Source organism: Paenibacillus sp. P3E (genome assembly GCF_001909045.1).
GTDB classification, from domain to species: Bacteria; Bacillota; Bacilli; order Paenibacillales; family Paenibacillaceae; genus Paenibacillus_AQ; species Paenibacillus_AQ helianthi.
Map to the genome: position 1 here is coordinate 57,672 of NZ_LVWH01000048.1, position 47,685 is coordinate 105,356.

Annotated in this window: 25 protein-coding genes (1 of these 25 cut by a window edge); 19 read left to right on the forward strand and 6 right to left on the reverse strand. The window is 48.4% G+C overall.

The features are described 5' to 3' along the window. The 3 genes from A3842_RS06580 to A3842_RS06590 all read left to right on the forward strand — a co-directional run. Positions 1 to 681: the 3' portion of a YwmB family TATA-box binding protein gene (locus tag A3842_RS06580; protein WP_074100832.1), read on the forward strand. 252 nt of this gene lie to the left of the window's left edge; only the last 681 of its 933 coding nucleotides appear in the window; the start codon falls outside the window, past its left edge; its stop codon occupies positions 679 to 681. 384 nt (positions 682 to 1,065) lie between these two features. Further along, a complete protein-coding gene (gene zwf / locus A3842_RS06585; RefSeq protein ID WP_074083757.1) occupies positions 1,066 to 2,616 on the forward strand; it encodes a glucose-6-phosphate dehydrogenase in 1,551 nt (516 codons plus the stop codon). A gap of 348 nt (positions 2,617 to 2,964) precedes the next feature. Beyond that, positions 2,965 to 4,545 carry a peptide chain release factor 3 gene (locus A3842_RS06590; protein WP_074083864.1) on the forward strand — a complete coding sequence of 527 codons (1,581 nt, stop codon included), beginning with the start codon at positions 2,965 to 2,967 and terminating at the stop codon, positions 4,543 to 4,545. A gap of 117 nt (positions 4,546 to 4,662) precedes the next feature. On the opposite strand, the gene sspI is transcribed toward A3842_RS06590, so the two are convergent. Beyond that, entirely contained in the window at positions 4,663 to 4,905 is a 243-nt protein-coding gene (gene sspI / locus A3842_RS06595; RefSeq protein WP_074083758.1) for a small acid-soluble spore protein SspI, read from the reverse strand. Between the two features lie 123 nt (positions 4,906 to 5,028). On the opposite strand from sspI, the gene A3842_RS06600 reads away from it, so the two are divergent. Together A3842_RS06600 and A3842_RS06605 are read left to right on the forward strand one after the other, a co-directional pair. Beyond that, entirely contained in the window at positions 5,029 to 5,718 is a 690-nt protein-coding gene (locus A3842_RS06600) for a potassium channel family protein (RefSeq protein ID WP_074083759.1), read from the forward strand. 31 nt (positions 5,719 to 5,749) lie between these two features. Next, the gene (locus A3842_RS06605; RefSeq protein WP_074100833.1) at positions 5,750 to 6,541 is read left to right on the forward strand and encodes a TrmH family RNA methyltransferase; all 792 of its coding nucleotides are present in this window, start codon (positions 5,750 to 5,752) and stop codon (positions 6,539 to 6,541) included. Between the two features lie 220 nt (positions 6,542 to 6,761). Here A3842_RS06605 and A3842_RS06610 read toward each other — a convergent pair whose 3' ends face one another. Next, positions 6,762 to 7,541 (reverse strand): alpha/beta fold hydrolase, encoded by a 780-nt coding sequence (locus A3842_RS06610; RefSeq protein WP_074083761.1) that lies wholly within the window; start codon positions 7,539 to 7,541, stop codon positions 6,762 to 6,764. Between the two features lie 476 nt (positions 7,542 to 8,017). On the opposite strand from A3842_RS06610, the gene A3842_RS06615 reads away from it, so the two are divergent. The 7 genes from A3842_RS06615 to A3842_RS06645 all read left to right on the forward strand — a co-directional run bounded on the left by A3842_RS06615 (position 8,018) and on the right by A3842_RS06645 (position 17,350). Further along, complete coding sequence (locus A3842_RS06615; protein ID WP_074083762.1) at positions 8,018 to 9,028, forward strand: substrate-binding domain-containing protein; 1,011 nt, start codon at positions 8,018 to 8,020, stop codon at positions 9,026 to 9,028. Positions 9,029 to 9,081: 53 nt separating this feature from the next. Further along, positions 9,082 to 10,248 carry a M24 family metallopeptidase gene (locus A3842_RS06620; protein WP_074100834.1) on the forward strand — a complete coding sequence of 389 codons (1,167 nt, stop codon included), beginning with the start codon at positions 9,082 to 9,084 and terminating at the stop codon, positions 10,246 to 10,248. A 78-nt stretch (positions 10,249 to 10,326) separates the two neighbouring features. Further along, positions 10,327 to 11,289, forward strand: coding sequence for an ABC transporter permease (locus A3842_RS06625; RefSeq protein ID WP_074100835.1), 963 nt, complete (start codon positions 10,327 to 10,329; stop codon positions 11,287 to 11,289). A gap of 35 nt (positions 11,290 to 11,324) precedes the next feature. Beyond that, entirely contained in the window at positions 11,325 to 12,815 is a 1,491-nt protein-coding gene (locus A3842_RS06630; protein WP_074100836.1) for a sugar ABC transporter ATP-binding protein, read from the forward strand. Position 12,816: 1 nt separating this feature from the next. Next, positions 12,817 to 13,764 carry an ABC transporter permease gene (locus A3842_RS06635; RefSeq protein WP_074083765.1) on the forward strand — a complete coding sequence of 316 codons (948 nt, stop codon included), beginning with the start codon at positions 12,817 to 12,819 and terminating at the stop codon, positions 13,762 to 13,764. 198 nt (positions 13,765 to 13,962) lie between these two features. Next, positions 13,963 to 15,753, forward strand: coding sequence for a cache domain-containing sensor histidine kinase (locus tag A3842_RS06640; RefSeq protein ID WP_074100837.1), 1,791 nt, complete (start codon positions 13,963 to 13,965; stop codon positions 15,751 to 15,753). Continuing rightward, a complete protein-coding gene (locus A3842_RS06645; RefSeq protein WP_074083767.1) occupies positions 15,746 to 17,350 on the forward strand; it encodes a response regulator in 1,605 nt (534 codons plus the stop codon). Before A3842_RS06640 ends, A3842_RS06645 begins: the two co-directional genes overlap by 8 nt. Before the next feature lie 71 nt (positions 17,351 to 17,421). Here A3842_RS06645 and A3842_RS06650 read toward each other — a convergent pair whose 3' ends face one another. Next, a complete protein-coding gene (locus tag A3842_RS06650; RefSeq protein ID WP_143186177.1) occupies positions 17,422 to 18,756 on the reverse strand; it encodes an extracellular solute-binding protein in 1,335 nt (444 codons plus the stop codon). A gap of 722 nt (positions 18,757 to 19,478) precedes the next feature. Here A3842_RS06650 and A3842_RS06655 point away from each other — a divergent pair. The 7 genes from A3842_RS06655 to A3842_RS06690 all read left to right on the forward strand — a co-directional run bounded on the left by A3842_RS06655 (position 19,479) and on the right by A3842_RS06690 (position 43,829). Continuing rightward, on the forward strand, positions 19,479 to 20,363 hold the full coding sequence (locus A3842_RS06655) for an ABC transporter ATP-binding protein (protein WP_074100838.1): 885 nt from the start codon (positions 19,479 to 19,481) through the stop codon (positions 20,361 to 20,363). Positions 20,364 to 20,366: 3 nt separating this feature from the next. Beyond that, positions 20,367 to 21,173: an ABC transporter permease subunit gene (locus A3842_RS06660; protein WP_074083770.1), complete on the forward strand. Its 807-nt coding sequence runs from the start codon at positions 20,367 to 20,369 to the stop codon at positions 21,171 to 21,173. 37 nt (positions 21,174 to 21,210) lie between these two features. Next, positions 21,211 to 21,915, forward strand: coding sequence for a thioesterase II family protein (locus A3842_RS06665; RefSeq protein WP_074100839.1), 705 nt, complete (start codon positions 21,211 to 21,213; stop codon positions 21,913 to 21,915). Positions 21,916 to 21,945: 30 nt separating this feature from the next. Further along, positions 21,946 to 32,076: a non-ribosomal peptide synthetase gene (locus A3842_RS06675; RefSeq protein WP_083609500.1), complete on the forward strand. Its 10,131-nt coding sequence runs from the start codon at positions 21,946 to 21,948 to the stop codon at positions 32,074 to 32,076. A 17-nt stretch (positions 32,077 to 32,093) separates the two neighbouring features. Further along, positions 32,094 to 40,235, forward strand: a complete 8,142-nt coding sequence (locus tag A3842_RS06680) for a non-ribosomal peptide synthetase (RefSeq protein WP_074100840.1) — start codon at positions 32,094 to 32,096, stop codon at positions 40,233 to 40,235. A 493-nt stretch (positions 40,236 to 40,728) separates the two neighbouring features. Then, positions 40,729 to 41,766 (forward strand): ABC transporter substrate-binding protein, encoded by a 1,038-nt coding sequence (locus tag A3842_RS06685; RefSeq protein ID WP_074100841.1) that lies wholly within the window; start codon positions 40,729 to 40,731, stop codon positions 41,764 to 41,766. Positions 41,767 to 41,774: 8 nt separating this feature from the next. Next, positions 41,775 to 43,829, forward strand: a complete 2,055-nt coding sequence (locus tag A3842_RS06690) for an iron ABC transporter permease (protein ID WP_074100842.1) — start codon at positions 41,775 to 41,777, stop codon at positions 43,827 to 43,829. Between the two features lie 26 nt (positions 43,830 to 43,855). Here A3842_RS06690 and A3842_RS06695 read toward each other — a convergent pair whose 3' ends face one another. The 3 genes from A3842_RS06695 to A3842_RS06705 are packed head-to-tail and all read right to left on the reverse strand — an operon-like array spanning position 43,856 to position 47,426. Next, positions 43,856 to 45,253, reverse strand: a complete 1,398-nt coding sequence (locus A3842_RS06695) for a sensor histidine kinase (protein WP_256701551.1) — start codon at positions 45,251 to 45,253, stop codon at positions 43,856 to 43,858. Further along, the gene (locus A3842_RS06700) at positions 45,247 to 45,942 is read right to left on the reverse strand and encodes a response regulator transcription factor (RefSeq protein WP_074100844.1); all 696 of its coding nucleotides are present in this window, start codon (positions 45,940 to 45,942) and stop codon (positions 45,247 to 45,249) included. Before A3842_RS06700 ends, A3842_RS06695 begins: the two co-directional genes overlap by 7 nt. Before the next feature lie 14 nt (positions 45,943 to 45,956). Beyond that, a complete protein-coding gene (locus A3842_RS06705) occupies positions 45,957 to 47,426 on the reverse strand; it encodes an FG-GAP repeat domain-containing protein (RefSeq protein ID WP_074100845.1) in 1,470 nt (489 codons plus the stop codon). Positions 47,427 to 47,685: the final 259 nt, after the last annotated feature.

Genomic DNA, 47,685 nt, shown 5'->3' on the forward strand with positions numbered 1-47,685 from the left:
GACAAGGGTACTGGCAGTCTCGCGGATTCTCTCGAACGTATAACCAGCCTTGGCGGTATAGCCACTCTGCCGGACTCACCGCTCCGGCTTGTCCTGAAGTGGCAAGGCGATTACAGTACGGGTACATCCGGCGTATCTGCTGCTGAGGCTGCACGGAACCTGGCGGCCCAGCTTGGGCTTGGAGCTGTCAGCCGGTCCGACGAAGACGGGCATATGACCTCCCGTGCGGGTGCCGCTCTGGACGGTGCACAGGTCACGCTGTTCTGGAGTGAGCTGGGAGGCGCACGCAGCTATGTTATTGTGACCTTTGAGACGGCGGATCTGCGGAAAGCGCCGGAGCTTCCGGCCGCTGCGGAGTCGGCCGGACAGCAGATGCTTCAGGCGGGCATTGCTGCTGAATGGAATGCTTCGCTGCAAGGGACTGCTAAGGCTCAGAGCGGGCCGGAAGCTGCACTATTTTCAATAGAACAATCGATCCAAGAACAGCTCCCCGGAATGAACCCGGAAGAGAGCTACGAAGACGACACTACATACAGCCGCTCCTACAGTGTGCCGGGCCTTGAGCGCGCGGTCAGCAGCGGAAGCCATTCCATTGCGCTACAGCTGGCGGTTCATAAGAACGGCAACAACAACACCAACCGGGTAACGCTCGGATTGCCTTTAATTACTATTGAATACTGAGCAGGGGGTTCAATACGAACTCCTTGCTAAACTATACTTTCCAGAAAAGCCGTTACACGGATATTATATCCTGAAGCCGGCTTTTTGTTATGCTTGAAGGCTGGCGGCCAAAACCTCTGATGCAGGCCTGCGTTTGCGGAGCTTTTGGCATGAGGGTATAATATGTTTGTGAATGCCGGACTGCACTGTTCTATAAGCGGGAGCACAAAAACAAATAAGAAAGAGTAATGGAAATTTGCGAAATCCCGAGAAAAACTGTCAGGAATGTGATAGCATCCTTTTCACAGATATGATAAAATGACATCACGCAGTAGATGTATTTCATAAACTATCTGGCGATGAGAATGATTGTCAACTATATTACATACAGAGAGATGAGGAGCCATGGCTGAAAATCAAACCCTTGATGCACTGCATACACCCGGTGCTGTATTCTTTATCTTTGGGGCAACCGGAGATCTAGCCCGCCGCAAGCTTTTCCCGGCGATTTACAGTTTGTACCGTGAGGGCAAGCTGACCCATGATTTCGCGGTCATTGGCGTGGCTCGGCGTCCCCGTACCCTAGATGAATTCCGTGAAGATGTGAAGGAGTCCATTTATGAATTCTGCCGCTACCAGGCTTCAGACGCAGACGAATGGAATGAGTTCGTTCAGCATTTTGAATACAAGTCTCTGGACATCAACAATATTGACGGCTTCCGTGAACTGAACGCGCAGACCGAAGTGCTGGAAGAGAAGTTCCATATTCCGGGAAACCGGATGTTCTATCTCGCCCTCGCTCCCGAGCTGTTCGGCAGTGTCTCGTTCAACCTCAAGGCTGGCGGCATGCTGCAGACCCGGGGCTGGAACCGTCTCGTGATCGAGAAGCCATTTGGCTATAATCTGGAATCTGCTGAACAGCTGAACGAGCAGATCCGCCAGGTGTTCAAGGAAGAAGAGATCTATCGGATCGACCATTACCTCGGTAAGGAAATGGTGCAGAACATTGAAGTGATCCGTTTTGCCAATGCCTTCTTCGAGCCGCTCTGGAACAACAAGCATATTGCCAACATCCAGATTACGCTCGGTGAAACCGTTGGGGTAGAGGAACGCGGCGGATACTATGACCATGCCGGTGCGCTGCGTGATATGGGCCAGAATCATATTTTGCAGCTGCTGACGATGATTGCGATGGAACCGCCAAGCCGTCTCCTGGCCGAAGATATCCGTGATGAGAAGGTTAAAGTGCTGCGCTCGCTGCGGCCTTACGCTTCCTCCGAGGAAGTACATGAGAATGTGGTGCGCGGACAGTATACACAAGGACTCCACAAAGGCAAAACCCTTCCGGCTTACCGCCAGGAGGACAAGGTAGATCCGGAGTCGAATACTGAGACGTATTTTGCGGCCCGTGTATTTGTCGATAATTTCCGCTGGGCGGGTGTACCGTTCTATATCCGTACTGGTAAACGTCTCCCTGTGAAGACAACGGAAGTGGTTGTGGAGTTCAAAGGTATGCCGACCAACGTCTATTTGGGTCAAAAGCATAAACTGGAGCCGAACCTCCTCGTCATCCGCGTCAATCCGATGGAAGGCATCTATGTGAAGATCAATGCCAAGAAGCCGGGCTCGGAATCGGAAATCCAGCCGCTCGCTATGGATTTCTGCCAGAGCTGCATGGTCGGCATCAACTCGCCGGAGGCTTACGAGCGTCTGCTGCATGATGCCGCGCGCGGCGATTCAACCTACTTCACCCGCTGGGATGAAGTGTCATCGGCATGGTCCTTCGTAGACCGTATTGCGAAGGCCTGGAAGGAAGGCACAGGTGATCTGGCATCCTATCCGGCAGGTTCCTGGGGTCCGGTTGAAGCCGATCAGTTGCTGGCTCGTGAAGGCTTCCACTGGTGGCCGGTCAATGGACAGGATGAAGACAACGTGGTGTGGCAGACTAATAGCTAGTTCATCGCGTAAATGATTTATGGTATGAAGAGTTTCCCCCTGCAGTTGCCTTTGATGGCTGCAGGGGGATTTTTGCATGGTTACCACTTTGCTCAGATAATCATTCCCCCGACAATTTACCAACAACTTTGCCTTCTGCCGCGTATTATGTAGATAATCTCCACCGGATTTTGTTATACTGAGAAGGATGCTTTCACCAGAAGCGGAAATGTAACAATAACGGTATGTGACAACGGCAAATTCACCGATAAAGGGGTTTGTACCAATGAGCAGAGCACCGATTTGATGGGCACCCGGTAATTGAAGCAGAAGCATGAATTTATATATGAAGGGATACGTGCAAACCATATGGCACCGGATCAGAAGCTGCAAAAGGAAGTGGACAAACGCAGAACGTTTGCGATCATTTCCCACCCGGATGCGGGGAAAACAACATTAACGGAGAAGCTGCTGCTGTTCGGCGGCGCGATCCGATTGGCGGGTTCGGTTAAGGCCCGTAAAGCGAGTAAGCATGCGACAAGTGACTGGATGGAAATTGAGAAGCAGCGCGGAATCTCTGTTACTTCCTCCGTGATGCAATTTGATTATCTGGATCACCGGGTGAATATTTTGGATACCCCGGGTCACCAGGATTTCAGTGAGGACACCTATCGTACCTTAACGGCTGCGGATAGTGCAGTCATGTTGATTGACGTAGCCAAGGGTGTGGAAGCACAGACGATCAAGTTGTTCCAGGTCTGCGCCAAACGGGGGATTCCGATTTTTACATTCATTAACAAACTGGACCGTGAAGGTCAAAGTCCGTTCGAGCTAATGGAAGAGCTGGAGAATGTGCTGGGCATCCGCTCTGTACCGATGAACTGGCCGATCGGCGGAGGGCGCGAGCTCTGCGGCGTATATGACCGGATGAAGAATCAGGTGGAGCTGTTCCAGGGCGATGATCACTCTGTGATCAACGTGCAAAAGGTTGAAAGTTACCGTGACCCGATCATTCGCGAGATGGCCGGAGATTACCTGCATGACCAGCTGTGTCAGGATCTGGAGCTGCTTGACGTGGCAGGGGATGCTTTTGACTATGAAAAAGTACTGCGCGGTGAGCTGACACCGGTATTCTTCGGCAGTGCGATTAATAATTTCGGCGTGCAGACCTTCCTGGACAACTTCCTGGAGCTGGCACCGAAGCCGGAGCCGCGCCGCAGTACTGTCGGTTCCATAGAGCCGACGAACGAGAAATTCACCGGCTATGTCTTCAAAATCCAGGCGAACATGAACCCGGCCCACCGTGACCGGATCGCCTTCCTGCGGATCGTGTCCGGCAAGTTCGAGCGCGGTATGAGTGTGAAGCATGTGCGTGCCGGCAAGGATATTAAGCTGTCCCAGCCGCAGCAATTCCTGGCTCAGGACCGTGATATTGTTGAGGAAGCTTTTCCGGGGGATATTATCGGGCTGTTCGATCCGGGCATTTTCCGCATTGGGGATACGCTGAGCCAGGCCGGAGATATCGAATTCGACGAGCTGCCGACGTTCTCGCCGGAGATTTTCTCCAAAGTAAGTATCAAAAACGCCCTCAAATCAAAGCAGTTCCAGAAAGGGATCGACCAGCTGACCGAGGAGGGCATGATTCAGGTGTTCCGCACGGTCAACTTCGATGATATTCTGCTGGGTGTCGTTGGACAGCTGCAATTCGAGGTGTTCGAATACCGCATGAAAGGCGAGTATGGCGTAGATGTTCAGCTGCAGCGGATGAGCTATCAGTTCGCACGCTGGATTGTGGATGAGAACAAGCCGGACGCAAGCAAGTTCCGCATCAACTCCACGCTGGTCACGGACAAGAAAGGCAACTATGTTGTGCTCTTCGAGAACGAATACGCGATGCGTACGGCCATGGAAAAGAATCCGACTGCAAAGTTCCTGGAGACTGCTCCTTGAGTGAGCGATTTGTGTAACGGGTCTTAGTACCAGAGAGAGGCTCTCTGTCAAAAAACCTCCGCCTCCACATGCGCAGCTGCACTGTGGAACGCGGAGGTTTTTGTGCTGGAACTAGCGTCACTGCTGGGAGGTGATGGAACCTGGAGTGATCTTCTCCAAATGGTTGTGCAGCATCGAGACCAGTGCATCCTGCTTGGCGTGGTCCAGATCCTTCCACATCATTTCGAATACAGCACCTAATCCAGGCAGTGCCGTTTCGGGCCCGTCCACGGAGCCTTCAATCATCTGCCGCAGGTCGGCTTCGGACTGACCGTGCACTTTATGGATAATCGCCTGGCGCAAATCAATGGTAATCGGCATGAATAGAGCCCCCTTAGGTTTTTTGGGTATTCCAAAGTTCAACTAATATTTGCCTCGTTATAATGTGCCCTGAAAGTGCACTGGAAATTCAAGTTTGGGGCTCCTTATGCTATACTGTGTGAGATGCAAATTGCTACGGGAGGTACAGAAATGGCTGCAAAAAAACAATATGCCGTAATCGGTATGGGGCGTTTCGGATCAAGTGTCGCCAAGGCGCTCAGCGGCATGGGATTCGATGTGCTGGCGATCGATGCTGACGAGCAGCGCACGCAAGAAATCTCAAGCATTGTAACCCATGCCGTATCCGCTGATTCCACAGATGAAGAGGCGCTGCGCGCGCTGGGCATCCGCAACTTCGATGTGGTGGTGGTGGCGATTGGTGAAGATATTCAGGCCAGCATTCTGACGACACTGATTCTGAAGGACCTTGGCGTTCCGGCGATTCTGGTCAAGGCCAAAAGCGAGCTGCACGGCAAGGTGCTAAGCAAGATTGGCGCAGACAAAGTGATTTATCCTGAACGGGATATGGGCATGAGGGTGGCACATCACCTGGCTTCGCCTAATATCCTTGACTATATCGAGCTGTCGCCGGATTACAGCATCCTCGATATGAAGGTGTCTGGACCGATGCTGGGCAAGAACCTGCAGGAGCTGAACATCCGCGCCAAATACGGCTGCAACGTTATGGCTATCCGACGGGGCGAGGAAATGAACATTTCCCCCAGAGCGGAAGACCGCCTGGTCGAAGGTGATGTACTCGTCATCGTTGGCCGGAAGGACAATCTGACGAAGCTGGAAATAGCGTATCAATAGGCGCAGCACGGAACAGAAAGGTAGGACCCCTATGGAAATTATGTCTCCCCAAAATACGCGGGTGAAGGAATGGGCCAGTCTTCAGGAGAAGAAGCACCGTGACAAAACCGGCAAATATATTATAGAAGGAATCCATCTGGTACAGGAGGCGTTGTTTGCTGAAGCCGATGTGGAATGCCTGGCCTTTGACCTGGATACAGGCATGCCTTCTGAGCTGAAGCCTCTGCTCCAATCGGTGCAGGGGATGGAGGTCATCGGTGTATCAGCGGCGGTTATCGCCAAGTGCAGCAGCACCGGGACACCGCAGCCGGTATTTGCCATTGTGCGCAAGGAGCAACAGGGCCTGGAAGCCATCCTCGCGAAGCAGGACAGCTGGGTTATGGTGCTTGATGGTGTTCAGGACCCTGGCAACGTAGGGACGATCATCCGCAGTGCCGATGCCGCAGGTGCGGACGGCGTGATCCTCGGCAAAGGCTGCGCCGATCTCTACAATCCGAAGACCATCCGCTCTACGATGGGCTCGATGTTCCATCTCCCGGTTGTGGAGGGGGACCTGAGTGCCATTCTGCCGCAGGCCCGGGAACGCGGTGCACTGCTGGTCAGCACTTCACTGACGGGAACGGACTCCTGCTACACCCATGATTTTCACGGCAGCCAGTGGCTGCTGATCGGCAGCGAAGGACAGGGCATCTCGCCACAGACGGCCGCCCTCGTTGACAAAAGCATCATTATCCCGATGGCCGGCCGTGCCGAATCGCTTAATGCGGCGATGGCCGCGACGATCCTGCTGTTTGAGGGAATGCGGCAGCGGGGGTTTAACTAAACAATAATTCCTGTCCTGTGAGTTGAAACTCACCTTGTCACCGTTTGGAACGTAGTTTGGCATAGGCTTGTAACGATTTTTGGCACAACAATTAAGTCCTGATGATCAAGAAACCCTTGATTTATCAGGGCTTTTTTTGAGGCGGACATTATATTGAAAATAGGCTGTAAGGCTTTAAAAATTAGACTTATGGGAGCGATGGTCCGGCTAATCCGAGTCGTTATGCAAAAGAAGATAATAATTGGTTGAATCTATCGCGCTCCTCTAAAAAAGCGCAATGACCGCTGTAATGGAACGGAACCAGCTTCGAATTTTTGATGAGCTTATTTGTTTCCTCAGCTTTGGTAAACGGAACGACCTTATCATGAATTCCGTGAATAATTAATGTGGGTACATTGATCTGACCGAGATCGTTGTAAACATTCTCATCTCTAAGCGTGGCCATAATGGCGGAAGTTGCCCAATTCGCCGCTTGTAATCCCATTGAAACGAACCAATCGGATTTCGGTACGGAAATATACTGAAAGAAGAAAATTCCGGTTTGGTCCTGCAGCATTTGCGGCCGGTCATGATTTGTATCTTCGATGATTTTATTTGTAAATTCTTTCGGAACGCTAGATGGAGAGGCAGCGTCCATCAGGACGAGTTTAGATACCCCATACTCTTTGTGACGGGCCATATAACGAATCGATATCGCGCCTCCGGTAGAGTGTCCTGCAAGTGTTATGTTTCTTAACTGTAACGCCTCGATGACCATGCGGACATCATCCGCTAATCTATCGAAATTGTACCCGGCAAATGGTTTATCCGAATTCCCGTATCCTCTCCAGTCCATTCCGATACAACGATATCCGAGCTTAGGAAGGAAATTGAACTGATATTCGAACTGGTTATGGTTTAGCGGCCATCCATGAATAAAAAGTATCGTTTTGTTTCCCTTCGGATTGATGTCCTCTATAAATACTCTTACGCCCGGTTCCACAGTAACAAAGTATCCCAAGTGAATCGCCTCATTTTTATAAAAATGTACTCTCCCTTTAAGATATTCGCCCTAGGCAAGGTGAATGCGTAATTTCGGCGTCAAATTGGGTTTAGCTAGGAATTGGCGGTGAGGGGGCGTGGACAGGACTTTTTCTTTTTTATAAGAGGGAGCCGGTCAATAACTCCTGGCCATGTAATTTGCTGCTGACTGTTCAATCGAGCAGAGCCGGGACAGATTGTTTACAGCTGCCGCTTTCATGTTCCCAGACAGGAGCAAGCAAATAAGGTTCAAGACAGCATCAGAGCAAAGTCCAAGCCTTGTTACGGCTTGCTTTGCTCTTTTTACTCTCCGGCATCAAAACTTTCAACCCTGATGTCATTTTTTTCAACCCTAATCGGGCGGCGATTAATTATATAATCAATTCAAGGCAACAAGCTATAAACACTGGAAGGAGGACGGCGGCTAGGTCAACACTAATGACAGGGGGAATAATGATGAAGAAAAAAACTTCGGTACTGGCATTGTTTTTAGTGCTTCTGATAGCGGTTACAGGATGCGGCGGAGGAGCTGGTAATGCAGGCACGACAGAAGCGGCCAGTACATCCGAAGGCTCTGGTTCATCCGGGAAATCTGGAGACGGAAAAATTGTAATCGGTTTCTCGCAGACGGTCATGAATCACCCGTTCCGGATTGCCAACGTAGATACGGCCAAGAAGGCAGCCGCCGATCTCGGGGTTGAGATCATTGTGACAGATGGACAAGGGGACGCAAACAAGGAAATCGCCAACATCGAGAGCCTGATCGCCCGCAATGTCGATGCCCTTATCGTGAGCAGCCTGTCGGGCAACGCGATCTACCCCGCATACAAGGAAGCGGAAAGAGCGGGCATCCCGCTGATTATCGCGGCCTCCGGCGTACCGGACGATGACAGCATTCCCTATACGACATTCGTTGCTTCGGATGAGGTAACGATGGGCCAGCAGGCGGCGAAGTACATTGCTGACAAGATGGGCCAAAAGGGCAATCTGGTCATCCTCAACGGTGTCGTCGAGTCGACCAACTCCCAGCTTCGTACGCAGGGATTCATGCCGGAGATTCAAAAGTATCCGGATATCAAGATCGTGGCGGAGCAATCCGGAGAATGGCTGCGGCTGCCGGCGATGCAGGTGATGACGAATATTTTGCAGGCCAACAGCAAGATTGACTTCGTGTTCGCCCAGAATGACGAGATGGCGCTCGGCGCAATTGAAGCCATTAAGAAAGCAAACCGGATGAGCGAGATCAAGGTGGTCAGCATGGACTCCCAGAAGGAAGCGCTGGAGAAGATCAAGAACACGGATGAGCTGATGATGACCGTGAAAAATGAATGGAGCTTCGAGACGGCTGTGAAGCTGGCAATCGATGCGGCGAACGGCAAAGAGATTCAGAAGAGAGTGATTCTGGACTCTCCTGTAATCGACAAGTCGAATGTCGATAACTTCTACGATCCGAATTCAACGTTCTAAAAGAAACATATCAGACAACACCAATCCAATTATAAATTCAGGAGGAATTCATCATGGGTTTTGAAGACGTATTGCAGGAAATTCCGGTAACCGAGTACAAGGAACGTTTGCAGAAGGCAAGAGTGAAAATGGAAGCTGAAGGTCTGGACGGGCTGCTGGTTTATTCAGACTCGTACCGTATGAGCAATGTCCGCTGGTTAGCCAACTATCGCGCATTTGACGGGGTATTCCCGTATCCGGCTATGGTGTTTATCCCGCTTGACGGCGAACCTACGCTGTTCGCGGAAGGCAGTCTGGTATCCTATGCCGCCGACGAGACATGGTTCTCCGATGTAAGAGGCATCCGCCAGGAGCTCGGCAATGTGCTGAAGGATTTCCAGAAAGGCAGAAATTCCGCCAAGATCGGCCTCAGCGGCTCGAAATACTGCGCGCTTGAATTCTATGAGACGATCCGCGACAGCCTGAATCCAACCTCGGTGCTGCAGAAGACCAATATTATCGAGTACCTGAAGTCGATTAAGAGCGAAACGGAAATCCGTAATATGAAAGTAGCCGGCCGACTGGCGGACATGGGGATTGAAAAAATCCACGAGCTGCTCGCCACCGAACGCCTGACCGAGAGAGAAGTGACGCGTCAAGCGATGGCGCACATGTTCGCGAGCGGTGCGGACACCGTCTCGTTCGACATGATGGTCCAATCAGGACCGAACTCCGGGGACTACTTCCTGGCCCGCCCGCGTGACCGCGAAATTGTCAAAGGCGACACGATCCTCATCGATATCGGCTGCCGTTATAACGGATATTCGTCCGATATGGCGCGTGGTGTAGCTTACGGCAAGGTGGATGCGGAGAAACAGCGCCTGCTCGATACCTGCCTGGAAGCATGGAGAGCGGGAATGTCCGCTCTGAGACCGGGCATGACCGGCGCGGAGGCCGATGTGGCCGCCAACGAAGTGCTGAAGCGCGAAGGCTATCCGCATATGGCCGGTGAAGGCCGCGGTTGCGCCCACTCCACAGGCATGGATCCGGAGGAGGAAATTCCGGTAGTAGGCCCGGACAGCCAGGATATTCTGGTCGAGAACCAGACGATCGCTTTTGAAATTACTCTGCTCATTCCCGGATATGCCGGTACCCGTGTAGAAGATACGGTTGTAATCCGCAAAGACGGACCGGAATCGCTAACCAATCATCCATATGTCTGCAACTGGTACCAGGATTAAAATTTGAATTAGCAATGATGGCTTTGCTTCAGTAAGCAAAGCCATCATTGTCCCATTAAAAAAAGGGGAATCAGGCAGATGGAAACCATTCAGAAAGCCCGTACGCTCTTGAAACAGGAAGAGACGCTGCTGCTGCTGTTTATCGTAATCGTCACATTAATCTCTCCGATCTTCTCACCGGAGTTTTTCACTTCCTATAACTTCTCAAATCTGCTACGGCAGATCTCCTATCCGGCCATCGTGTCGATCGGGATGCTGCTGACAGTACTGATCGGCGGCATTGACCTGTCGGTGGGTTCCGTGATGCAGGCGGTCAGTTTAACGGCTATTATGCTCGTTCAGCTGCAGGCGCCAACCGGCGTAAATGTGATTGTTGTCCTGGCACTGGGTTTGTTCCTCGGTCTCATGAATGGCATGCTGATTACCTTCGGGAAGCTGCAGCCATTCATCGTAACGCTAGGAACCAAGGTAATTATCGACGGAACCACGCTGTTTATGACGAAAGGCAAAGGCATCAGCGGAGATGCGAGCGACAGCTTCCTTTCCATTGGCGGTGGGTACATGGGGGCTATTCCTAATCCTGTCATTATCATGCTGGTGTTGTACATTATCGGGTTCATTCTGCTGAACAAAACGATCTTTGGGCGGCAGATATACAGTGTAGGGTCCAACCGGGTGGCGGCTTATAACTCGGGCATCAACGTTAAAAAAGTACAGCTGAGCGTTTATGCGCTGTCCGGATTGTTCGCTGCGATAGCGGGCCTGCTGATTGCCTCCAGAACCGGCGCTTATCAGCCGATGTCCGGCAACAGCGGAGCAACAGGCATGGAGCTGAGCGCTATCGCCGCCGTCGTAGTGGGCGGAGCCAGCTTATCCGGCGGAAAAGGCACAATCTGGGGTGCATTTTTAGGTGCTCTGCTCGCCGGGCTGCTGTTTAATCTGCTCGTATTCCTGAACATGAATCCTTATATTCAGCAGTTCATTCTGGGCATCATCATTCTGGCTGCCGTCATCTTTTCCGCTTCCAAGAACCGCAAGTAATTACAAATCCATGTATATGACAAAGAGGGAACGATATGGATAATGTCATCCTTAAATTAGACGGAATCTCCAAGCAGTTCGGCAATCATTATGCGCTGAAAGATATTAACGTGAACATTAGCGAAGGGGAATTCCACGCGATTGTCGGCGAGAACGGGGCCGGCAAATCCACCCTGATCAAAATATTGTCCGGCGTTCATTTGCCTTCGGAAGGCAACGTTCATTTTAAAGGCCAGTCCGTCAAGTTCCTGTCGCCTTATATGGCGCAGAAGAGCGGGGTTAGCACGTTGTTTCAGGAAATTCAGGAGATTCCCGCGCTGTCGGTGGCGGAGAATATTTATCTTGGGAGAGAACCGCAAAAGGGTTCCCTGTTGCAGTGGAAGACGCTGTATAAGGAAGCGGGAGAGCTGCTGAACAATCTCGACATCAAGATTGACCCATATAAGAAAATGGAAGAGCTGAGCATCTCGGAACGGAAGATGGTCGAGATCGCCAGAGCCGTCTCGTTCAACGCGGAGCTGCTGATTATGGATGAACCTTCCGCGAACCTGAATGAAGACGAGCTGGCTGTGCTGTTCAAGACGGTTGCCGAGCTCAGAAAAAGAAAGGTAACGATCATCTATATTTCGCACCGGCTGCGGGAAATCTTCGCTATGGCTGACCGGGTTACCGTTCTGAGGGACGGACAGCATGTAAAAACGATGGATATCAAGGATACGGATGAAGCGCGGCTCGTCCAGCTGATGATCGGGCGGGAGCTGAATGAATATTATCCTGTGAACACGGAACAGATCGGTGCCAAAGTGCTGGAGATTTCTGATTTGAATGTGCCGGAGCTGCTGCATAATGTGAGCTTAAGCCTGAACAAACGCGAAATTCTCGGCATTGCCGGATTAGCGGGCTCGGGCGGTAATATTTTGACTAAAGTGCTGTTCGGGCTGGTCAAAGGCTATTCGGGCAAGATGGTGCTGGACGGCAAGCCATTCGTTCCGAGAAATCCGCGGCAGTGCATTGCGGACGGGATTGCATTTGTGCCGGAGGACCGTAAGACGCAGGGGTTATTTCTGAATTTAAGTGTGCGGACCAATATGTCCATTACTTCGCTGCGCAAGTTCAGAACATTCGGTCTGATCAGTGAGCCGAAGGAAAGCAGGCAGGCCAATGAATTGGTGCAGCAGCTGTCGGTGAGACCGAAGAACATTAAGGCGCCGATCCGCTCTCTCAGCGGAGGCAACCAGCAGAAGGCGCTTATCGGACGCTGGCTCCTGGACAAGTATAAAATTCTTATTCTCGAAGAGCCTACCCGGGGTGTGGATGTCGGGGCCAAGATGGAAATTTACCAGGAAATCAACAAACTGCTGAGCCAGGGCCTGTCCCTGATCATGGTCTCCTCCGAGCTTCCCGAGCTTCTGGGAATGTGTGACCGGATTCTTGTCTTCTCCGGCGGAACGATTACCGGCGAGCTACAGCGGGACGAAGCATCCGAAGAGAAGATTATGGAATACGCACTGCAGGAGGTGAAATGAAATGAATATGGCGAAATGGAGAAGTTATCTTCCGCTGGCAACCCTCATCCTGTTAATGATCGTAGGCTCACTCCTGTCCGATAAGTTCCTGACGTACGCCAATCTGATGAATTTGCTGCAATACAGTGCGGAAAGTGCGCTCATTGCCGTTGGTATGACACTTGTAATTCTTACGGGAGGGATCGATCTTTCGGTCGGATCCGTTGTGGCTTTAACGGCGGTCGTCAGCGCCAATACGCAGCATTTGGGCGTGTGGGGCATTCTGGCGGTGGTGATCCTGATCGGCGCTCTTGTCGGTGCGCTCAACGGAGTCGTGCTGACGAAATTCCGGGTCGAGCCGTTTATGGCGACGCTGGCTACGATGGCGATCTTCCGGGCCGTTGCTCTCTGGTACACGAACGGCGGGCCAATTATCGGAACGGTGACACCTGCGTTTTCGAATATAGCGAACGGAAGTTTACTGGGCATTCCGCTTCCCGCCGTCTATGTCGTAGTGGTGTTCATCCTCGGATATTTCGTGCTGAACCGTACGCCGTTTGGCAGACATGTGCTGGCTGTCGGCGGCGGGGAAGAGACATCCCGGCTGTTCGGGATCAAGGTTGAGCGCGTCAAGGTGATCGTGTATATCATCAGCGGCGTTCTTGCCGCCCTGGCCGGGCTGCTGATTACTTCCCGGATCGGCATGGGTGAACCGCGCTCGGGTTTTCAATTTGAGCTGGTGGCCATCGCCGTCGTGATTGTCGGGGGAACCAGCCTTACCGGGGGCCGCGGCACGATCGGCGGAAGTTTTATCGGACTGCTCATTTTCGCTGTTGTCATGAACATCATGAATCTGCTGAACATCTCATCCTTTGTCCAACCGATCGTGCGGGGACTGATCATTATCCTGGCCGCCCTGGCGATTTCCCGGATGGTAAAATCGAAATCCGCAGCTGCGGAAGCTTCGTGAGCAAAAGGCGCATAGCGAATATGCAAAAGAGTAAAGGCCGGATGGTCCGCATTATGGGGCGTCCGGCTGTTTTCACTATGTGGAGAATAAAGGCGATCCCTGTGGGATACGCGGCAGACAGGTTAATTTTGTTTATTAACATGTAAAAGGATTCTTGGTAATATAGGTACAACCTATGTTTGAAGGAGCTGCTGGATATTGAAGCGCGCACTGCTGACCTACCTGTCTTCCAGCGTAAAGCGCAAGATGATTCTGATGGTGGTAGTCATGCTGATTCTTGTAATCGCTATCATCGAGATTGTCACTTACGCCGTTTCCATTAATTTTCATCTGAACGACGCCAAGGCAAATGATACCCAGAAGGTGCAATTTATCAGCGAGAATATGGACGATGCCATTTCGTATATGGGCAAGCTGATGGACAGCATTACCGAGGATTCAGAAATCCAGTCTATGCTGCTGCAGACGAACCAGCTTACCTATGAGAAGTTAAGCGCGCTGGAACAGCTGGTCGTTTCCAAAATCCTGTACTCCACTGATAAGCTGGAAACCGTCTATCTCTTCAATACGCAGCAGTTCCTGGTCAAGCTGAACTATAATACTTCCGGGAGTGTGAATAATAAGGACGATGTGCAGTCCGAGCTGAAGAAACAGCGTTATGACACGGTGGGAAGAATCACCTGGAGGGTTAACAAAGGGGTTATTTATATCGAAAGAGCCATCCGGGAACTGGATTCGCTCAAGATGCTCGGTTATATAACTATTTCGCTCAAGGACGATTATTTAAAGCAACGCCTGCAGTCCGAGCCTTACCGCTACAGCTATGTGTTTGATGAGCAGGATCGTATCGTTGTCAGCAGCAGCGAGGTTCCCGATATCCACGTGGATGATCTGCTCCGCCGCGCGAAATTGCAATCCGCCGAGGGGCCTTCTGTATTGAATATGGAGCCGTACGGAAAAATGCTGTTCACAACCTTCATATCCGCCCAGGAAGGGTGGAGAGTAGTCTCGCTTGTGCCGCTTAAGGAAATCTCCAAAGGCACGGAACTGATCGGACGCTGGATCACCGCGATCGGAGTGATCGGCGTGCTGTTGGGCATCCTCTTGACCTGGTTCACGACCAGCCGCATAATCGCTCCGCTCCACGCGCTTAAGCAGGTTATGGATCAGGTGGAGACAGACCGTTTCGATCAGCAGGTCAGAATCAACCGGAGGGATGAGTTCGGGCGGCTCGGGCGCAGCTTCAACCAGATGATGGGCAAGATCAATTATTTGATCTCCGAGGTGTACCAGAAGGAGCTGGCCCAGCGTGAATCAGAATACCGGGCACTTAAGGCCCAGATTAATCCCCATTTTCTGTACAATACGCTGGATACGATCCGCTGGCTGTCCATGTACGGAGAGAATGACAAGATCGAGAATGTGACCATCTCCCTGGCGCAGCTGTTGAAGGCCAATCTGGCCGATCACCGGGAAATGGTGCCGGTCCGCTCGGAGCTGGAATATATCAATGCTTATTTAGCTATTCAGAAGACCCGTTTTGAGAGCCGGATCACGGTTTCAATCCACATGGACGACGACATTGCGGAGCTATGGATTCCCAGGTTTATTTTGCAGCCGATTGTGGAAAATTCGTTCGTGCACGGGCTAGAGAATAAAGTCGGTCCGGGCAACCTGAGCATAATCGGGATCATGGATGGAAGGAGAGTAAGATTCCGGGTGATTGACGACGGTGTCGGAATCGAGGAACAGAAACGGGCCCGGCTGCTGGAATTCACGGGCGAGGTGGACTTCGGCAGCGCCAAAGGGACAGGCAACGGAATGAGAAACGTACACAAACGGATTCAAATGCTGTTCGGCGAAGGCTACGGTCTGACGATCAACGGCATGCCAGGCAGCGGTACCATTGTCGATATTATAGTGCCTGTAATGGAGAATGTAACTGCGTCTCCCAATACTGCGGATAAAGGTGGGAAGCATATTGTATAAAATCGTGATTGTGGATGATGAAGACATCGTAAGCCGGGGACTGAGCGAGAAGGTAGACTGGAGCAAGCTGAACTGCACAGTATGCGGGACGGCCGCCAACGGACTGGAAGGCATAGAAGTCATTGAACGTTTCAAGCCGGATATCGTCATTACCGACATCAAGATGCCCGGGATGAACGGGCTGGAGCTGGCCGAGCATATCAAGCGTCATTATCCGGGGATGATCACGATTCTCCTGAGCGGATACAGTGAATTCGACTATGCCCGTACCGCAGTAAGACATCAAGTATTCGATTATCTGCTCAAACCGATCAAGATTCCGGACCTGAATGCCTGCATTCTTAAGGCGGTGGACAGGATCAACGGCAAGAGAGCTTCTCTGCTGCAGGCGGCCAGTGACTCCAAGCGGGAGAACGCGGACATCGTGGAGGCGGGCATCCTCATGAATGTGATTGTGAACGGCAATAAGGATATTGCCGCTATGCGTACAAAGCTGAAGGATTACGGTATCCAGCTCGGCTGCGGTGTGGTCGTGGTGTTTGAGATGTATAATCCCTCGGATCTTTCTTATGAAGACTATGCCTCCCTGTACCAGTATGCCGTCAACAATATAGTGAATGAAACGTACCACCGTTTCCAAATGGCGACCTCCATCGTGGATATGGAAGGGAAGAGTGTTGTCGTCGTCAAGTCTGATCCCGCCTTGCAGCAGGTGATTATCCGCAAAAGAGTGGTGGAAGCGACAACCGAATGTCTGGAGAACATCGAAATGTATTTAAAAAAGCAAATCAGCGTCGGCATCGGCACGGGCTTCCAGGAGATCAGCGAGCTGTACAGCTCCTTCCAGCATGCGCTTAAGCTGCTCGAGACTCAATTGTTCTGGGGAAGTCTGATGCCAAAGCTGCAGGATGTACTTCAGTGCAGCTCTGGCAAGCCGGCCCTGGGCCGTATGGATGCGGAATGGTTTGAGGCAATTTGTGACGGCGACGAACCGAAAGCGAAACGGTATTTGGACAAATTCACGGCCGACATTAGAGCCGGCAGGAATAAAAGTATCGCCCTGAACTGTTGTCTTGACTTCCTGCTCGGCCTGTCCAAGCATGTACCGGAGTGGAGGATAAAGGACCAAATCACCGAAGCCATTGCGGGAATCACCGGACTGCGGACCTTCGGGGAATATACGGACCTGTTAAGCCGGATTACAGCCCTGGCCTGCGAGGAGGCCTTATGGAGGAAGGAAGAATCGATGGGAAGAAGCCTGGCGGAGCGGATCGCCCGGTATCTGGATGATCATTATGCCGAAGCCGAGCTGAATCTTCAATTGGTTGCAGACTTGTTCCATGTGAGCGCCAGCCATCTCAGCAGAATTTTTAAAAAAGAGCTGGGGACTAACTTTAACGAGTACCTGTCGCTCAAACGGGTGGAAAAGGCCAAGCAATTACTCACCGGCAGCCGGCGTTTGACCGTACTGGAAGTTGCCCGCCGGGTCGGGTTCGCGGACGGCAAATACTTCGGGCAGGTGTACAAAAAATATTATGGAATAACACCTTCGGAATATAAAGAAACCTTGTTCGGCCCCCGCTGCAATGCGTTATAACGCCAGGAGGGCGCACAGCAAAAATCTCTATCCCCGGCCGGTTTGGCAAAACAAGCGGGGATAGAGATTTTTTATTTGATGCCCTTCTTTTCGATTTCCGCCTTGGCTTCATCCAGCGCCTGCCTGGCCGTCTTCCTGCCGGTGAGCGCCGAGGTGATGGCATCCTGCAGCACACCCGACCACTCCACATAAGATGACATGCTCGGCCTGTTGATCGCATATTCAAATTGTTCGGTCATCAGGTTCCGGTTCAGGTATTTTTCCTCATTCTCGAATTGGTCGATCTGCTCGTTCCAGACTGAAAGGCCTCCAATTTGGTCCTTGGCAGACACTTCATTTCTCATGCTGATCGTCAAATCAATAAATTTCCAGGCCCAGTCTTTATGACGTGAAGTTCGGGTAATACCGAGTGCGCCGCCCCCGGTAACGGTGGAGCTTCTTTGATATCCCTGGAAACCGGGCACGAGCGCCATTTTAAAGCCGGGTTTGCGGCTGAGGATCGGATCGGCATAAGCCCAGCTGATCAAAAAAGGCGTCTTGCCCTCCGCGAAGGTCTCAATAGACGACATATCGCCTGCAGTCAGGGAAGCGGGATCGGATAAACCGCTGCTCCGCAGGGTGTTCACCATGAATTCCAGCGCTTGCACGCCGCCGCCCTCATTGAATACCCAGCGGCCGTTGGCATCCTTCGCCTGCACGCCAAGGGCGTTGGCCAGCAGCGTATAATCGGTGATCAGGCCTTCGCCCGGCTTCCAGCTCCAGATCAGGCCGTACTTGGCAAGTCCCTTATCCTGAATGTACTTTGCCATGTCCTTCAGTTCCTCCCAGGTGGCTGGAGGAGCATAAATGCCGGCGCTTCTCAGCATCGATTCATTATAGTAGAGGAACTTCTCTTCCATGATGACCGGGAAGGCATATAAATCAGGAAGCGCATATAAATCATTGCTGATGACCCGCTGGTTATAAGCAATGGGTACCAATTTATCAATTACACTTCCTGTGACATAGTTCCGCAGAGGCTCAAGCAAGCCGGTTCTGGCAAATCCGGTGGTCCAGACCGTATCGACCAGGATAATATCCAAATCTGAGCCTCCCCGCAGGATGCTGTCTTCTATCTGGTCATGCAGCGAGTTGATATCGGTGGAGCGGATATCGACTTTAATCCCATATTGCTCTTCATACCGCGCGGCAATTTTCCTGATATAAGGCAGATAGGAGTTTTCGATCAGAATGCTGATCTGGTCAGGACGGCCGGAGACCGGAGATGTTGATTGGGCTGCTTCATTTCCGGATCCGCGTTCATTCGAACGGGTGTTGAAGATGAAGATGAAGATGGCTGCCAGGGTCAGGAGAGACAGTAATAACAGATAATAAAAAGGCTTGGATCTGAGCATAGACTTGTCCACACACCCCCAAAGCAAAGTCGGGTTATCTTTCTCTAATAGTATAGTGGGATTATTTGATTAAATCGACTGAAATGTTTTTTTCGAAACAATCGACTATTCAGTAATGGTTCTTTGAAGACAAGTCTCACCTATGTTTAGGTGTATTCAATGTCGGGAACTCTTTGGCCCACACATTGTGACAGGTGTTATTACAGGAATCAACGGTTTGTGCCAAGAATAGATACAAAATGTGCCAAAAGAACGTTACAAAACTGCTCGAATTAACCCTATTTAGTGACAAGATGAATTACAACTCACATCCATTTTCAAAAAAACTGTACAGGAATAAAAATTAGCGTCCACAAGAAGACCAAAGACTGGAGAAGATCGATCTGTACTCGATCATCCCCAGTCTTTTTGTCGTTGCGACAATGCTCGTTTCATCGCTGTTTTCCTGAGTGAAACGAGATTAGAGAGAATAAAAATGATTTCTGAGGAATAATATGGTAATTACCACGGGGAATGAAGGTTTTTAGGAATGTATTTATTTCACAAAATGCAGAGCACAGAGTATGATTCTATCCATTAAAAACCAAAGTATAGTTAATGATAGATAATTTGACAACAGCCGGAATTATATTCCATAATAAGTAACGGGAGGCATAAGAAAGGTATAAGGTAATAAAATTTATTACTTATGTTGATTTATATTCACTCATGAATTTACAAGGGAGGGTGCATACATGATTCAAATTGATCATTTAACCAAAAAATTCCCAAATCAAAAAGGTTTGTTTGATGTTAGCATCCAAGTGGATATGGGGCAGATTTTTGGTTATCTTGGACCGAATGGAGCTGGTAAATCTACCACGATCCGTCACTTAATGGGATATATGCAGCCTGACACCGGTAAAGCGACTATCAACGGATATGATTGCTGGGAAGAATCAGACAAGATACATAGCATATTAGGTTATGTCCCAGGTGAAATCGCCTTTGTTGAAGGCATGACTGCCGTGGACTTTTTGGATGCTATGGCAGGTATGAGGAATTTAAAGTCAACCACGCGGCGTAAGGAATTAATTGAAACCTTTGATTTAGATATGAGAGTGCCCATCCGGAAAATGTCCAAAGGCATGAAACAAAAGTTGGCAATTATTAACGCTTTTATGCACGATCCTGAGGTTATTATTCTAGATGAACCCAGCTCAGGTCTGGACCCTCTGATGCAAAAGACATTTGTAGATCTGTTGCATAAGGAGAAAAGTAAAGGGAAAACCATTCTCATTTCCTCCCATATTTTCAGTGAACTAGAGGATACTGCGGATACTATAGCTATCATCCGTAAAGGCCGGATAATAACCGTTCAGGAACTGTCCCTATTAAAAGGTGAGATGGCTGCTAATAGATATGAGGTGGAGTTCTACCGTCAGGAAGATCTTCAGACGATTGTTCATTCCGGACTTGACGTACAAAGCCACTCCGGGAATAAGGCGGTTATTTCTGTCGATAGGGAGATTAGCGAAATTTTGGAACAAATTAGTCAATATCCGATCAAGGCGTTGGATATACCACGGCAGCGCCTGGAAGACGTATTCATGAAATATTATTATGACGAGGAGGCTTAAGTTATGAACTTCTCCTTATATAAAGCGATGATGAAAGGACACGGGAAGTTCCTCTTTACTTGTGCTTTCACGGGCTTTCTCTGTTTGTATTTACTCGTTATGACATTCCCGTTACTGTCCGATTCACAGCAATTTAATGATGTTATCAAAAGCTTGCCCAAGAGTGTAATGGATGCATTCGGAATCCAAGGGAATTTGACCAATGCAGTGGAATATATGGCTATGAATTTTTACAATTCTATCTACCTGTATTTACTGATGGCGTACACGATTCTGACAGCTTGCCAGTTAGTCAGTAGATTTGTAGATCGAGGATCAATGGCTTATCTATTATCGACCCCAGTGACGAGAAGAAAGGTGATTAATACTCAAGCAGCAGTTCTTGTAACCGGGCTTGTTGTAATGTGTCTATTCACCTATCTTGGAGGGTATTTCGGAGTACTTTCATTCGTTAATAACAGTGCATTTGATTTGGGTGTTTTTACGGAATTAAATCTAATAGTCATGCTGATATTTCTTCTAATTGGATCTTATTCTTTCTTGTTCTCCTGTATATTCGATGAAGAGAAGACAGCCCTCGGAGCAGGTTTTGGGGTTACTTTATTATTCTATGGACTTGATATGGTCAGCAAATTGTCTGAGAAGCTGTCATGGCTCAAATATTGTACGATATTCACTTTGTACCAGCCTGAGAAAATTATCCAGGGTACGTATGATACGGTGAGCATAAGCCTTGTGTTAGTGGTTGTATCCATTCTTATATTTGCAGCAGCATCCTTTATATTTCAAAAAAGGGATCTTTCTTTGTGAATGAATCGACTAATTTGTCAGCGGGGAGAGAGAACATTTGAAATTATTTTGTATACCGTATGCAGGAGGTTCTGCAACTTACTATTTGAAGTGGAGGAGGCATTTGGACCAAGATATCAAACTGATTCCCTTGGAGCTCTCTGGCCGAGGAGAACGGTTCGGAGAACCTCTATACCAAAACTTTCAGGAGGCGGTAGAGGATCTTTACATCCGCTTATTGAGGGAACTGGACACGCGGGAACCTTACGCTATCTTCGGCCATAGTATGGGGGCTTTACTTGCTTTTGAATTGTATCAGAAACTGCAGTTTAACAAGAAGTTTCTTCCCAGACATATGTTTTTTTCAGGTAAAGAAGCACCCCATATTAACTTGTTTCTGTCCCGCAGGGAAGAAATTCATCTGCTGCCGGATGATCGGTTTTTAGAAAAACTAAAAGAATACAATGGGGTTACAGAGGATTTTCTGGATAGCCGGGAGCTGATTGAAATGTTCCTGCCAGTGATTCGGGCTGATTTCCGTATGGTCGAGACCTACAGCTTCATTCCTGTCCGTAACAAAATGAATTGCCCCATAACTGTTTTACAAGGCAGACGGGATTATATGACAGATGAGGAAGTTCAAGCGTGGGAGATGCACACAACGGGTACCTGTGTTGTAGTTCCTTTTGAGGGCGCACATTTTTTTATTAATGAGCATTTATCTCAGGTAATCCATATTATTCATTCCAGTGTAAAGGGTTGAGCATGACTAATATTATAACCGAGGTGGACAATGAATTCTTCCATTAATAAAGAGATACAAGAGGTTGTAATAGAGCTGGAGAAAACCATTCAGAGTATTCCGTTCATTGAGAAGTCCGGAATCATAGTAACTGAAACGGAATATTCGATTCCCCCCGTGCATCTGAACGATCTTTTCCCCGATGGCAGTATTGAAGCGGTACGTAATCCTTATATTCAAGATACCATCCTCCCAAAATCTGCGGTTATTGAGCAAGAAGCCATTGATCGGCAAAAACCAGCAATTAGTTATGGAGCTCCTCTAAACATTGAGCCACACTACCCTGCAACCTTGCAGCAACTGTTAAAGAATGCGGCTGACAAGCATGGAAGTCAGGGTATTCACTTTATTTATATGGATGGAACGGAGAGCTTCTGTAGTTATACTGAACTTTTGCACGAAGCACAGTGCCTACTGTATGGATTGAAGAAGCTAGGCCTGCAGCCTGGAGACTCTGTTATCTTCCAGTTTAAAGACAACAAAAAGATTATTATTTCCTTCTGGGCTTGTGTATTGGGCGGATTTTTGCCGACTCCAATAGCCATAGCGCCTATCTATTCCGAGATGAACGCCTTGTTGACCAAAATCTATAATTCGTGGAGTTTGCTGGATCATCCTGTGATTTTATCTGAGCTTGAGCTTGAACCAAAGCTGGCAGAACTCGAAGTTCTCTGGAATGAAAATGAAGTGCGAATAGCCTGTTACGAAAAAATAAAAGCAGACTTTCCCGACACGAATGGGTATGAAGCTGCAGAGGACAGCTTTGTTCTCAACCTGCTTACTTCTGGAAGCACCGGTAAACCCAAATGCGTACAGCATCGTAACAGCTCGATTATTTGGAGATCAATGGCTACTTCCGTTCACAATCAGTTTGATCATCGCGATATTTCGCTAAACTGGATGCCCTTGGATCATGTGGGCGGTATTGTGATGTTTCATGTAAGGGATGTTTGTTTGGGCTGTACCCAAGTGATAGGCCATATTGACAGCATTGTGAATAATCCCTTACTGTGGCTGGACTGGATCGATTATTATAAAGCAACTTTGACCTGGGCGCCGAACTTTGCTTTTTCCATGTTAAACGATGCAGTAGCAGCAGCCGGTGAACGAAGCTGGAACTTGTCCTCCATGCGGTATGTCCTGAACGGAGGAGAAGCAGTTGTAGGTAAAGTGGCACACCGTTTTCTCAATCTGCTGAAGCCGTTTCACCTTCCAGCCAATGCGCTAATTCCGGCTTACGGTATGTCAGAAACCTCATCAGGTATTGTTGAATCCCATCTTCTAATGCGAGACACGCCCTCGGGGATCCATTATATAGACAAAAATTCACTAAGTGGTACAATCAGACACGTTTCCGCTGATGATCCAAATCACGTAGTTTTCACAGAATCGGGTACGCCGATACCCGGTGTGGCATTACGGATTGTTGACAGCGCCAATGCCCTTCTAAATGAGGGCAATATCGGCCGTCTGCAAGTCAAAAGCCCTTCAGTTATGAATGGTTATTACAAGAATGACGAAGCTAATCAGGAATCCTTTATTGATGGGTGGTTTGAAACCGGGGATTTGGGATTTTTGATCGACGGGAGACTTACGGTTACCGGTAGGGCAAAGGACGTTATCATCATTAATGGAAACAATCATTATAACTACGATATTGAAGCAGCTATAGAGGAAATTGACGGAATTGAAGTTACCTATGTAGCCGTGTGTGCCATTCCGGATGAACAGAATGTAGATCAGCTTGCAGTATTTTTTGTTCTGGACGAGGATTCCGGTTCCCGCCTGCCGCAAATGATAGACCAAATTAAATATGACGTCAGCAGAAAATTTGGCCTTTATCCTGCCATAATCATACCCCTCTCCCAAGATGAGTTCCCTAAAACCAACAGCGGCAAAATTCAACGCAATGAGCTGATTCAAAAGTATAAAAACGGAGCCTTCGTCCCGATCAAAAAACAAATCGACATATTGCTCAGCAATGAATATACGCTTCCAGACTGGAGCTATAAACAGAAGTGGATAAGCTGCGAACTTGATGAAACGGAGCCTAGCAAGATTAAAGCCGAGAATACAGTAGTTTTTGCCAACTCGGTAGAAGATACACCTTCTGAACTTCAGGAAGGGATACTGGTATTGAAGGGTGAGCATTTCCGGAAAGCGGATTCCAGACATTATTATATCAACCCTTCTAATCCGGATGATTATCAGAATCTTATGGAATGCTTAGCGGAAGAAGCCTTTTGGATGGAGTACGTAGTTCATCTTTGGAACATAGGATCTGTGAAAAAGATTGGCTCGGTTCAGGATCTTAAGGATGCCCAACTGGACGCAAGTATTAGTCTGCTGTATTTAACCAAAGCACTGAAGAGATATGAAGATCGGGATATTTATCTCTTTATGGTGACCTCCCAGGCTATAGGGGCATTAGGAAATGAGGTTGTTCATTATGAACAGGCAACCATCCCTGGCTTCATTAAAACCATTTCCCATGAATTACCCCATGTTTTTTCTAAGCTGATAGATATACCAGACAATGAGAATATTGAATTAATGGAAATTCTGAGCAGGGAATCTATTGCACAGGATCAATACCGGGTTGTTGCCTACAGAAATCACTGTCGGCTGGTTCCTGTTATCGAGAAGATGGACATACTGGCTACAGCGAGCCGCCGACTTCCTTTGAAGAAGCAAGGATTATACATAGTGACCGGTGGATTAGGCGGAATCGGTATACTTGTATGCGAGCAGCTCATGGAGCAATATGCAGCTAACATTCTGGTTATCGGCAGGACGCCATTGACTGTCCCTCAAAAAAAAGAAGCTTTCGAGCGTCTAAAGAATAAAGAAGCCGCTGGCGGAACGATCCGGTATGAGACAGCTCTCCTGACAGATCAATTGCGATTATCCAACCTGATTGCCGAATTTGAAGCAGAGCAGCAGCAATCCCTAAGCGGTGTTATTCATCTTGCGGGTATTATTCAGGAGTACCTTATGGAAGATCAGACTCAAGAGCAGCTGGATGAAATGTATGAAGCCAAGGTTTACGGCACTTGGGTGCTTCATCAGCTTGTTAAAGATAAGAAAGATATCCTGTTTATTTCGTCGTCCTCGGCAAGAACCTTACATTCCGGGATGACAGTAGGAGCGTATTGCTCCGCGAATCAATTCATGGAGATCTTCACGGTCTACCAGAATCAATCTGCTCTTATGCAGGCTTACTGCTTCTCCTGGAGTTTGTGGGATGAGCTGGGTATGGGAAGCGGCTTAATCATTAAGAATCAATTGGGCAGCAGAGGGTATAGCCCCATTACCAAACAAAACGGAATTTTGTCCTTGTGGGCGGGGTTGAGGTCTGGGGAACCTGTACAATTTATTGGTCTGAACGGCGCTAAGAAGGAAATCCAGGAATTAAGCCATGCGGATGTCCCTCCCGTTCACCGGGTAACGATATTTATTCAGACAGCAGTTGAGCCTAATCAGCTTAAAAAGATTAACGATTTATTTAAAGAAATAGCTGCAGCTTCTGCAGGGACGGAAGCCCCGCAGATTGAACTGAAGCAGATTGAACAAATGCCTCTTGATGAGGCTGGGGAAGTTGATCTGAGAATGCTGGCGGAGCTTTCAGCGCCTGCTAAGCCCTTGGAGAGCAGTCCCAGAAATGAATTGGACCAGGTCCTTATTATGTGCTGGAAAAAAATCCTCAACGATTCCCGTATCACCATTAATGACCATTTCTTTGAACTCGGCGGAAATTCATTACAAGCGACTCAATTGGTCTCAATTTTGCGCAGCGAAATTAAGGTTCAGGTGGAACTCGAAGATTTGTTTAACTTTCCAGAATTAAAGCGGCTGTCTGATGTTCTGAATGAAAGACTGTACAAAGAAGAAAGAGGCAAGATGGAACCAGTTGTTCCCAGAGTTAGAGGTTCAAAGGTTCAAATGTCGTCTGCACAGAAACGGCAATGGGTTTTGTATGAGCTGGAGCCGGATAATCCCTTCTACAATAACACTGTGGTAATACAAATAAAGGGCCATATCCACGCCGGATATATGGAGCAGGCCATTCAGGAAATTATCCGGCGGCACGAAATTTTGAGAACGACCTTTGACGTTATTGAGGATCAGGCTGTTCAGATTATTCAAGCTCAAGCACCCGTTAAGGCTGTAATCCGTGACCTGACTTCATTGACAGAGGAACTACGGCAGGACACTGTGGATACACTTATTAGAGAAGAGTCTATGAAGCCGTTTGACCTGGTAAAAGGTCCGGTTTGCAGATTTCAGATTCTCAGAACAGCGGAGGATCACTGTACTCTTATTGTATCTATTCATCATATTGTCTCGGATGGATGGTCTGTTGGTGTGCTGCTTAAAGAATTCTCTCATTATTATTTCACTCTGCTGGATGGGCATGGTCTCCCTGCAGAGGTGCTAGAGATTCAATATGCTGATTTTGCCCTTTGGCAAGAAGAGTGGTTTAAGAGTGAAGAGCATAACAAGCAAATGGCATACTGGGAAAAGCAATTGACAGGCGAGCTTCCCGTGCTGGATTTGCCAACGGACAAGCCTCGTCCGGATATCCAAACCTATCGGGGCACAGTAGAAGTACTTCGGATCAGTAAGGGATTAACAGATAATTTAAAGAGGATGGCACAGGAAGAAGGAGCCACCCTATACATGGTTTTATTGGCGGGGTTTGCAGCACTGCTGAAGCGTTATTCCAACCAGGATGAACTCCTGCTAGGCTCTTTATTCGCTAACCGGAACCGGAGAGAGGTAGAACCGCTTATTGGTTTTTTCACCAATACGCTGCCTTTACGGCTAACATGCAAGGGGACATTCCGTGAATTTCTAAGACAAGTTAGGTCTACGGTGCTGGATGCGCAAAAGAATCAGGACATTCAGTTTGAGGAGATCATAGAGCGCTTAAATGTAGAACGAGACCCATCCAGGCATCCGCTGTTTCAAACGATGTTTGTCCTGCAAAATGCGCCTATGAAGCCTGTATCACATACAGATGGACAGATGGAAGCGGACATTTATTACAACGAGACCTCAAAATTTGATTTGTCCATGCAGGTTTTCGAGGATAAAGGCGAATTGAAGGTTGTTTTGGAATATAGTACCGATCTTTATGTTCAATCCACAATACAAAGGATGCTGAACCATTATAAAACACTTCTGGAGAAGGCGGTCATTACTCCTTCCCGTGCAGTGGATTCTTACGAAGTCATTACTCAGAAAGAGCGATTGCAAATTCTCGAAGAATGGCAAACACCTTTAGCAGCACAGGAAGCTGCCTACGGGGAAACACTGGTGTCTCTGTTTGAACAAGCAGTGGAGGAAACGCCAGATTCTTGTGCATTGGTTTATGAAGGCGAGGAGATGACCTACAGTGAATTGAACAAGCGGTCCAATAAACTTGCATTGTTTTTGCTGCAGCAAGGTTTGGACCAGGATGAAATCATCGGTATTTTGACGGAGCGATCCTTCATGATGATTATCGGAATTCTGGCGGTGCTCAAAGCGGGATGTGCTTATATGCCTATTGATCCCGCGTTTCCTGCGGAGCGCATCCGCTATATGATTGACGATAGCCGCGCGAGGAAGGTTTTGGTTCAGAATAGCCTGGCTGATAAGGTCTACGGAGTTGCAGAGGCAGTTAATCTTGACAATCCGGAGATTTATACAGGTGATGGAGAAAACTTACATGTGAACCTCAATTCCAGGCAATTAGCATACGTTATTTATACATCAGGCACCACGGGTAAACCCAAGGGAGTCATGATCGAGCATGCAAGTGTAGCAAATATTATTATGGATCTTCAGGAGAAATATCCTTTGGAGAAGGAGGATGCTTATTTATTCAAAACTCCTGTCACCTTCGATGTATCTGTGGCGGAATTGTTCGGGTGGTTTCATAAGGGTGGAAGCCTGGTCATTCTCAGACAGGGAGAGGAGAAAGAGCCTCTTTCTATACTAAGGGCTATCTATAATTACGGGATTACGCATATTAATTTTGTACCTTCGATGCTTAATGCCTTTATGAACTCTTTAGAGGCAGCGGAATACAGCCAATTAGACTCTCTTAAATATGTATTTGCTGCAGGCGAGGCGATTTCCAGGGAGACCGTACGGCATTTCTATAGTATTTCGGACACAGCACATCTGGAGAATATTTATGGGCCTACAGAATCTACGATTTATGCGACCCGATATTCTTTGGACAACAAACAAGAATCAGGCCTGATTCCGATCGGTTCTCCTATGCGCAATATTGGCATCTTGATTGTGAACTCCTATAATCAGCTACAGCCTGCAGGTGTCACTGGAGAGTTATGTATTGGCGGGGCAGGGTTGGCGAGAGGCTACATTAATAATGAAAAGTTAAGCAGAGAAAAGTTTACAGACCATCCACTTAAGGCCGGAAGTAAGCTATATCGTACCGGGGATTTGGCAAGATGGACAGAAGATGGTCAGATTGAATATTTGGGTCGTATGGATCATCAAGTAAAAATCAGGGGAATCCGCATTGAGCTAAGCGAGATCGAAACAACGATTCTTCAGCATGAAGAGGTCAAAGAATGTGTAGTAAATGCAATAAGTGATTCTTACGGCAACAAACGTCTGGCAGCGTATCTGGTTCTTTCACGCGAGGTTAGCATTGATTGGCCGGATTATTTAAGAGATAGACTGCCCGAATATATGATTCCCCACTACTTCATGACGCTGGATGTCCTGCCTATCAATGCTAGCGGCAAAACAGACCGAAAGGCTCTGCCCCAACCGGAAGTTGGTGTCGTGAAGGACGGTGAGAATTATCATGAGCCTGCTGATGAGACGGAACGGATTCTGGCAGATATTTGGGGAGAATTACTGGGAGTAACACGTGTCGGCAGAATAGATGATTTTTTCAAGCTGGGCGGCGATTCTATTGCAGTCATTCAGATGATCTCCCGATTACGAAAGCAGGGCTATCAACTTGAGCCTAAAGCTGTTTATCTTAACAAAACCATTGCTCAGCTAGGCCGGAAAATAACCAAGACAGTCCACAACAGGGTTGAATCACAAGTTGAAGTGACGGGAGAAATCAAGCTTACGCCTATTCAGCAATGGTTCTTTAATGAAAATTTCTCTAATCCTGAGCATTGGAATTTACCGGCTTTCTTTTCACTTGCGGTTCCTTATCCGGAGCAGGTAATCAAGCAGGCTCTGTTGGGGGTTATAAATCACCATGACGCATTAAGAATAAGCTATAACGGCGGAAGCGGGGATATGAGGCAATTCAACCAACCACGTATCCATGACATTTCAATTCATACTGTGGACTGCACGGGAATGTCCTTGGAAGCCCAAAAAACAGCTTTTCTGGAGGAATCTAACCGGGCACAACGATCCTTGAAACTGGATACCAGCCTTTTGATCGCACCAGTGCTGTTCCAATGCTGTGACGGAACGCAGAAGCTGCTGCTGGCAGTCCATCATTTAATTGTCGATGGAGTATCCTGGAGAATTATTGCTGAGGACCTAAGGCTCTTGCTGGATGCGCTGATGAATAATGAACAAGCCGAGCTTATGGCTAAAACAACGTCATTTAAGGAATGGGCTGAAGCGCAGCATAGGTATGCCCAAGGCGCTGAAATACAGACTGAGCTGCCTTATTGGAAGAAAACCGCTCAAAGTATCAGCCGTTTGGCGGAAGAGTTGTTCAACGACCCCGGTATTGAAAGCGACGGAGTCACTATCCCTATAGTAATCAATAAGTTCTACACAGACAATCTGCTCAGAACTGCCAACCACCCTTACAATACGGATATTAATGACCTGCTGCTAACCGCTATTTTTAGAGCAGCTAGGACTTGTACCGGCAGCGATACCTTGTCCATAATGCTGGAGGGGCATGGCCGTGAGAATATTCTGAAGGATCTGGATGTAACCAGAACTGTAGGCTGGTTCACAAGTGCTTATCCCATTGTGCTGATGGGGCATAGCGAGGCAATAAGTGAGCAAATCAAAGGCGTCAAGGAGACCCTTCGGACTGTTCCGAATAAAGGTATCGGATTTGGAATTTTGAAGTATTTAACCAGGGATGCAGGGCTTAGTGCCGGCAAGTTGCCTTCTGTGCTGTTCAACTATCTCGGTCAGGTAGACGGCGGACGTTCCTCCTTAAATATGGAGCTGGCAAGCGCTTCTAATGGAAGCTTCCATAGTCCCACCGCCAGACGTTCTTATCTGCTGGAATTGAACAGCATGGTTATTCATGATGAACTAATTATTCATGTCTCAGTGACGAAGGCTATGATGCAGCATGGGCTGGCCGCCGCGCTAGTGTCGTCTATAGAGCATGAGATAATGGCTATTGCCGATCATTGTATGAATGTGGCTTACAGAGAGTTTACGGCATCGGATTTTCCTTTGATAAATATGTCCCTGGATGAGCTTTCCAAGCTTCCCGCATCAACCGAGGATGCCTATCCACTCTCTCCCATGCAGCAGGGCATGCTGTACCATGCGCTGTCGGATGATGTGTCATCGTCTTATAACGGCAGAATATATGCCCACTTAGTTGGCGAACTTGTACCTTCCGTAATGCAAAAGGCATGGGAGGAAATTGCGGACAGACATCCTATTTTACGGACAACCTATCTATGGGAAGGTCGGACTGAGCCTGTTCAGCTTGTACGTAAAAACCTGAGCCACCCGGTTGAATGTAAACTTGCCGATGGAGAAGAAGAACGGGAGCAACAAATCCGCACGTTCACGAGCCGGGCCTTTAATCTGGTGGATGAGGCGCCTGTACGGATAATGTTTTTGAGCAGTGAATCTGACCAGAGCAGCAATCAGTTGATATGCAGCTTTCATCATATTGCCCTAGACGGTTGGAGTGTGTTTGCATTACTAAGTGAACTTCTCGGTATATACGATGCGCTCTATAACAACCGGAAAATCGGACTGTCCCATGTGACTCCGTACAAGGAGTACATTCAGTGGTATTTGACTCAGGACCACCATAAGGCAAAGAGATTCTGGAGAGAGTACCTGAAGGGAATAAAAGCGGCAACTCCGCTGCCAGGACTTGCACTAGACAATGATGAGAAATCCTCGCCGCAGATAAGAGATATGATCAAGTACACTTGTACCATTCATGCTGAAACGGTGGAACTCATTCAGAAATTCACCAGACAACAGCCATATACGCTGAATACTCTGCTGCAGGCAGCGTGGGGATTAATTTTGAGCCGGTACACTGGCAAGGATGACGTATTATACGGATGTACCGTTTCAGGGAGACCACATACACTGCCGGATGTGGAAAAGATGATTGGGCTGTTTATTAACTCTTTACCGCTAAGGGTTAATTTGACAGAGTGTACAACTGCGGCAGAGCTGCTTGCGAATCTTCAGATGGCCACCCTGGACATCAAGGAATATGAATACAGCTTATTGCCAGAAATTCAGGAGGTCAGTGCCATTCCGTTTGGAGAGGCGTTGTTCCACTCATTGCTGATATACCAGAACTACCCTGTAGATGCTGATATGGCTAATTCAAACAGAGTGTTGAAGCTTAATCATGTGCAAGGCTCTGTTGATATTAATTATGACCTTATTGTGGAGATAGCACCTCGGGATAACACCATTCTGTTTGAAGTTTACTACAACCGGGCTTTGTGGGATCAGGATTTCATGGAACGGATGTTCTATAATTTTCAGAATGTCCTGATGTCCTTAGTAATGGACCGTGACCAGAGAATAGCTGCCGTTTCGATCCTGTCCACTGAGGAGAGCCAAAGGATCCTTCAGTATTTCGCCAAGACCGCTAAGGTGGATGTGCTATACGAGGACCAGGAAGAAATATATAAGGGTGTAAACGATCCGGAAATCAGCACGGAGGTGTATATACTTGACCATTGGCAGCAGCCTGTTCCAATAGGAGCTCCGGGGGAGATCTGCATAGCCAGCGATAACCTTTACCGGGATTGCGGAAGCTGGGCGGAATGGATGACAGAGCATGAGATAGAAAATTTTCTGGCGCCTGCGGGCAGTAAGCGTTTGTATAAGACTGGTGATATCGGGATGTGGCAAGGGAACGGCACGATAAAAATATTAGAACTGGTATAGGGAGAGAGGTGTCTTTAATGAGTTATTCCAACAGTCGCGTTATAAATCTGGTAAGAATTAACGGCAAGCGGGTGGATCTCTCGCAGATCGAGAAGGAATGGGTCAAACACCCTTCTGTACAACAATGTGCTATTGTGGCTGTCAAAGGGAAGTCCTCCGATTTACGTCTGGTGGCTTTTGTAACAGGTCAAGACAGGCTGGATTGCCGGAAGCTGTGTTCTGATATTAACCGGCCAGAAGGTAGCGATAATGTTGTCTGCATTCAGATATCCTCATTTCCCCTTTTGCCAGAAGGTAAGATCGACAAAGAAGCCCTCTATTTATATGCTGAAAAAAATGCTGAATTACTGAATTGGGAGGCAGAAATTCGTTCGCTTCCTCATATCGGCAAGGTAGCAGTCGTTGCGGAAGAAATACTGCATGAGATCGAACACGTCCATATCGATGATTTGATCAATACCGGATATACAAAGAAGGAGCAGTCTTTGCCGCAAGGAGAGGTGTTGGAGGAGCGGACTAATACAGAGGTGAGATCCGGACCGATAGCAATTATACATGGCGGTACTCAAAGCCACTCGCGGAATGAGCCTGTCACCTTGGCGGATGTACTGGAAAGGGCTGCGCAGAACTACCCTGAGCATGGAATACACTATGTCAATGATGAGGGGCAGACCCACTTTCAATCCTACTCGGCTCTCCTTCAACAGGCGAAAGAGGTATTAGCGGGACTAGAGAAGCGTGGCTTAAAACCACAGGATAAAGTCATCTTCCAGCTGGAAGAGAAAAAGGATTTTGTTCTCGCGTTTTGGGCTTGTATATTAGGCGGATTTGTTCCTGTTCCCGTTACGGTGCCCCGTTCCTTTGCGCAATCCGGTACGGATTTAAATACGCTCAGCTATATTATAAATACATTAGAGCAGCCACATATCATAACAAATAATAACCGATATGAAGATATCAGGGACCTGGTTGCCAATTCCAGCCCAGCGTTAAAGCCGATCAAGCTAGAGGAACTGCAGGGGTATCCTGCTGCTGCTGTTCATCACCCCTCTTCAACGGATTTAGCAATCATTTTGTTTACATCCGGAAGCACAGGTTCACCCAAAGGAGTGCTGCAAACTCACGACACTATTATTAGCCGGGAGCGGGGGACAACCCTTTTAAACCGGTTTAATGCAGAAGAGATTTCAGTAAACTGGATGCCCCTGGAACATGTTGGTGGTATTGTAATGTTTCATATTAAGGAAATGTACGTAGGCTGTACGCAGGTGCAAGTTCAGACTAACTATATTCTGGCAGAGCCCTTGCATTGGCTTGATATTATGGACCAGTATAAGGCCACGTTAACTTGGGCGCCTAATTTCGCCTATTCTCTGGTTGCCGAGAGACTGGAGCAAACCGTGGGCAGGACATGGAATCTTTCCGCCATGAGATTTATTCTTAACGCAGGTGAAGCTATAACGGCTAAAAGCTGCAAATTATTTCTGAACAAGCTTCAACCTTTCGGGCTTCGTTCAAATGCCATGTTCCCCACATGGGGGATGTCTGAAACATGCTCGGGGGTTATCTACTCTAATACTTTTGACACTGAACCCCATACAGGTATCCGTGTTCTTGAAACCGATGCGGTAACCGGGACGTTTAGATTGTCAGATCGGATTCAGGACGGCATAACCTTTACGGAACTTGGGCAGCCGATTCCAGGAGTAGATGTAAGAATTGTAAACTCGAAGAATGAGCTGATTCATGAGGGGGAAATTGGCAGAATTCAAATCCAAGGATTAACCACTACTCCCGGTTATTACAATAATCCGGATGAGAATGAGAAAGCCTTTACTCCGGACGGCTGGTTTAATACCGGTGATCAGGGCTTCATTTGGGAAGGCTGTCTGACCATTACAGGACGGTTAAAGGATCTGCTGATCATAAATGGAGTCAACTACAGCAATGTAGAATTGGAGGGGCTTGTTGAGGAAATAGAGGGAATCGCCCTCTCCTTTACCGCAGTTTGCGCCATAAGGGGTCAAAACAGCGACACAGATAAAATTGCAGTGTTTTTTGTATCGGAGCTAAAGCATCGTGAACAGACTTTGAACCAGGTTCGCACAGTACGGAAGAAATTAAGTGATGCTCTAGGTTTGAAGATTGATTTTATCATTCCTGTAACAAAGAATGACATTCCCAAGACTAACATAGGTAAAATTCAGCGTTCCAAGCTTGCGTCACAGTTTCTGGCGGGGGAATTCAGCACGATCCAGCGGGAAGTGGATGTATTTGAGAAAAATGAACGAACGGTGCCTAACTGGTTTTTTGAAAAGAAGTGGAGTCATGTACAGCCTGCTGCCAGTGCTCCCGATTTTCTGGGTCGGTCGTTTTGGATTATTGATGATGGGGATAACACTTTCATAGCTAATGCGATTCTGGCTCAGGGCGGACAAGTATTGCTGTACTCTCATCAAGAAGATGTCATCCCGGTTGGCCCACTGCCTACGGATATTATTTATATTTCCAATTCCCGATTTGCCGGAGAAATGTTGTCCGAGGCAGAAATTAAATCCTTTCACAGGAAAGGTCTGTTTGGATTGCTTCATCTCATCCAGTCACTGCACAGGGCAAAGCCTGAAAAAATACAGCTGTATGTTGTGACCAGGAATAGCCAGCATTGTATGGACGAGCCGTGGTTGAATTATGGCGATGCCCCGATTCAGGGCTTTCTGAAAAGCGCTGCATTGGAGAATACGTGGCTGGCCTGCTGTCATGTGGACTTTGATTGCCGGGACATGGGGTTTAATGGTCTGATCGAAGAACTTAGAAACGTAAAACCCCAGGATGAAGTCGTTTACCGCCAAAACAAGAGGCTTCTGCCTCAGCTTGTTCCAATAGATATCCAACAGAGCGGCAAGCAAACAGTCAACCTGCAGGCTGAAGGCATGTATCTGATAACCGGTGGGCTTGGTGGCATTGGCACTGAATTAATTAAAGAGTTAGCTGACCGGCTAGACTTGAAATTTATTGTAGTAGGCAGAACAAATATTGATGACGAAAAGCAGCACTGGAAGAGTGACGTTGGCGGCGGACAGGTACCAATCAGATTACAAGCCTACAAGGAGTTGGAGAAAAATGATGTCGATTTTATCTATTTACATGGCGATTTGACAGATGCTGCTTTTCTAAAAAATGCCATCGCCCAAGGCCGGGCAAAATGGAACAAGCCTTTGGAAGGCGCATTGCATTTGGCGGGTGAAGGAAGTTTAGAGGAGCACTGGAAACACTTTGAAGATCGGTGGATTCATGCAACGGATACAAGTATCTACGAGCGAATGTTTACAGCAAAGGTACACGGAACACTGGCACTACATGAGGCGCTCCTGAATGAGCCAGAGGCTTCCCTGATACTCTTCTCTTCGGTAAATGGCTACTTCGGAGCTTCAACATTTAGCGCATACTCTTCAGCCAACAGCTTTATCGATCATTTTAGTATCTACAGGGCACATAACGGGTATCCCCATACTTACTGTTTTGCCTGGAGTCAGTGGGAGAACGTAGGCATGAGCCGTAATAACCTGGCGACTCAGGTCACTGCAAGCCGTGGATTTCTGCCGTTGTCTCGCGAGCAAGGCATTCATTCCTTGCTATACGGACTTATTTGCTCTACTCCACTTGTCTTTGTGGGGCTGGATCGTAATCATCAAGAAATCAGAAATGGGCTTAGTTATACACAGAACACTGAAATGATGCCAGTCATCTATTATACTTCTTCAGATATTGCAGCTTCTTCCCGGTCCATCATGGATAAGCTGGCTGCACTCGGAGCAGAAGACTGCAGGCTGGTTGAGCTGGCAGAAATCCCGGAAACAAAGGACGGATCGATTGATTATGCCTCCTTAAGCCTTATACAGGGTAACCGTCAGACGGTACTTGGGGATGAAGAGCCATTGTCGGCAACAGAGATGGCCCTCGTTAGCATATTCAAGGAAATACTGCAAATTAACCAGGTTAACCGTAATGACAGCTTCTTTGAATTGGGAGGGCATTCTCTCAAAGCGACTTTGGTGTTATCAAGAATGCAGCAGGAATTGAACATCAAACTTCCCGTTCAAATGATTTTTCAGCATCCTGTAGTTAAACAGTTGGCGAACATTATTGATCAGACCCGCGAGTCTCTTCAAACGGCAGAGATCCATATTCCGAAGCTGCCGGTACAGCGTTATTACGAGCTGTCACACGCACAAAAAAGAGTGTACATTTTAACTGAAATGGATTCACAAAGTAATAATTACAATATTCTCGGAACTTGGGAGCTACAAGGTGTTTTACAGGCAGACGTACTGAAAGAGGCATTCCAGCATCTCATTAACCGTCATCAGGGGCTCAGAGCCACCTTTGTAATGGTGGATGAAACGCCTGTACAGCAAATCGCGGCGACAGCAACTCTGGATTACAACTATCTGGATGTTTCAGTTATGGAGGAGGCGGCAAGGAAGAATGTCATTCAGGAGATTGTAAGCCGGGAGGCGGAAAAAAGCTACAATCTGGGGCACGGTCTGCTGATGCAGCTTACTCTCCTAAAGGTTGCACCTGAGCGGCATCTGCTTATCGTTGCACAACATCACATAATCTCGGATGGTTGGTCATTAGGGCTTCTGATGAAAGAGCTAGGTGACATTTATGAAATGCTGCTTCAAGGAAGTGTTCCTGAAGCCGTGCAGACGGAACTTGATCCGACGGATTACTTTGCTTGGCATAACCAAATGGTGGAACAGGATCAGAAGAGCCGTGAGTATTGGTTAGACAAGCTTGCAGGGGAACTTCCAGCTCTTGAACTGCCGCTTGATTTCACCAGACCTGTCATGCAAACCTACCGAGGGGATACCAAGCTCTTGACCATTCAGCCTGAATTGGCCCGTATACTGGAGGGGCTAAGCCAAAAACACGGAGTTTCGCTGTTTATGACTCTGTTAGCCGTTTTTAAGGTTCTGTTGTACAAGCTTACCGGAACTCAAGATATTATTGTCGGATCTCCTATTGCGGGGCGTAATCATATAACAGAGAAAATGATTGGCATGTTTGTGAATACGCTGGCGCTTAGGACGCATTTAGATTCAGCAGAGAGTTTTACTGATTTTCTGGAAAAGGTAAAACAAACGGCTCTGGAGGGCTATGAGCATCAGGAATATCCTTTTGACAGACTGGTTGACGAGCTTCATCCTGAAAGGGATATCAGCCGGACCCCTATTTTTCAGGTAATGATGGGTATGGTAAATCTGCCGTTGGAGTTGCAATTAAAGGATTTGAAGATTCAGGAAATCATCCAGGAGCACACAGTCGCTAAATTTGATTTAACCCTCCATATTTTTGAACGGAATGAAGCCCTGCTGGTATATTTTGAGTACAATACAGATTTGTTTCGGCTGGAAACCATCCAGCGCTTCATGAAATATTACGAACGTTTGCTGGAAGCCTTCAGCTCAAATTCTACGCTCAAGATAAGTGAAGTAGACTTCCTTGATGAAGCTGAACGCGCCTACCTTATTCACGAGGTAAATAGGACGCATAACCCGTATCCCCGTGAACTGACGATCAAGGAGCTGTTTGAGGAACAGGTAGAAGCAAATCCCGGGAAAACAGCATTATGCTGGAACGGACAGGATCTGACCTATGCCGAATTAAATAAGCGGGCCAACATCATTGCGAATGAATTACGCAAGTTGGAGGTGCAACGTGATGAGGTTGTAGGTATTATGGTTGAGCGAAGCGTGGATTCCATTGCCGGTATTCTGGGCATCATCAAGGCTGGAGGAGCTTATCTGCCTATTCATCCGGATTATCCGTCGGAACGGATAACGAATATGCTGGAATCCTCCGGAGTAAGAGTTGTACTTACGCTAAAAGATAGCGAAGGTATCGCCGGGAAAACTGCTTTTTGCCTTCCGTTAGACAGTTTGCAGCTATTGGAAGGAAATGCGAATAATCCGCTATCTGTCAATCAGGCTGCGGACTTGGCTTATATTCTATATACTTCAGGCTCTACCGGCCAGCCCAAAGGTGTTATGGTGGAACATCGGAATGTAATCCGATTGGTCCGAAACAATCAGTCGTTACCGGTAGAACAGCGGGATCGCATTTTGTTGACAGGGGCTCTGACGTTCGATGCCTCAACTTTCGAAATGTGGGGTGCTCTATTAAACGGATCGACTTTGTATTTAGTGGATGACCATGTATTATTGGATGCTTTGGAGTTGGCTCATCACCTATCAGACTATAGCATTACTGTTATGTGGCTGAGTTCACCCTTATTTAATCAATTGTCGCAGGATAATCCGGCTATGTTCTTACCGCTTAAAATCCTGATTGTAGGTGGAGATGTCCTATCCTCCAACCCTATCAATAGAGTTAAGCAGGCTTGTCCTGAATTGACCCTTATAAACGGGTATGGTCCCACGGAGAATACGACCTTTACAACTACCTATCCTATTGTGCGGGAGTATGCTCATACCATTCCTATTGGCAGACCGATCAGCAACACGACCGTTTATATCCTTGATAAAGACGGGCAGCTATGTCCTATAGGAGTTCATGGAGAACTATATACTGGCGGCGATGGGGTTGCGAGAGGGTATATGAATGATCCGTTACGGACTGCAGAGAGATTCATTCATGATCCCTTTGCAGGGAAGGGCAGACTGTATCGCACGGGAGATATCGTCCGCTTGAATAGCGAAGGCTGTGTTGAGTACATTGGAAGGACAGATAACCAGGTGAAAATACGGGGATTTCGAATTGAACCTGAAGAGATCCGAAATGCAATTTTGGCATATGGGCTGGCCAAGGATGCTGTAGTCGTTGTCAAAAGTAATGTCAGTGGCCACAAATACTTAGTAGGATATGCCGTTCCCGCAAATGGCGGATTGACAGCAGGTTCATTCAGAAATGAACTGCAGCATATTTTGCCCGAGTATATGATACCAAGCTTGATTGTACTCTTGGATCAATTGCCGCTGCTTAACAATGGTAAGGTGGATTACAAGGCTCTGCCGGAGCCCGATAGAGTAGAAGACTTGGGTGAGAGCTATACGGAACCAACGAATGATATTGAAAAAGATATCGTTGAAGTTTATCAGCAGGTTATGGGCTTGCCCAAGGTTGGTATCACGGATTCCTTCTTCGAGCTTGGCGGAGATTCACTGTTAAGTATCAAGGTGGTATCTAAGTTTAGGGAGAGGGGGTACAAGGTTGATCCCAAAAGCATATTTATGTTCTCAACGCCAATGGCATTAGCCGAAATGATTGCTGCGAGCGGAGAGTCCGTTGAGGTTCGGCAGCGAGGACCGAAGGATTATCTCATCGCCTTGAATTCCAAAGAGAACAATGGAAAGAGGTTAATACTTGCTCCTCCAGCCGGCGGCACAGTTATGGGCTACATTCATCTGGCTCAGCAGTTGGACTACCCAGTATATGGACTGCAAAGTCCGGGGCTATATGAGGATGAGGCGCCGCAATATTTAAGCTACGGGGAACTTGTAAGCTGTTACTTACAGTCCATTAGTGATACCTATAACCCGGAAACGGATTATCTGGGCGGCCATTCTGTAGGGGGACATATTGCCTTCGGGATGTGCCAGGAGTTAATCCGGCAAGGGCGGCCCCCTAGAGGCTTGATCATTCTGGATACAACCCCCTCCCTTGAGCTGTTAGCCGGATCAGATGATGAGGATGTATCAGAGGAAGAGCTGAAGCTGATGCTTCTGGTGTTAGGTATGGGGAACATCATGGGGCTTCCTAATGACCAAATCAAGGCTTTGGGTTACGAGAAGGCCAAACAGGCCATTATGGATGCAGCGAGGCAGGATGAGCTTGTTCAGGATTTTATGACAGCAGATTACCTCAATAAATATTTGCAGATTCAACTTCATAATGTAATGATGTCGAGAGTGCTGGAACTGGAGGCTACCAAGCTATCTATTCCTATTATCGTCATGAAAACCTTGGAGCATCCGGATGAGATTAAACAGCGCTTTGTTGCCTGGAACAACTACGGCTCGGGAGACGTACGTTTCATTGATATTCCCGGAAATCACGTTACGATGATGAGACAACCTTATGTCACGCAGCTTGCGTCGTTAATTGACGAGGCTACAAAGGAAGTAAGCACATTATAATACAAGAAAAGAGTGCTTAATGCTTTATAAGTTCTAGGGGGGTGTCCCAAAGCCATGAAATGGCTACTTGGGACGCCCTTTTTTATACGTAGGAGATACGTAAGCTATTGGGGTGGACGCTCCGCGAACGGACCGTTGTTTAAGCGGGAAATGGATCTGCCATCTTTAAAAAACACAAAAAATATCGAGCTTGAGGGGACAAACGGTGCGTACAGTTCCGCTCCCTGGTAGCAGGGCGTTTTTTATTAAAATATAGAATTCCCGCTGAAACGGATGCCAAAAAACGATAGGTACATCGCTGCTGCGGAAGCCTAAGCTTGTATAAGGACGGCTAAGCCGTTTCACATACATATTAAATTTTAACTTTGACTTTCAAAGAAATCCCATATATTATAGCTAATATAATTAAAAATGATAATCATTATCACTACACCGATAATGATTATCAAGGATCGCAGCTTAAATTACTATACATATAGGGGGATTTACCAAAGTGAATAAAAGGTTATTAAGCTTAGTTATGCTTATAGTTGTCGTACTGGTTGCAGCAGGCTGTGGATCTAACAACACGAATAAGTCGGCAGCTGATGGAGGAACGGCCGGCAATGCAGCAGCTACAAGTGCTGGGGCTACCCATGCGCCAACGGAAGCCGCAGCCGGACCGATTGTAGTTAAGGATGCCAAAGGTGAGGTTACTCTGGATAAACCTGCGCAAAAAGTTGTAGTACTGGAATGGACCTTCACGGAAGATGTGATTGCGCTCGGTGTACAGCCGGTGGGCAATGCGGACAACGAAAACTATAAACTGTATGTGACTTCTGAAGCACCACTCGATGCGAGTGTAACTGATGTGGGCACACGCGGAGAACCGAATCTGGAGACGATTGCTGCCTTGAAGCCGGACTTGATTATCGCCAATACCGATAGCCATGAAGCGATTTATGAGCAATTAAAGGGGATTGCGCCAACGCTGATTTTTGGTCTGTATCCGCCCGAAGGGCAAGGCGATCAATATACACAGATGGAAGATATCTTCAAAAACATTGCAGCAGCTCTCGGCAAAAAAGCGGAAGGCGACAAGGTACTCGCTGATTTGGATGCACATTATACAGATGCAAAGACCAAGCTGGCCGCAGCAGGCAAGGAAGGCTTGAATTATGTACTGACCCAGGCCTACAGCTATCAGAATGCAGCGACGATGCGTCTTTTTACAGACAACTCCCTTGCTGTACAAACCTTGGACCGGATTGGCCTGAAGAACGATTGGAAATCTGAAAAATTCGAGGCTTACGGATTCAGTACATCGACAGTTGAAGCTTTACCGGCGGTTCAGGACACGAATCTGCTCTATATTGTCCAGAAGGATGATGATATTTTCTCGAAAGAGCTGAAGGACAATTCAGTCTGGAAGGGCCTCAATTTTGTGAAAGAAAAACGCACCTTCGGATTGGATAGCACCACATGGGTCTTCGGCGGTCCTGTATCCTCCAAAGTCCTTGTGGATCAAGTAGTAAATACATTAACGAAATGAGCAATTTGATGAATACCACAACGGGCAAAAGAAACTCAACCGGGATGACCTGGCGGCTGATTGGAATATTTGGGGGCGGCTTTGCCGCCCTCTTCGTTGTATTTATGCTCAGCCTCTGCTTTGGGGAGGCCAAGATCCCGGCAGCTACTGTATGGAATGGCCTGCTGCACCGCCAGGATATAATGGAGCATAATCTGCTCTGGGATATCCGGATGCCGCGTACAGTCATTGGTATTTTGGCCGGGGCCGCCCTTGCTGCGGCTGGCGCTTTACTACAGACGATAACGAAAAACCCGCTCGCCTCCTCAGATACACTGGGGATCAATGCCGGGGCTTACTTTATGGTTGTGCTGGGCATGGTTGCTTTTCCGGCTATGCAGCAACAGTATCCATTACTATTGGCCGCAACGGGGGGATTGCTGGCCGCACTGGCTGCCTATGTCCTGAGCGGAGGACGTAAGGCCACACCTGTCCGCCTGGCTTTGTCAGGCATGATCGTATCCATGGTACTCGGAGCGTTCACATCGGCTCTTCATATTTTCTTCCAAACAGAAACGCAAAATCTATTTTTGTGGGGTTCAGGCTCTTTAATTCAGCTGGACTGGGACGGGGTGCGGTATGCCTGGCCTTTTGTCATTACACTTCTAGGCATTTCGGTGCTTGCAGCAAGGCAGTTCGATGCGCTTGAACTGGATGAATCTACTGCCCGTTCACTCGGTCAGCGGGTAGGCTTAACCCGGGCGGTGGGCCTTGGCATAGCGGTGCTAATGGCCGCAATTGTGGTCAGTGTGGTTGGACCTATTGGCTTCGTCGGACTGGTCGCCCCCCATCTGGTCCGGCTTAGCGGAATCCGCAAGCATCGTCTGCTCATTCCCGCAAGTGCGCTCTGGGGGGCCCTACTTATTACAACAGCAGATACTCTGGCCCGTATGGTGCGGAGCAATCTGGGGGAAATGCCTGTCGGTGCAGTGATGGCGATTATTGGAGCGCCGTGGCTCATCTGGCTTGTGCTCACCAAGATGAAAAATATATCCGGTTCAGGCGCTGGCCAGGCATCGATGAATATAGGAGGGGCAGCACTGCGTGTGCGTTTTACTCCCGCTGCGATATTCATGACCCTGCTGCTTATCCTGACTATCCTTGTGAGCCTGTCCCTTGGGGGAACCAGAATCCCGGTTTCTGATTTGCTGGAAAGTCTGGGGGGCGGAGGAGATCAGGCGTATTCCGTCCTGCTCCATTTACGGCTTCCCCGTACACTCGTGGCCGCTTGCGGCGGTATAGCATTGTCCATCAGCGGTGTCTTAATTCAAAGTGCTGTACGAAATCCGCTGGCGGATGCGTCCATTATCGGTGTAACCTCTGGTGCAGGCTTTGGTGCGCTGGCCGTGCTGGTGGTGTGGCCGGGGCTCTCCATATTGGCCCTTCCGGTTGCTGCTATAGCGGGTGGGGTTATCGCCGCAGCCTTTGTATTTACGCTGGCTTGGCGCAAATCCTTGAATCCTTCTGTTCTGATCCTGCTCGGAATCGCAGTCTCTGCCATCGGTTCTGCAGGAATACAAGCCATGATCGTCAAAGCAAGTCTGTGGAACAGTGCGGCTTTTATCTGGTTGACCGGTTCTACATATGGCCGGAGCTGGCAGCAATTTTATAGTCTGTTTGTCCTTCTGCTGGTACTTGTTCCTATTGCTTACTATTTGGGCAGGAAATTTGATTTGCTGGCCTTTGGTGATGAAAGTTCGACAGGCTTTGGGCTGCCGGTTCGCGGAACGAGGCTGTGGGCGATGATTATCGGTGTTTTGCTTGCTGCAGGAGCTGTTGCAAGCGTAGGAACGATCGGTTTTCTCGGACTCATGGCGCCGCATGCGGTGCGGATGATGATCGGGCATCACACCAGACGCTCCATTATTTTGTCAGGACTGCTTGGCGGCTTGCTGCTTGTCGTTGCTGATACGGTGGGGAGAACGATCATCGCGCCGACAGAAATTCCGTCAGGGCTGATCATTATGCTGATTGGAGCACCGTACTTCCTGTTTTTGATGTATCGCTCGCTTGTTCATAAGTAATGAAAAGAGCTGTACGCGTACCGGACTTACTCTATCCGGTAACGCGGCAGCTCTACAATAACGGAAGTGCCTTTGGTGAACTCGCTCTCGACCCGCAACGTCCCGCCGTGCAGTTCGACAATTTCTTTGCAGATTGCAAGGCCGAGACCGCTTCCGGATTGGCGTGATTTTCCTTTGAAGAATTTGGTTCCCAGCTTCTCCAGGTCGTCTTCTTCAATGCCTTCCCCGTTATCCGCAACAGTAATGATAATATGGGCTTGATTGGAAATGGCAGAGAGCCGGATTTCCCCTTGAGCCGGAGTGAATTTGAAGGCATTGTCCAGCAAATTGACAAAAACCTGCTTCAGGCGGTTGAAATCCCCGTCTACAGGCAGCGGCTCATCCGGGATATCGGCATACAGGCGGATCTGTTTGGTGGACCCCCGGTATCTGAACTGCAGCAGCAAATCCTCCAGCAGCCCCCGCAGATCATAAGGTGTAAGCGTAAGCTTCATCTCACCCGCCTGAAACTTGGAGAAATCCAGCAGGTCCTCTACAAGTCCGATCAGACGGTCCGTTTCACCGGTCATGACCTCAAGCCCCTGCAGCGTTTCTTCTGTTTCCGATAAATCCCCCACAAGCAGCGTTTCGCCCCAGCCCTTAATGGATGTAAGAGGAGTGCGTAACTCATGCGTGACGGAGGAGATGAAGTCGTATTTGATTTTTTCGCTCTTGACCATTTCCTCTGCCATGTAATTGAGAGTGACGGCCAGGGTGCCGACTTCATCGTCATGCTGCTTGGTCGCTCTAACGGCAAAGTTGCCGGTAGCCATTTCTTTGGCGACAGTGGTCAACTGCTGAATGGGACCTACAATTCGTTTGGCGATAATGACACTCAGCAGGAAGCCGAAGGCAATGACCAGCAGTCCCACCCAGGCAGCGTTGATGAGGATCTTTACAATTACACTGTACAAAGGTTCTGCCGAGACGGAATAGCGCAGTACGCCAATATTTAATCCGGATTCTTTCAAGGCAATGGAGATGGCCAGAATCCGTTCTCCATTGCCCGGTGTCAGGTTCTGATAAGTTCCTTTGCCGCTGGACAGAGCCGCCTTGACGTCGGGAGTGTCAATCCGCTCCGAGCTTGCGAAGCCAAAGGAATTGATGATCACATTCCCTTCCGGACTCAGGACTTCAACCTTGCTGCTCTCGTCAGGCGAGAGGTTCTCCAGTATATATCTGGCCCGTTCATGGATGGAGTAACCCTCCAGATATTTATTGAAAAAGGTGGCAGAGGTTGTCGCACGCGACGTTAGTGTCTCCATGGCACTGCCCAGATAATAATAATGGACAGCCACAATAAATACCCCCTCCAGCAGGAGGACAATCAGGAGCAAAACAAGTGTGATGTAGACAATGAGCCGGGACCGGATCCCCTTTAGCACGGTTGTACCCTCCATAAATAGCCGAATCCCCACACCGTTTCGAGGTATTGGGGTCCGGAAACTTCCTGCCCGATCTTCTGACGGATCCGGCTGATATTAACATCTACAATCTTAAGCTCACCCATAAAATACTGACCCCACACGGAGGTCAGTATTTCATCACGGTTGATCGCTTTGCCGGGCTGCTCCATGAGCAGCTTCACAATGGAGTATTCCGTAGGGGTGAGGGGGATGTCGATTGAATTCTTCAATAATTTGCGTTCATCCAGCAACAGTGTGAAGGGGGCCAGCTCGATATGGTTCTGTGGCGGGGGAGCCTCCTCCGGATACATTCGCCGGTACAGCGCCCGGACCCGTGCTGTGAGCTCAACGGGGCTGAACGGCTTCACAACATAATCGTCAGCGCCGGCTTCCAGTCCCATAACCTTGTCAACCTCCTGGCTTTTGGCGGTCAGCATGATGATGCCAAGCCGGGGAAACTGCCTGCGCAGTTCATCACACACTTGGAAGCCGCTGATTCCGGGAAGCATCAGGTCCACAATCGCAATGTCGAAATTCCTATTCTCTCCGGCAATCGTCAGGGCTTCTTCGCCCGTGGCGGCTTCAACAACCTCCAAGCCCGCACGCTTCAAATTGATGCGCAGCAGATCGCGTATGGGCTTCTCATCTTCCAGTACGAGCACCTTCATGACTCCACTCCTTGTTATGGCCGGGGCTTCTGCGGCGTGCCGGCCAGCTGCTGTACTTCTTCCAGGGTCAGCTTCAACTGCTCATACTCCTGGGATGCAGGTCCAGTCAGCTTGCTGCCGGCATTCGGTGATGGCAGCACGGCAACGAGCACCGTAGGCTCTGATTCATCACTTGTATCCTGCAATTCGTATAGCAGCTTATAGGAAGCTTTTGCGGCAATCAGCTCTGCTTCAGCCTTCTGCCAATCTTTCCGTGTCAGCAGGCGCAGCTCCAGCAGCGGGGCCTTTTCCCCGGAATTTGCGTTCTTGTAGATAAAGTTTATATGCTCCCATGGAGCAGGAGATTCCCTCGTAGGATCCAGCAGGTATTTGCCGGTCCAGGACCCGAGAATATGGAAATTGAATCCCCACCGGTCGAATTGCTCCTGCACGAGCTTAAGTCCTGTTTGGCCGTCCCATTGATAATATTTGGTGATAAAAGGAGTAGCCAGCGGCGCGAAGTTCTCTGAACCGGCAGGAGGGACAAGGAAGCCGATTTCAACGATTCCGTCTCCGTTTACATCCTCGCTGTACAGCGGATAATCTTTGATAGACAAGCTGCCTTCACCAAGTAAGCTGTCCGGACCAGGAGCTGTGGGCTTCAGTACAAGGTCCTTGCTGCCCTCAAGTGCCGAATGCTGATAATCGTCTGTTGCAAGTATATCAGTAAAAGCCCCATTCGCCCAAGTCAGGAGAGAGGTATAGGAAGCATGCGCGCCAACTGCAGCATCGATAATCAGTGCGTTTGCTGTAGGAGAGGCCTTGGCATACATCATTTGGATGACCGTTCCGCTAATCTTTTGGTCGGATAAGCTCTGCTGCTTGCCTCCGTGTAGCCGTAATAACTGGAGACGGGATAGCGGCTGGTTATCTGTATCGACTGTGGACTGGAGCAAAGCGATGTCCATCCCCCCTTCGTTTGTTATATCCCCTACTGCCAGATAGTCATAAGGCTGCTTCAGAATCTCCGATAACTGGCCGCCGGTGAGGCTGTAGACCGACAACTCTCTGCTTAGGCCTTGACCGCCGCTGAATCCCAGCAGTACATCCGGCGCTCCGTCTGCAGTGACATCCGCATATTTTACATAGTCCAACTCGCTGCCGACTCCGGTAATGCTGGTCAGCTTTTTCCATGCACCCCCCGTCTTGGAAAGTACCAGTGTGTTGATTTCATAGTCGGTTTTATCTGTTTTGTAGAAAGCCAGGATTTCATCCTGCCCATCCTTGTCGAGATCCTGCAGCTGAATGGCGCTGCTCGATTCGGAATGAACAGGCACGGTCAGGTGAGAGCCTGCCGGCAGGAAAGGCTGGACAATGCTTGTTATCGTTCCGTCTGCATTTCCCTGGGAAGGAGCCTTAAGCAGGTCACTGGGAGTTTTCATTTCACTGCAGCCTGCCACCAGCACAGTGAGTCCAAGAAGAGCGCTTAGCGCTGATTTATTCATAACGTATAATCTCCTTTGATAGGTCTGAGGCTAGTATATCCCAGGCCCTTCGCAAAGTAGTATCAAAATGGTAAAGGCTGATTAACTCTCATCTTAAACTTTCGGCTGTAACTATGTGCCCCTTGTCCATAATATTTCTTAAACGTGTTCGAACCAACCGGCAGCGGCGGTGAAATCCAGAATATTGAATTTTAATTAATATGAAGGGAAAAATTCCTTATAATGAAAAAATAATAAAGTAAAAGAAGGAAAATAATTC

Coding starts and splice junctions, on each gene's coding strand:
- A3842_RS06635 (WP_074083765.1), top strand. CDS start 12,817: ATGAATATGGCGAAATGGAGAAGTTATCTTCCGCTGGCAACCCTCATC.
- A3842_RS06700 (WP_074100844.1), bottom strand. CDS start 45,942: ATGAAGGTGCTCGTACTGGAAGATGAGAAGCCCATACGCGATCTGCTG.
- A3842_RS06605 (WP_074100833.1), top strand. CDS start 5,750: ATGGAAATTATGTCTCCCCAAAATACGCGGGTGAAGGAATGGGCCAGT.
- A3842_RS06630 (WP_074100836.1), top strand. CDS start 11,325: ATGGATAATGTCATCCTTAAATTAGACGGAATCTCCAAGCAGTTCGGC.
- A3842_RS06690 (WP_074100842.1), top strand. CDS start 41,775: ATGAATACCACAACGGGCAAAAGAAACTCAACCGGGATGACCTGGCGG.
- A3842_RS06660 (WP_074083770.1), top strand. CDS start 20,367: ATGAACTTCTCCTTATATAAAGCGATGATGAAAGGACACGGGAAGTTC.
- A3842_RS06625 (WP_074100835.1), top strand. CDS start 10,327: ATGGAAACCATTCAGAAAGCCCGTACGCTCTTGAAACAGGAAGAGACG.
- A3842_RS06590 (WP_074083864.1), top strand. CDS start 2,965: ATGGCACCGGATCAGAAGCTGCAAAAGGAAGTGGACAAACGCAGAACG.
- A3842_RS06600 (WP_074083759.1), top strand. CDS start 5,029: ATGCAAATTGCTACGGGAGGTACAGAAATGGCTGCAAAAAAACAATAT.
- A3842_RS06655 (WP_074100838.1), top strand. CDS start 19,479: ATGATTCAAATTGATCATTTAACCAAAAAATTCCCAAATCAAAAAGGT.
- A3842_RS06680 (WP_074100840.1), top strand. CDS start 32,094: ATGAGTTATTCCAACAGTCGCGTTATAAATCTGGTAAGAATTAACGGC.
- A3842_RS06675 (WP_083609500.1), top strand. CDS start 21,946: ATGAATTCTTCCATTAATAAAGAGATACAAGAGGTTGTAATAGAGCTG.
- A3842_RS06705 (WP_074100845.1), bottom strand. CDS start 47,426: ATGAATAAATCAGCGCTAAGCGCTCTTCTTGGACTCACTGTGCTGGTG.
- sspI (WP_074083758.1), bottom strand. CDS start 4,905: ATGCCGATTACCATTGATTTGCGCCAGGCGATTATCCATAAAGTGCAC.
- A3842_RS06615 (WP_074083762.1), top strand. CDS start 8,018: ATGAAGAAAAAAACTTCGGTACTGGCATTGTTTTTAGTGCTTCTGATA.
- zwf (WP_074083757.1), top strand. CDS start 1,066: ATGGCTGAAAATCAAACCCTTGATGCACTGCATACACCCGGTGCTGTA.
- A3842_RS06620 (WP_074100834.1), top strand. CDS start 9,082: ATGGGTTTTGAAGACGTATTGCAGGAAATTCCGGTAACCGAGTACAAG.